General features: G+C 34.6%; 62 protein-coding genes, 1 tRNA gene, 1 rRNA gene and 1 riboswitch (1 of these 65 only partly in view). Of the genes, 37 read left to right on the forward strand and 27 right to left on the reverse strand.

What is annotated here, in order from left to right; genetic code table 11:
• Positions 1 to 209 (reverse strand): 16S ribosomal RNA (locus tag BCI01S_RS12670); the annotation flags it as partial.
• Between the two features lie 550 nt (positions 210 to 759).
• Between BCI01S_RS12670 and BCI01S_RS12675 the strand changes: the two genes are divergently transcribed.
• The 4 genes from BCI01S_RS12675 to nspC all read left to right on the forward strand — a co-directional run bounded on the left by BCI01S_RS12675 (position 760) and on the right by nspC (position 4,406).
• A complete protein-coding gene (locus BCI01S_RS12675) occupies positions 760 to 1,452 on the forward strand; it encodes an MgtC/SapB family protein (protein WP_047942178.1) in 693 nt (230 codons plus the stop codon).
• A gap of 252 nt (positions 1,453 to 1,704) precedes the next feature.
• A tRNA-Ala gene (locus BCI01S_RS12680) sits at positions 1,705 to 1,780 on the forward strand.
• Between the two features lie 276 nt (positions 1,781 to 2,056).
• Positions 2,057 to 3,256, forward strand: a complete 1,200-nt coding sequence (locus tag BCI01S_RS12685) for a saccharopine dehydrogenase family protein (protein WP_047942343.1) — start codon at positions 2,057 to 2,059, stop codon at positions 3,254 to 3,256.
• Between the two features lie 10 nt (positions 3,257 to 3,266).
• The gene (gene nspC / locus BCI01S_RS12690) at positions 3,267 to 4,406 is read left to right on the forward strand and encodes a carboxynorspermidine decarboxylase (RefSeq protein WP_061799006.1); all 1,140 of its coding nucleotides are present in this window, start codon (positions 3,267 to 3,269) and stop codon (positions 4,404 to 4,406) included.
• Between the two features lie 87 nt (positions 4,407 to 4,493).
• Here the strand turns inward: nspC and BCI01S_RS12695 are convergent, their stop codons facing one another.
• The 4 genes from BCI01S_RS12695 to BCI01S_RS12710 all read right to left on the reverse strand — a co-directional run bounded on the left by BCI01S_RS12695 (position 4,494) and on the right by BCI01S_RS12710 (position 8,929).
• On the reverse strand, positions 4,494 to 6,215 hold the full coding sequence (locus BCI01S_RS12695) for an ATP-binding protein (protein WP_053215670.1): 1,722 nt from the start codon (positions 6,213 to 6,215) through the stop codon (positions 4,494 to 4,496).
• 1 nt (position 6,216) lies between these two features.
• On the reverse strand, positions 6,217 to 7,389 hold the full coding sequence (locus tag BCI01S_RS12700) for a beta-ketoacyl synthase N-terminal-like domain-containing protein (protein ID WP_047942181.1): 1,173 nt from the start codon (positions 7,387 to 7,389) through the stop codon (positions 6,217 to 6,219).
• A gap of 226 nt (positions 7,390 to 7,615) precedes the next feature.
• Positions 7,616 to 7,849 (reverse strand): small acid-soluble spore protein Tlp, encoded by a 234-nt coding sequence (gene tlp / locus BCI01S_RS12705; protein ID WP_047942182.1) that lies wholly within the window; start codon positions 7,847 to 7,849, stop codon positions 7,616 to 7,618.
• A gap of 84 nt (positions 7,850 to 7,933) precedes the next feature.
• On the reverse strand, positions 7,934 to 8,929 hold the full coding sequence (locus tag BCI01S_RS12710) for a zinc-dependent alcohol dehydrogenase family protein (RefSeq protein ID WP_061799008.1): 996 nt from the start codon (positions 8,927 to 8,929) through the stop codon (positions 7,934 to 7,936).
• Between the two features lie 188 nt (positions 8,930 to 9,117).
• Between BCI01S_RS12710 and BCI01S_RS12715 the strand changes: the two genes are divergently transcribed.
• Together BCI01S_RS12715 and BCI01S_RS12720 are read left to right on the forward strand one after the other, a co-directional pair.
• On the forward strand, positions 9,118 to 9,900 hold the full coding sequence (locus BCI01S_RS12715) for an SDR family oxidoreductase (RefSeq protein ID WP_047942184.1): 783 nt from the start codon (positions 9,118 to 9,120) through the stop codon (positions 9,898 to 9,900).
• Between the two features lie 138 nt (positions 9,901 to 10,038).
• Positions 10,039 to 10,788: an NADPH-dependent oxidoreductase gene (locus tag BCI01S_RS12720; protein ID WP_047942185.1), complete on the forward strand. Its 750-nt coding sequence runs from the start codon at positions 10,039 to 10,041 to the stop codon at positions 10,786 to 10,788.
• A gap of 251 nt (positions 10,789 to 11,039) precedes the next feature.
• Here the strand turns inward: BCI01S_RS12720 and BCI01S_RS12725 are convergent, their stop codons facing one another.
• Entirely contained in the window at positions 11,040 to 11,408 is a 369-nt protein-coding gene (locus BCI01S_RS12725) for a type III secretion system effector protein (protein ID WP_047942186.1), read from the reverse strand.
• 123 nt (positions 11,409 to 11,531) lie between these two features.
• On the opposite strand from BCI01S_RS12725, the gene BCI01S_RS12730 reads away from it, so the two are divergent.
• The 3 genes from BCI01S_RS12730 to BCI01S_RS12740 all read left to right on the forward strand — a co-directional run bounded on the left by BCI01S_RS12730 (position 11,532) and on the right by BCI01S_RS12740 (position 13,603).
• Positions 11,532 to 11,843, forward strand: a complete 312-nt coding sequence (locus BCI01S_RS12730) for a con-10 family general stress protein (RefSeq protein ID WP_061799010.1) — start codon at positions 11,532 to 11,534, stop codon at positions 11,841 to 11,843.
• Between the two features lie 528 nt (positions 11,844 to 12,371).
• Positions 12,372 to 13,286: an HD domain-containing phosphohydrolase gene (locus BCI01S_RS12735; RefSeq protein ID WP_217275771.1), complete on the forward strand. Its 915-nt coding sequence runs from the start codon at positions 12,372 to 12,374 to the stop codon at positions 13,284 to 13,286.
• Positions 13,283 to 13,603, forward strand: coding sequence for a hypothetical protein (locus BCI01S_RS12740; RefSeq protein WP_047942189.1), 321 nt, complete (start codon positions 13,283 to 13,285; stop codon positions 13,601 to 13,603). The genes BCI01S_RS12735 and BCI01S_RS12740 overlap by 4 nt, the downstream gene beginning before the upstream one ends.
• A gap of 531 nt (positions 13,604 to 14,134) precedes the next feature.
• Here the strand turns inward: BCI01S_RS12740 and ade are convergent.
• Entirely contained in the window at positions 14,135 to 15,871 is a 1,737-nt protein-coding gene (gene ade / locus BCI01S_RS12745; RefSeq protein ID WP_061799012.1) for an adenine deaminase, read from the reverse strand.
• A gap of 371 nt (positions 15,872 to 16,242) precedes the next feature.
• Here ade and chrB point away from each other — a divergent pair, with 371 nt between their 5' ends.
• Complete coding sequence (gene chrB / locus BCI01S_RS12750; RefSeq protein ID WP_061799014.1) at positions 16,243 to 16,809, forward strand: chromate efflux transporter ChrB; 567 nt, start codon at positions 16,243 to 16,245, stop codon at positions 16,807 to 16,809.
• Between the two features lies 1 nt (position 16,810).
• Positions 16,811 to 17,350, forward strand: a complete 540-nt coding sequence (chrA, locus tag BCI01S_RS12755) for a chromate efflux transporter ChrA (protein WP_061799016.1) — start codon at positions 16,811 to 16,813, stop codon at positions 17,348 to 17,350.
• 122 nt (positions 17,351 to 17,472) lie between these two features.
• Here chrA and BCI01S_RS12760 read toward each other — a convergent pair whose 3' ends face one another.
• Genes BCI01S_RS12760 through BCI01S_RS12770 form a run of 3 tightly spaced genes read right to left on the reverse strand, consistent with a single transcriptional unit; the run spans position 17,473 to position 19,909 of the window.
• Positions 17,473 to 18,039, reverse strand: a complete 567-nt coding sequence (locus BCI01S_RS12760; RefSeq protein WP_047942193.1) for a 5' nucleotidase, NT5C type — start codon at positions 18,037 to 18,039, stop codon at positions 17,473 to 17,475.
• A 19-nt stretch (positions 18,040 to 18,058) separates the two neighbouring features.
• Positions 18,059 to 19,159, reverse strand: coding sequence for a bifunctional diaminohydroxyphosphoribosylaminopyrimidine deaminase/5-amino-6-(5-phosphoribosylamino)uracil reductase RibD (gene ribD, locus BCI01S_RS12765; RefSeq protein ID WP_061799018.1), 1,101 nt, complete (start codon positions 19,157 to 19,159; stop codon positions 18,059 to 18,061).
• 12 nt (positions 19,160 to 19,171) lie between these two features.
• Entirely contained in the window at positions 19,172 to 19,909 is a 738-nt protein-coding gene (locus BCI01S_RS12770; RefSeq protein ID WP_047942195.1) for a GTP cyclohydrolase II, read from the reverse strand.
• 425 nt (positions 19,910 to 20,334) lie between these two features.
• Here BCI01S_RS12770 and BCI01S_RS12775 point away from each other — a divergent pair, with 425 nt between their 5' ends.
• Positions 20,335 to 21,210 carry a TetR/AcrR family transcriptional regulator gene (locus BCI01S_RS12775; RefSeq protein ID WP_047942196.1) on the forward strand — a complete coding sequence of 292 codons (876 nt, stop codon included), beginning with the start codon at positions 20,335 to 20,337 and terminating at the stop codon, positions 21,208 to 21,210.
• Positions 21,211 to 21,300: 90 nt separating this feature from the next.
• On the forward strand, positions 21,301 to 22,290 hold the full coding sequence (locus tag BCI01S_RS12780; RefSeq protein ID WP_235844500.1) for a potassium channel family protein: 990 nt from the start codon (positions 21,301 to 21,303) through the stop codon (positions 22,288 to 22,290).
• Positions 22,291 to 22,464: 174 nt separating this feature from the next.
• Here BCI01S_RS12780 and BCI01S_RS12785 read toward each other — a convergent pair whose 3' ends face one another.
• The 3 genes from BCI01S_RS12785 to BCI01S_RS12795 all read right to left on the reverse strand — a co-directional run bounded on the left by BCI01S_RS12785 (position 22,465) and on the right by BCI01S_RS12795 (position 25,670).
• Entirely contained in the window at positions 22,465 to 22,797 is a 333-nt protein-coding gene (locus BCI01S_RS12785) for a four-helix bundle copper-binding protein (protein ID WP_047942197.1), read from the reverse strand.
• Positions 22,798 to 22,960: 163 nt separating this feature from the next.
• Positions 22,961 to 24,307 carry a glucose-6-phosphate isomerase gene (locus BCI01S_RS12790; RefSeq protein WP_061799020.1) on the reverse strand — a complete coding sequence of 449 codons (1,347 nt, stop codon included), beginning with the start codon at positions 24,305 to 24,307 and terminating at the stop codon, positions 22,961 to 22,963.
• A gap of 199 nt (positions 24,308 to 24,506) precedes the next feature.
• Complete coding sequence (locus tag BCI01S_RS12795; RefSeq protein WP_061799022.1) at positions 24,507 to 25,670, reverse strand: iron-containing alcohol dehydrogenase; 1,164 nt, start codon at positions 25,668 to 25,670, stop codon at positions 24,507 to 24,509.
• A gap of 225 nt (positions 25,671 to 25,895) precedes the next feature.
• Between BCI01S_RS12795 and BCI01S_RS12800 the strand changes: the two genes are divergently transcribed.
• Positions 25,896 to 26,129 carry a DUF378 domain-containing protein gene (locus BCI01S_RS12800; protein ID WP_047942200.1) on the forward strand — a complete coding sequence of 78 codons (234 nt, stop codon included), beginning with the start codon at positions 25,896 to 25,898 and terminating at the stop codon, positions 26,127 to 26,129.
• A gap of 85 nt (positions 26,130 to 26,214) precedes the next feature.
• Here BCI01S_RS12800 and BCI01S_RS12805 read toward each other — a convergent pair whose 3' ends face one another.
• The 5 genes from BCI01S_RS12805 to BCI01S_RS12825 form a co-directional block, all read right to left on the reverse strand.
• On the reverse strand, positions 26,215 to 27,438 hold the full coding sequence (locus BCI01S_RS12805) for an ornithine--oxo-acid transaminase (protein WP_061799029.1): 1,224 nt from the start codon (positions 27,436 to 27,438) through the stop codon (positions 26,215 to 26,217).
• Between the two features lie 184 nt (positions 27,439 to 27,622).
• On the reverse strand, positions 27,623 to 28,027 hold the full coding sequence (yugI, locus tag BCI01S_RS12810; RefSeq protein ID WP_061799032.1) for a S1 domain-containing post-transcriptional regulator GSP13: 405 nt from the start codon (positions 28,025 to 28,027) through the stop codon (positions 27,623 to 27,625).
• A 212-nt stretch (positions 28,028 to 28,239) separates the two neighbouring features.
• Positions 28,240 to 29,412, reverse strand: coding sequence for an aminotransferase (locus BCI01S_RS12815; protein WP_061799035.1), 1,173 nt, complete (start codon positions 29,410 to 29,412; stop codon positions 28,240 to 28,242).
• Positions 29,412 to 29,912: an Lrp/AsnC family transcriptional regulator gene (locus BCI01S_RS12820; RefSeq protein WP_047942204.1), complete on the reverse strand. Its 501-nt coding sequence runs from the start codon at positions 29,910 to 29,912 to the stop codon at positions 29,412 to 29,414. Before BCI01S_RS12820 ends, BCI01S_RS12815 begins: the two co-directional genes overlap by 1 nt.
• Positions 29,913 to 30,109: 197 nt before the next feature.
• Positions 30,110 to 30,370 carry a DUF1871 family protein gene (locus tag BCI01S_RS12825; RefSeq protein WP_047942205.1) on the reverse strand — a complete coding sequence of 87 codons (261 nt, stop codon included), beginning with the start codon at positions 30,368 to 30,370 and terminating at the stop codon, positions 30,110 to 30,112.
• 168 nt (positions 30,371 to 30,538) lie between these two features.
• Positions 30,539 to 30,645: riboswitch (SAM riboswitch) on the forward strand.
• Positions 30,646 to 30,800: 155 nt separating this feature from the next.
• Between BCI01S_RS12825 and BCI01S_RS12830 the strand changes: the two genes are divergently transcribed.
• From BCI01S_RS12830 to BCI01S_RS12850, 5 genes are all read left to right on the forward strand, one after another.
• On the forward strand, positions 30,801 to 31,814 hold the full coding sequence (locus BCI01S_RS12830) for a methionine ABC transporter ATP-binding protein (protein ID WP_061799037.1): 1,014 nt from the start codon (positions 30,801 to 30,803) through the stop codon (positions 31,812 to 31,814).
• Positions 31,804 to 32,481: a methionine ABC transporter permease gene (locus BCI01S_RS12835; RefSeq protein WP_061799039.1), complete on the forward strand. Its 678-nt coding sequence runs from the start codon at positions 31,804 to 31,806 to the stop codon at positions 32,479 to 32,481. The genes BCI01S_RS12830 and BCI01S_RS12835 overlap by 11 nt, the downstream gene beginning before the upstream one ends.
• A 32-nt stretch (positions 32,482 to 32,513) precedes the next feature.
• Positions 32,514 to 33,338 carry a MetQ/NlpA family ABC transporter substrate-binding protein gene (locus BCI01S_RS12840; RefSeq protein WP_047942208.1) on the forward strand — a complete coding sequence of 275 codons (825 nt, stop codon included), beginning with the start codon at positions 32,514 to 32,516 and terminating at the stop codon, positions 33,336 to 33,338.
• A gap of 274 nt (positions 33,339 to 33,612) precedes the next feature.
• On the forward strand, positions 33,613 to 34,158 hold the full coding sequence (locus tag BCI01S_RS12845) for a polymer-forming cytoskeletal protein (protein WP_061799041.1): 546 nt from the start codon (positions 33,613 to 33,615) through the stop codon (positions 34,156 to 34,158).
• 206 nt (positions 34,159 to 34,364) lie between these two features.
• Positions 34,365 to 35,639, forward strand: a complete 1,275-nt coding sequence (locus tag BCI01S_RS12850; RefSeq protein ID WP_061799043.1) for an Nramp family divalent metal transporter — start codon at positions 34,365 to 34,367, stop codon at positions 35,637 to 35,639.
• A 162-nt stretch (positions 35,640 to 35,801) separates the two neighbouring features.
• Here the strand turns inward: BCI01S_RS12850 and BCI01S_RS12855 are convergent, their stop codons facing one another.
• Positions 35,802 to 36,317 (reverse strand): superoxide dismutase family protein, encoded by a 516-nt coding sequence (locus BCI01S_RS12855; RefSeq protein WP_061799045.1) that lies wholly within the window; start codon positions 36,315 to 36,317, stop codon positions 35,802 to 35,804.
• A gap of 128 nt (positions 36,318 to 36,445) precedes the next feature.
• Between BCI01S_RS12855 and kapB the strand changes: the two genes are divergently transcribed.
• Positions 36,446 to 36,835 carry a kinase-associated lipoprotein KapB gene (gene kapB / locus BCI01S_RS12860; RefSeq protein WP_061799047.1) on the forward strand — a complete coding sequence of 130 codons (390 nt, stop codon included), beginning with the start codon at positions 36,446 to 36,448 and terminating at the stop codon, positions 36,833 to 36,835.
• 42 nt (positions 36,836 to 36,877) lie between these two features.
• On the opposite strand, the gene kapD is transcribed toward kapB, so the two are convergent.
• Positions 36,878 to 37,495 (reverse strand): 3'-5' exonuclease KapD, encoded by a 618-nt coding sequence (gene kapD / locus BCI01S_RS12865; RefSeq protein ID WP_047942214.1) that lies wholly within the window; start codon positions 37,493 to 37,495, stop codon positions 36,878 to 36,880.
• Positions 37,496 to 38,306: 811 nt separating this feature from the next.
• Here kapD and BCI01S_RS12875 point away from each other — a divergent pair.
• From BCI01S_RS12875 to BCI01S_RS12915, 9 genes are all read left to right on the forward strand, one after another.
• Positions 38,307 to 40,697 carry a Na+/H+ antiporter subunit A gene (locus BCI01S_RS12875; RefSeq protein WP_061799051.1) on the forward strand — a complete coding sequence of 797 codons (2,391 nt, stop codon included), beginning with the start codon at positions 38,307 to 38,309 and terminating at the stop codon, positions 40,695 to 40,697.
• Positions 40,684 to 41,109: a Na(+)/H(+) antiporter subunit B gene (locus tag BCI01S_RS12880; RefSeq protein ID WP_047942218.1), complete on the forward strand. Its 426-nt coding sequence runs from the start codon at positions 40,684 to 40,686 to the stop codon at positions 41,107 to 41,109. The genes BCI01S_RS12875 and BCI01S_RS12880 overlap by 14 nt, the downstream gene beginning before the upstream one ends.
• Positions 41,109 to 41,447: a Na(+)/H(+) antiporter subunit C gene (locus BCI01S_RS12885; protein WP_047942219.1), complete on the forward strand. Its 339-nt coding sequence runs from the start codon at positions 41,109 to 41,111 to the stop codon at positions 41,445 to 41,447. Before BCI01S_RS12880 ends, BCI01S_RS12885 begins: the two co-directional genes overlap by 1 nt.
• Positions 41,440 to 42,912, forward strand: a complete 1,473-nt coding sequence (locus BCI01S_RS12890) for a Na+/H+ antiporter subunit D (protein ID WP_047942221.1) — start codon at positions 41,440 to 41,442, stop codon at positions 42,910 to 42,912. Before BCI01S_RS12885 ends, BCI01S_RS12890 begins: the two co-directional genes overlap by 8 nt.
• A gap of 5 nt (positions 42,913 to 42,917) precedes the next feature.
• Positions 42,918 to 43,394 carry a Na+/H+ antiporter subunit E gene (locus BCI01S_RS12895; RefSeq protein WP_047942222.1) on the forward strand — a complete coding sequence of 159 codons (477 nt, stop codon included), beginning with the start codon at positions 42,918 to 42,920 and terminating at the stop codon, positions 43,392 to 43,394.
• Entirely contained in the window at positions 43,394 to 43,681 is a 288-nt protein-coding gene (locus tag BCI01S_RS12900; protein ID WP_047942223.1) for a Na(+)/H(+) antiporter subunit F1, read from the forward strand. Before BCI01S_RS12895 ends, BCI01S_RS12900 begins: the two co-directional genes overlap by 1 nt.
• On the forward strand, positions 43,662 to 44,024 hold the full coding sequence (gene mnhG / locus BCI01S_RS12905; RefSeq protein WP_047942224.1) for a monovalent cation/H(+) antiporter subunit G: 363 nt from the start codon (positions 43,662 to 43,664) through the stop codon (positions 44,022 to 44,024). The genes BCI01S_RS12900 and mnhG overlap by 20 nt, the downstream gene beginning before the upstream one ends.
• A gap of 111 nt (positions 44,025 to 44,135) precedes the next feature.
• Positions 44,136 to 44,318 (forward strand): hypothetical protein, encoded by a 183-nt coding sequence (locus BCI01S_RS12910; RefSeq protein ID WP_047942225.1) that lies wholly within the window; start codon positions 44,136 to 44,138, stop codon positions 44,316 to 44,318.
• A 142-nt stretch (positions 44,319 to 44,460) separates the two neighbouring features.
• On the forward strand, positions 44,461 to 44,859 hold the full coding sequence (locus BCI01S_RS12915; RefSeq protein WP_141232331.1) for a YuzC family spore coat inner layer protein: 399 nt from the start codon (positions 44,461 to 44,463) through the stop codon (positions 44,857 to 44,859).
• 196 nt (positions 44,860 to 45,055) lie between these two features.
• Here BCI01S_RS12915 and BCI01S_RS12920 read toward each other — a convergent pair whose 3' ends face one another.
• A complete protein-coding gene (locus BCI01S_RS12920; RefSeq protein ID WP_061799055.1) occupies positions 45,056 to 45,265 on the reverse strand; it encodes a hypothetical protein in 210 nt (69 codons plus the stop codon).
• 240 nt (positions 45,266 to 45,505) lie between these two features.
• Between BCI01S_RS12920 and BCI01S_RS12925 the strand changes: the two genes are divergently transcribed.
• The 3 genes from BCI01S_RS12925 to BCI01S_RS12935 all read left to right on the forward strand — a co-directional run bounded on the left by BCI01S_RS12925 (position 45,506) and on the right by BCI01S_RS12935 (position 47,851).
• Entirely contained in the window at positions 45,506 to 46,273 is a 768-nt protein-coding gene (locus BCI01S_RS12925; protein WP_061799057.1) for a glucose 1-dehydrogenase, read from the forward strand.
• A 65-nt stretch (positions 46,274 to 46,338) separates the two neighbouring features.
• Entirely contained in the window at positions 46,339 to 46,836 is a 498-nt protein-coding gene (locus BCI01S_RS12930) for a hypothetical protein (RefSeq protein WP_047942228.1), read from the forward strand.
• A 1-nt stretch (position 46,837) separates the two neighbouring features.
• Positions 46,838 to 47,851 (forward strand): alpha/beta fold hydrolase, encoded by a 1,014-nt coding sequence (locus BCI01S_RS12935; RefSeq protein WP_053215672.1) that lies wholly within the window; start codon positions 46,838 to 46,840, stop codon positions 47,849 to 47,851.
• A 65-nt stretch (positions 47,852 to 47,916) separates the two neighbouring features.
• On the opposite strand, the gene BCI01S_RS12940 is transcribed toward BCI01S_RS12935, so the two are convergent.
• Entirely contained in the window at positions 47,917 to 49,419 is a 1,503-nt protein-coding gene (locus BCI01S_RS12940; protein WP_061799061.1) for a leucyl aminopeptidase, read from the reverse strand.
• Positions 49,420 to 49,896: 477 nt separating this feature from the next.
• Between BCI01S_RS12940 and BCI01S_RS12945 the strand changes: the two genes are divergently transcribed.
• A complete protein-coding gene (locus tag BCI01S_RS12945) occupies positions 49,897 to 50,373 on the forward strand; it encodes a divergent PAP2 family protein (protein WP_047942230.1) in 477 nt (158 codons plus the stop codon).
• 158 nt (positions 50,374 to 50,531) lie between these two features.
• Here the strand turns inward: BCI01S_RS12945 and spsC are convergent, their stop codons facing one another.
• The gene (gene spsC, locus BCI01S_RS12950) at positions 50,532 to 51,239 is read right to left on the reverse strand and encodes a stationary phase survival protein SpsC (RefSeq protein WP_047942231.1); all 708 of its coding nucleotides are present in this window, start codon (positions 51,237 to 51,239) and stop codon (positions 50,532 to 50,534) included.
• A gap of 333 nt (positions 51,240 to 51,572) precedes the next feature.
• Between spsC and BCI01S_RS12955 the strand changes: the two genes are divergently transcribed.
• On the forward strand, positions 51,573 to 52,565 hold the full coding sequence (locus BCI01S_RS12955; protein WP_061799064.1) for an NAD(P)/FAD-dependent oxidoreductase: 993 nt from the start codon (positions 51,573 to 51,575) through the stop codon (positions 52,563 to 52,565).
• A gap of 158 nt (positions 52,566 to 52,723) precedes the next feature.
• On the opposite strand, the gene BCI01S_RS12960 is transcribed toward BCI01S_RS12955, so the two are convergent.
• Positions 52,724 to 53,089 (reverse strand): HesB/IscA family protein, encoded by a 366-nt coding sequence (locus BCI01S_RS12960; RefSeq protein WP_082138323.1) that lies wholly within the window; start codon positions 53,087 to 53,089, stop codon positions 52,724 to 52,726.
• Positions 53,090 to 53,404: 315 nt separating this feature from the next.
• Between BCI01S_RS12960 and BCI01S_RS12965 the strand changes: the two genes are divergently transcribed.
• Positions 53,405 to 54,091, forward strand: a complete 687-nt coding sequence (locus tag BCI01S_RS12965) for a DUF2225 domain-containing protein (RefSeq protein WP_061799067.1) — start codon at positions 53,405 to 53,407, stop codon at positions 54,089 to 54,091.
• Between the two features lie 50 nt (positions 54,092 to 54,141).
• Here BCI01S_RS12965 and BCI01S_RS12970 read toward each other — a convergent pair whose 3' ends face one another.
• Positions 54,142 to 54,378: a DUF1450 domain-containing protein gene (locus BCI01S_RS12970; RefSeq protein WP_047942235.1), complete on the reverse strand. Its 237-nt coding sequence runs from the start codon at positions 54,376 to 54,378 to the stop codon at positions 54,142 to 54,144.
• A 226-nt stretch (positions 54,379 to 54,604) separates the two neighbouring features.
• Between BCI01S_RS12970 and BCI01S_RS12975 the strand changes: the two genes are divergently transcribed.
• Positions 54,605 to 55,678, forward strand: a complete 1,074-nt coding sequence (locus BCI01S_RS12975; protein WP_047942236.1) for an NAD(P)/FAD-dependent oxidoreductase — start codon at positions 54,605 to 54,607, stop codon at positions 55,676 to 55,678.
• 203 nt (positions 55,679 to 55,881) lie between these two features.
• On the opposite strand, the gene BCI01S_RS12980 is transcribed toward BCI01S_RS12975, so the two are convergent.
• Entirely contained in the window at positions 55,882 to 56,205 is a 324-nt protein-coding gene (locus tag BCI01S_RS12980; protein ID WP_047942237.1) for a YuzD family protein, read from the reverse strand.
• A gap of 167 nt (positions 56,206 to 56,372) precedes the next feature.
• Here BCI01S_RS12980 and BCI01S_RS12985 point away from each other — a divergent pair, with 167 nt between their 5' ends.
• Complete coding sequence (locus tag BCI01S_RS12985; RefSeq protein ID WP_047942238.1) at positions 56,373 to 56,609, forward strand: NifU family protein; 237 nt, start codon at positions 56,373 to 56,375, stop codon at positions 56,607 to 56,609.
• A gap of 51 nt (positions 56,610 to 56,660) precedes the next feature.
• On the opposite strand, the gene thrB is transcribed toward BCI01S_RS12985, so the two are convergent.
• Positions 56,661 to 56,847 carry the final stretch of a homoserine kinase gene (gene thrB / locus BCI01S_RS12990; protein ID WP_061799069.1) on the reverse strand. 734 nt of this gene lie beyond the right edge of the window, so only the last 187 of its 921 coding nucleotides appear in the window; its start codon lies beyond the right edge, outside the window; its stop codon occupies positions 56,661 to 56,663.

Here is a 56,847-nt window from a genome sequence, read left to right on the forward strand (position 1 = left end):
TCTTTCAGCTTTTCCACATGAGGGGAAAAGGATTATCCGGTATTAGCTCCGGTTTCCCGAAGTTATCCCAGTCTTACAGGCAGGTTGCCCACGTGTTACTCACCCGTCCGCCGCTAACTTTAAAAGCAAGCTTTTAAAGTCCGCTCGACTTGCATGTATTAGGCACGCCGCCAGCGTTCGTCCTGAGCCAGGATCAAACTCTCCAATAAAGAGTTGATTAGCTCATTGCTAAACTCTAGCTTTTTATTACTTTTTTTGTTTTACAACATTCGTTATAAAACAATTATTGTTGACGTTTGTTTGTTCAGTTTTCAAAGAGCAATTTAGTTAGCCGCTCAAGAAGCGACTTTCCTAATATAACATCTATTAACTATCAATGTCAATAGTATTTTTAAAATTCTTTTCCGTCATTTACTTTAACATTTCGTGTTGTTTCAGCGACGGATATTAATATAACATTGTTTAAAGTTAACGGTCAATACTTTTTTAAAAAAAATATTCCATTATTAAAAAGGAGTACCATTTCTATAAGAAGAATGTTTTTCTCCAAATAACATACACTTAATTAATATTTAGTGTTTACAATAAACCGTTATAGGATATTATACTTTAAGTTTTTAAAAATCGTAGAATTGTTTTCAATAATTTCCCCTAGCACCTTGTAGCCTTGTTTAATTTCCTGTTCTTTATATAGTGAGAATTAATAATCAACCACGACACTTGACTACAATAAATTAAATACAGGAGAGGAAACATAGAATGGATATTAATATAGATTTTTTATTAAAAATAGGTATTTCCGCTGGTTTCGGATTGATCATTGGATTAGAGCGAGAAATTAAACGTAAACCTGTAGGTCTAAAAACTAGTCTTGTAATAAGTATTGTGAGCTGCTTATTAACTATTATTTCGATTGAAGCAGCCTATAAATTTCCTGGTAGCGATCAAGTTAATATTCAAATGGATCCGTTACGTTTACCGGCTCAAATTGTTTCTGGGATCGGTTTTTTAGGTGCTGGAGTTATACTGAGAAGAGGAAATGATAGTATTTCTGGATTAACTACAGCAGCTTTAATATGGGGAGCAGGAGGCATAGGGATTGCAGTCGGAGCAGGATATTATATAGAAGCTTTAATTGGGGTTGTCCTTCTATTAATTAGTGTTAAATTTATACCATTTTTCATGAGTATGATTGGTCCTCGTCAGTTGAGAGAAAAAGAAATTAAAGTAAAACTAAAAGCTGACCAAAAGGAAAATGTCTCAACTATTATTAAGGCGATACGTAATTTAAGAACAGGAATAAAACATATACGAATTAAAGATTTAGAAACGGGAGAACATTCTATTTACCTTATTATCATAGTTGATCAAAAAAGAGAAATAACAGATGTTTATAGAGATGTTTCTGACATTCATGGAGTGAAAGAAATTGAAATAGAGAGTTTAAATTAATTTCAATCATTAAAAAGGAGAAGGTTCATATACCCCTCATTTGAACCTTCCTTTTTATCCTTCCTTTATAGGTATAGAAATTTCCTTACATATTATTCCTTCATTAACTTGAAATTTTTCAGTATACTCATTTTCAATAAATTCTGCTAATCTTTTAGTTTTATAAAGGGTTCTATTTATTCCAATCCAATAATTCATTCAACCACTTGAAGTTTTTATTTAATTTTGTATAATGTATATAGATATTATTATGGGGGCTTAGCTCAGCTGGGAGAGCGCTTGCATGGCATGCAAGAGGTCGTCGGTTCGATCCCGATAGTCTCCACCATATTTTTCATAACCTAACGGCGATAATAGTCGTTTTTTTTATTTTATTTTCTAAAAGAGAGCAAGCTATTCTCTGAGAGGTTTCCTCTTAATCCCACAATAAATCATTTGTTAGCCCCCTCCTTTTCTTCCCTAATTTTACAGCTGAATTTCCTGTCTATAAATTTTCATTAAATTTTTTTTATATTTTACTGGATTATATAGATTATTTGACGCACATTATGTATAATCAGCCTTATTGAAATTTTTTAGGTAGTATTAAAGGAGGTTATTCATGTTGGGAAAAGCATTAATTATTGGTGCTGGCGGAGTGGCAAGTGTTGTCGCACATAAATGCTGTCAAGTACCAGATGTATTCGAAGAAATTTGCATTGCAAGCAGAACACTTTCAAAGTGTGAAGCAATTAAAGATAAAATTGATGGTGGCAAAACAAAGGTTACTGTTGCTCAAGTTGATGCTGATAAAACAGAAGAAGTAATCGAGTTAATCAATAGCTTTAAGCCAGAAATAGTAATCAACGTTGCATTACCATACCAAGATTTAACTATAATGGATGCGTGTCTAGCTACTGGGGTCCATTACTTAGATACTGCAAACTATGAACCACCTGAAACAGCTAAATTTGAATATAAATGGCAATGGGAATATAAGCAAAAGTTTGAAGAGGCTGGCTTAACCGCGCTCCTTGGAAGTGGGTTTGATCCTGGAGTAACAGGTGTTTTCACGGCTTATGCACAAAAACATCATTTTGATGAAATTAATTATATAGATATTGTTGATGCTAATGGCGGAGACCATGGCTATCCATTTGCTACAAACTTTAATCCAGAAATCAATATTCGTGAAATTACAGCGAACGGAAGATATTGGGAAAACGGCGAATGGATTGAAACACCACCACTTTCTGAAAAAAGAGAATATAATTTAGACCAAATTGGCCCTAAAAACATTTATCTTTTATACCATGAAGAACTAGAATCATTAGCAGTAAATATTAAAGGACTTAAGAGAATCCGTTTCTGGATGACTTTCTCTGATAATTATCTAAACCACTTAAAGGTTCTTGAGAATGTTGGAATGACATCTATTGAACCAATTAATTATGAAGGAAAAGAGATTATCCCATTACAGTTTTTAAAAGAAATTCTTCCTGATCCTGCATCACTTGGACCTAGAACAAAAGGGAAAACCAATATCGGCTGTATCATTCAAGGTACAAAAGATGGAAAGCCTAAAACTTATTATGTATATAATATTTGTGATCACCAAGAATGTTATCGCGAGGTAGGATCTCAAGCAATCTCATATACAACTGGTGTTCCAGCGATGATTGGTGCCATGCTTATCATGAAAGGCCAATGGAAGCGTCCAGGCGTATACAATGTAGAGGAATTTGATCCAGATCCATTCATGGATGCATTAAATAAATATGGATTACCATGGCAGGAGAACTTTTCTCCAACTCTTATAGATTGAGAGGAATGAAATGAAAAAGATTGACTTTACAAAAGCTCCATCACCAAGTTACGTAGTGGACGAGCGTCTTTTAACAAGAAACTTAGAAATTTTACAGTCTGTACAGGAACGTACAGGGGCAAAAATTCTACTTGCATTAAAGGGGTTTTCCATGCACTCTGTATTTCCTCTAGTAGGTAAATACTTAGCAGGAGTAACATCCAGTTCGTTATTCGAAGCTAGACTTGGCTATGAGAAAATGGGAAAAGAAGTACATGCATATGCACCTGCATATGCAGAAAGCGAATTTGATGAATTACTTCAATATACAGACCATATCGTCTTTAATTCGCATAGTCAGTGGAATCGATTTAAAGATAAGGTTCAAAAAGCGGGGAAGAAAATTGATGTAGGTCTTCGAATCAATCCTGAATACTCAGAAATTGAAACACAGCTTTATAACCCATGTGCTCCTTATTCTCGATTTGGTATTACCTTAGATAACTTTAATCCAGAAGAATTAGATGGAATAGATGGACTTCATTTTCATACGATGTGTGAGCAAAATTCGGATACTTTAAAACGCACGATAAAAGTAGTCGATGAGAAGTTCGGCGAATATATAAAAAAAATGAAGTGGATTAATTTTGGTGGAGGACACCATATTACTCGTCCAGATTATGATATTGAAACTTTAGTTGAATCTATATTATTTATAAAAGAAAAATATAATGTAGATGTTTATTTAGAACCAGGCGAAGCCATTGCATTGAATACAGGTTACTTAGTATCCACTGTCCTTGATATTGTTCATAATGGAATGGATATTGCTATACTTGATACATCAGCAACTTGTCATATGCCAGATGTACTTGAAATGCCATATCGACCTAATATTATTGATGCTGGGAAGCCTGGTGAAAATGAATATACCTATAGACTTGGCGGTATGACGTGCTTAGCCGGAGATGTTATTGGGGATTATTCTTTCAAAAAACCACTAAAGCCTGGCGATAAAATTGTATTCTGCGACATGGCCCACTATACAATGGTTAAAAACCATATGTTCAACGGCGTTAATTTACCTTCTATTGCTTCTTATAATGAAGAAGAAGGCTTAAAAGTTGTTCGCCAGTTTATCTTCGAAGATTACAGTAATCGCTTATCTTAATTGAAATGATTCAAAAAGCGGATGTTTAAAAGGGGTTTTCCCCTTAAACATCCGCTTTTTATTTGTTACGCAACTCTCTATACATCTTTAAAGAAAACACGGTAAGACAATGGTAACTGCAGTTCCCCATCCCTCTTTACTTTTCACTACCATATCTCCTTTATTTTGCTTGAGAAGCTTTAAACATATCGTTAAGCCTATGCCAGTTCCTTTTTCTTTGCTTGTATAATACGGTTCTCCAATCCTAGCTAGTCTTTCTTTACTTATTCCGTCTCCATTATCAATTATTCTAATTCTACAAAAATCATCTTTTTGGTCGAGTATTGCTTTTACTTTCCCTGTTTGAGGTTCAATTGCCTCTATACTATTTTTCAATATATTTAATAAAACTTGTTTAAATTGAGAATTATCAATTGAAGCTATTATTTCTTTATTCTCTCTATTTTCTAAGATGATCTCTTTATTTTGTTCATTAGCCAGGGCATGAAATAGGACTTTTAGATTTTTTAATTCTAAAAATGCTTTTGTAATCGGAAGAGCATTATTATCATTTTCTTTCGCCTCAGGTTTACTTAGTATAAGCAACTCTTTTAAGACTTCATTAATCCGATCAATTTCATCCAGTAATATCGTTTCATAGCCAGAAGCATCGTTTTTTTCCTTCAAAAGCTGGATAAACCCTCTAATAGTTGTCAACGGATTTCGAATTTCATGGGCAACACTGGCAGCCATCTCTCCTACCACTTTTAATTTTTCAGAAGAAATCATTAGTTGTTCATTATGCTTCTGATCCGTAATATCATGTCCAAAATAGATATGATATTCTTCTCCAGTACTATGTATAAGTTCCTTTTTCCCCCATATAATAAAATAGTTCTTCCCGCTGCTATCGACAAATCGATGCGGTTCGTCTGTCTCCATATTAATACGTTTTTCTATATAAGAAAATGGACGCCCTAACCAATTATTGTTTTCAAGCGATAATAGCTTTAAGAAGGAAGGATTCATTTTTACTATTTGTTCCTTCTTATTTTTAACTAATAAATAATTCGGGTTTATATCCATAATAGCTTCGAGTAACTCACTTTGCCTCGATAACTCTGCATTCATATTATTCAGATGTGTCGATTGCATTTGAAAAAAGCTTAAAAATAAAATAACTGCCGCTATCAAAGAGTTAAAACTAGAGAAAAATAATGGAATAAAAATAAAACCACTAAATACACCATTAATATAGATGATTAAAACAGCGATTACAAATTTGATATAAAAGCTTTTATAAATGGGATCCCTAATTTTAAAGGAAATCACCAATAAAATGATAGTGTTCAAATATAATAAAACAATATTTAAGATGAATAATACATTCCACTTTCCGTAAATAGGAAGAATATACTTAGAAGAAAGTAAATTTCCATCCATAACAATAAAATCCTTCACACCAAGGCTAGTAAAATTAATAAAATAGGCAAATAAACTATATAAAATTAAAACGTATAAAAATGGCTTATTAAACAATACTCTAAATCGTTTAAACTCTTTATGTTCACTTACTAAATAATATGAAAAATAATACATAACTGGCATTATACAAATAGTTCCTAGCCGGAATATTTTAAATAAGAGTTCAATTGTCCCCTGACTTAAGAAATCTCCTGCATATAAAACTGCGATATCCATTTGCCAGAAGGAGAGCATACATAAGAAAAGAGATAAGGCTTTTGTTAATTGAGACTGTGAATAAAAAATAATAGTCACAGAAATAATGAGTGGGACTAACGAAACCATCAATAATAATATAGCTTCCACTTTATGCTCCTCCTTTTGTTATCATCGCGCACCCATTATTTCCTCCATATCCATGTGCTGTTATTAAAACGCGATCAACATCTTCTGTAATTAGCTGTGTCACTATTGGATAATCTCGATAATAATCATTTATTTCCTGACTTATGGTTGCAGGAATAAAGCTTTTTTTGATACTTATTAAAGAAGCTATTATTTGAAAAAGCGGCGAAACTCCCATTGCATGCCCGACCGTTCCCTTAATGGATGTAATAGGAATCTTAGATCCTGCAAAAAACCTCTTATATACACCGATTTCAATATGATCATTTTCCATTATTCCTAAAGCTTGACTATTTATGTAGGTTGGCATATTCTCTTGTAAACATTCAGCAACTGCTTTTTCCATAAGCAAACCTGTTGAGTCTGACTGAAAAGGAGAGATAGCGTCCTGTGTTACACTTGTAGCTTCTACTTTTCCTAATATGGATGCATGACGCTGAATGGCTACTTGCTCATTTTCAACAATTAAAACACCTGCTCCTTCCGAAATCGAAAATCCTTTCCCACCTGAAAATGGCCCAAAAGAGGGTTGAGGATTATTTCCAGCTTGTAAAACACGATGTGGAAGGAACCCTTTTATTATAGGATCACAAATTGATTCATCACTAGCACCAACTATGCAAACATCAATTTGATTTGACTCAATTAATATTCTCGCTAAATTTAATGCATCTATACCCGATGTACAACTATTTGCCAATGATAATGCTATACCATTTAACTGCAAATAAGCACTAATGCTAGAAGATAGAGAATTAGCATTCATATTTCCAATAGTATAAGGAGAAAGCCTCTTGCCTTTTTCCAAAGAAAAAGTGGCTTTACTGATTTCTGCTAAGCCACCAGCCGAAGAACCGACAATGACCGCTGTTCGATAGTCTCTAACGCTTATATTGGCCTGTTCTATTGCTTCTTTACATGCATGGAGAATCATACGAACAGGTTTAGACATTTTTTCTTGCCTTTTATGTACCTTGTTTATTTGCTCTTCCCTCACTCTACCTGTGTATATGTATTTCCCTTCATATTTCTCCTGTTTCAACATACTTTTATTACTTTGAAGCACTGTCATAAACTCTACTATATTGGAAAATCCTGCTCCTATTATTCCCATTCCAGTAATAACTGCTTTCATCTTAATTCTCCTATAAAAGTATTCATATATATATTACTATGAAAATCGTTTTACAGCAGTAAATTCCGAGAAATTTCTAAATTGCCACAAAACAAATAAAAAACTGCACGAAAGTATTTCCACCTTATAAGATAAATTGGCTAATTTCTTCGAGAACAAAATAATTAGCTTTATTCTATCCTATAAAGTTAAAATCTAACGTGCAGCCTATTCTAATCCTTTTTACTTACTGATACCCATTTTCTCTATCAGATGCTTCATCTTGGATTTCTTCTCTAAACGACTGAACTGCAGCTTCTCTTCTTTTATTCTTTTGTTGAATCATTTCTTTTTCATCAGAACTCGCATTTACCAGCGTTTCTTCTGCTTTATCGATATTTTCTAACGTGTTTTGTACCATGTCCTGTAATTTTTCTACATTATCAGAACGATTATCAGGGTTTGGCTTTTGATAACTCATGATGATTCCTCCTTCCTAATACACTACGTATGTATTTTGGTTATCTACGGAATTTTTTATACAAAGCTTCTCAACAAATGTAACCTACCATTTATTAACAAGAACTACTTTTCCAACAGCTTTGCCTGATTCTAAATATTCATGCGCTTTACTAATTTCCTCGAAAGAAAATGTTTTTTTATCAAGTAGTGGTTTTAACTTATTTTCTTCTACTATCTTCGTGATATTGCGTAAAATATCCCCATGCTCTATTCGCGAATCCTCATTAAGCATCTTGAGAAGCATAAATGTTACATGTAACGAAAGCCCCTTTGAATGTAAAGGAGTTAAATCATGTGTTGATCTGGCAGCAATGGTTAAGACACTTCCATTTAAAGCTGCTGCTTCAAAGGATTGGTCTAGATTTCTACCGCCGACAGTATCAAAGATCAATGGATAGCCTTTTCCATCCGTATATTTATCAATATATTCTTTCACCGACACATCTCGATAATTAATAATATAATCTGCACCTATTTTTTTAACAATCACTTGCTTTTCTATGGTTGAAACGGTTGTAGAAACAATAGCTCCGGCCCATTTAGCGAGCTGAATGGCAATATGGCCGACCCCGCCTGCTCCACCATGAATAAGGATATTATCTCCTTTCTTTAATCCCCCCTTAGTAAACAATGATTCCCATGCAGTTATCCCAACAAGAGGGATTGCAGCTGCCTCTTCCATAGTGATATTTCTTGGTTTATGTGCTAATAGTCGATAATCAGCAATCATATATTCAGCCAATGCACCTTGTAATCCCTTAAAACCGCCAGCACATCCATATACTTCATCACCAATTTGAAAGGATTGTACCGCTTCTCCTACTTCTTCAATAACGCCTGCTACATCTCCGTGTAATATAGCGGGAAAAGACGGAGAAACACCTGGTACTGCTCCACTTCTCACTTTAATATCAATAGGATTGACACTAGTAGCTTTTACTTTTATTCGGACTTGGTGTGGCAATAGATCAAGTGTTTCTATTTCCTTCAACTTAAATACCGTAGACTCACCAAATGCTTCAATTATCATCGCTTTCAATGAAAATCATCTCCTTTCTCTCCATATTACCGAATATAAACGATTTTTTCGAAAATTTAGTATTAAAATTTTAATTATTTACTTACCAACTCATAAAACGTTTCTATTTCATTAAAAATGGATATTAGTATCTTATATCTATCATAATAACAATATCATTATCGATATTGATCGAGGAGGATACTAAAATGAATGACCTTAAAAATAAAGTAGCGATAATTACCGGGGCAGCTTCCGGGATTGGAAAAGCAGCAGCCATCTCACTTGCAAATAAAGGAATGAAAGTAGCACTAGTAGACTTAAATGCTGATGAGCTAGAAGAAGTGAAAGCAACGATTAATAAAAAAGGTCAAGAAGCGATCTCATTAGAAGCCAATGTCGCAGAGCCTCCTTCCATTCAACAGGCTATTGAGGAAACCGTAAAAAAATGGAATAGAATAGATACAGTTTTTATTAATGCGGGAATTAACGGGGCAGTGTCTTCTATTGAAGACCTGACACCCTCTGAATGGGATACAACCATTGAAACAAATTTGAAAAGTACATTTTTAACTGTTAAATATAGCATTCCCCATATGAAAACCAATGGTGGCAGTATTATTATAACAAGCAGTATTAACGGAAATCGCATTTTTAAAAACTTCGGAATGTCTGCTTATAGTACATCGAAAGCTGGACAAGTGGCATTTGGAAAAATGGCGGCATTAGAATTAGCCCAATACAAAATAAGAGTCAATATGATCTGCCCTGGAGCAATCGATACAAATATAGAAAAGAATACTTTTAAAGATGAAGAACACTTAAAAGAAATAACTATCCCTGTTGAATATCCAGACGGGAACCAACCATTGTCCCAGCAATCTGGAAGCGCTCAACAAGTAGCTGATTTAGTTTATTTCTTAAGTTCTGACTTATCTAATCATATTACTGGTACAGAAGTATATATAGACGGCGCTGAATCTCTCTTATAAAATTCAAAAACCTGCCTATTTTGTTATTGGTAGGTTTTTTTATGCTAAAAAGTTGTCATGACTCTATCTGGCTCAATGAGATATTTTTTCTTTTCGCTATGCTAAAATAAAGAAAATACGAAAAAGGAGAATCACTAGATGAATGAAATCATACAACATTTAAAAAAACATCGATCTTATCGTAAATATCAAGATAAAGAAGTAAGTTTGGAATCACTGCACTCAATTATGGAAGCAGCACAAAGTGCCCCTTCTTGGATTAATGGACAGCATGTTACAGCCATCTTGGTTCGAGATAAGGATAGAAAGAGACATTTAGCTGAATTATGCGGGAATCAAAAGCATGTTGAAAATGCTCCGGTCTTCCTCATCTTTTGTGCTGATTTCTATCGAGCAAAGTTAGCTAGTGAAATGGAAGGAAAGGAGTTTAAAGCAATCGATGATGTTGATACGCTCTTAATTGGGGCTACGGATGTTGGTCTGGCCATACAAAATGCCATTACTGCTGCCGAGTCACTCGGGTTAGGAACAGTTCCCATAGGAGGTATTCGTCGGAATTCTTTAGAGGTAATTGACTTCTTGCAATTACCTAGCTATGTCATACCAATTGCTGGACTCTGCCTTGGATATCCTGATGGGGATCCCGGATTAAAACCTAGATTACCTTTACAAGGTGTTCTTCATGAAGAAAAGTATGATAGAAATCAACAGGAAATGCTTGAAAAATATAATCAAACATACAGCGAGTATTTAAAGAACAGAGGGGAAACCCCAGTGGGATGGACCAATCGCATTGCAAACTTTTATGATAAATCCTACTACCCAAGTAATGCTAAAATGATTAAACAACAAGGATTCCTAGCGAAAGATATGCAAGATAACAATTAAAATGAAAGTAGCTATTATTAAAATGGTTCTCATATCCCCGTTTTGTAATAGCTATTTTCTTTATTTTATTTAGGGAAACTTATTCCAAAAGTAGTCCCTTTTTCTAACATATGCACTATCCATTTCGCGTTAGAGAGGCAAAAACTTCTTAATTTATCCTTAAAATACTACCCTTTCTTTCATCTAAAAAAGGCAGCTTTCCTCTCCTTCAATAAAAGGAAAAGGAATAACTGCCTCTTTTTTATACCAGTTTAGATTACTTCTGGAAGAATAAAATAATTCGCTAGTTTAGCATTTACATGTGTCTGCCAATGATGTAATGGTACTCCATTCTTCTCTAATATTTTATAGGCATGAACCCACGCACTCATCTCTGCGTTGACACGATAAGACCAATCATGCAACCATTTATCATGATCGAGGTCGCCATTGACATAATCAATAACATGGCCAATTTCATGTGCAAGTGCATAGATATTTTCCAATGAAAATTGATAAGGAACCGTTATATACATATTTGTATTAAAACTAATTTTTTTTGTCGAATCATATACAACTTTGCATCCTAATTCTTCAGCAACCTCTACTACTTTCATAAATTTTTCTCTCGTAACTTTCATTCACATTTTCCCCTTTACCAAAATTTTCTATACCAAAAAATATATATTTATGTTTATTATGTTCAAATTCGGCTATATAACCAATGTAACGTTAATTAAAAATCTTTAATAGGAGTGATAGAAATGGCAGACAACAAAATGAGCAGAGAAGAAGCAGGTAGAAAAGGCGGAGAAGCTACTTCTAAAAATCACGACAAGGATTTTTATCAAGAAATCGGACAAAAAGGTGGACAAGCTACTTCTGAAAACCACGACAAAGAATTCTACCAAGAAATCGGTAAAAAAGGTGGAGAAACCACTGCTGAAAACCACGACAAGGAATTCTACCAAGAAATCGGTAAAAAGGGTGGAGAAGCTACTTCTGAAAACCACGATAAAGACTTCTACCAAGAAATTGGTCGAAAAGGTGGAAATTCACGTAACGACAATAATTAATAGATACAGAAATATCCACTCACCCATAGTAGGATATGGGTAACAACCAAGTGGAAATTCCACCAAAACTAGTTAAATAATTAAAGTAATGAAGGATAAAAACTGAGAAACAACCATTTAAGTGGCTGACCTGTACAAGATCAATTCTTTGTATTAGGTCAGCCCTTTTACATTATTATATTATATATTATTCAGAAAAGTTATTCAAAGATTTGATTTTGATTTTTGTTAGCACTTAATAAATAACAAACTCCTTTTTCCCGTTTTTAATTCTTTCCATATTATATCTTTGTTCAGATAATTTGTAATTTAATGCTATTATTTCCATACAACATTTGTTACAATATTTTTGTTGAGTTTTACAAATTTCGATAATCTACTCTCTTTAACACGATAAATATAATATAATCTAATATACCTATTAAAATAACATTATTTATGATTTAAAATAACTATAATTGAGATTTTTATAGATTATATTAATCTATTTTTATTGTAAATAGAGAGAGGGAGTAAATCGTGGGCATCATGAATGCAGGTGAGTTTATAGAAACCGTTTATTTTAAAGGTCTCCAAATTTCGTTAATGGCCGCTGGAGATGGAACCGAAGTAATCTATCATAAATTACAACCCGGTTCTAGTTGGGCACTTGGCCCGGAAGAGAATTGGACTGGTCTTGAATTTATATATATACTCTCTGGAAAATTACTTTATCATACGGATGAAAGAACAATCGAATTAAGTACTGGACAATCTTTCTCTGAGAGTCCCATAATGAAATTCACCAATTTTTATTCTCAGGAAGAAACTGAGTTTATATATGTAACAAGTCAGCCAGTTTTTCATAATTATAGCAAACTTTCTAAAGATTTAATGGAATTAGCCATATCTATTGAGGAGAAAGATGGCTATACCGTTGATCATTGTGAAAGAATTAAACATTATTCCATGTTGGTGGGAAAAGCACTAGAATTGTCCACTAAACAAATTACACTGTTAAATCTCGCCTCGTTTTTTCATGATGTTGGAAAGGTTAGAGTCCCATTAGAAATTCTTCAAAAACCTAGTAAGTTAACTAGTGAAGAATGGGAGATTATGAAAAAACATACCACATTTGGAAGACAGTTATTAGAAGAAGCGAACATCCCTCTATTAAATGAAATTGCATTAATTGTTGAACAGCATCATGAAAGATATGATGGAAAAGGTTATCCAAAAGGTCTGAAAGAAGATGAGATTACCATCGAATCTGCAATTATATCAGTTGTTGATTCCTTTGATGCAATGACTACAGACAGAGTATATAAAAAGGGCAAATCTGCCGAAGAAGCTTTTCAAGAAATTTTAAATAACCGGGGTACTATGTATCACCCTAAAGTGGTCGATACTTTTATAGCACTAAAAGAAGAAATAATTAAATATGAAAAAGGAGAGAGCTTATGAAAAAATTAGTATGGAGTTTATTAGCTGTAGTATTAATTGTATCCTTTCAAGTAAAGCCTGCTGAAGCTGCTTACCTACCTGAGTATGACAAATACATCGAAGTCTCTTATGATCAAGCAAGACAAATTGCAGATGCACTTGGACTCAAAAATGTACCACTAGGTGAACAAACTGCCCAGATTTCTTTTGATGTTCAAGAAAAAGTTATCGCGAAAATCGAAAAAATCCTTGGTAAAGAAATTGACCGTTACTATATTTGGTTAACAGTTAACGGCGAAAAAGTCCTCGGAATTGACCCTCCAATTCCACAAGCTTAATACAAAAAAGCATCGAAGGCATAATCGGTTTCGATGCTTTTTTATCCTTATATCCTAATAGCCTTTACTTAGACTTCCATATTTACGTAAAATTAATAAGTAACTTTATCCATCCAAAAAAAGAAATCCATAATGGGATACTAATAATAACTCCCCATTTTAGTCCATTAAAAAAGTTTGTTTGTTCTTCCATCGTTATCCACTCCTTATTAGTAAGTAGATCTATACATTTATTATATCAGAAAACGCTTTCATTATTACTGATTTTCTTATAACCTCTATGCTTATATTATTAATTTGTATACCTTTATAAAATTATTCTCTATTTTTAGCAAGTTTAAACATACAATTTTTAACTAACATGGATAATATCGTAATTTTTAACCGCTGCCTTAATTTTAGGTATGAAAAAAACCCGAAATCTCTTTCGGGTAAAATATATTTTAAGAGGGGAAACTCTTAACCTGTTTATAGAATACCGAATAATTATGAACAAATAATGAACAAAAGATTAAAAAATAAAAAAATCTATTATAAATTAAGGGATATATCTTTATAGGAAAATGATTGAAAGTCGAATAGTCCTTTATCTGTTAATTTCAAGGCAGGAATTACCGTTAATGATAAAAAAGATAAAGTTAAGAATGGATTAAAGGTATCATACCCTTGCAGAATTTGGACCTTATGATTTAATATTTTTAGTTGTTCGTACACGGTTAAATAATCTTGATCAGAAATCAATCCAGCTATTGGTAAGGGAAGTGTCGCTACAACTTTACCTTCTGATACTACAACGATTCCTCCCTTTATTTCTTGTAACTCTTGAATAGCAGATAGTAAATCAGCATCGTTTGTGCCAACTGCAACAATATTATGGGAATCGTGAGAAATGGTCGTGGCTATTGCACCTCTTTTAAAGCCAAATCCTTTCACAATCGCTTTTCCAATATTCCCAGTTTGATGATGTCTCTCGACTACTACAAGTTTTAGTTGATCCTTTTCTAATGATGGCTGAAAATAGCCATCTACTACTGGTACTTTTTCGATTACTTCCTTCGTTACAATACTATTAGGAATAATTTCGATTATATGGCATCTCTCAGAAGTTAATGGTAGCTTTAAGTCAGCTGATGACACTTTTGCACAATTTATTGTCGGTAAATTCGTACCCAAATAGGATGGTTTGAAGCGTTCCACTTCTCTTCTTAATTTTCCCTTTTCCACCACACATTGACCATTTCTATATACACTATGAATGGAAAATTCCTCAAGATTATCTAAAAGTAGAAAATCTGCGCGGTAACCTGGAGAAACTGCCCCGATCGAATCTAACTGAAAACATTCGGCAGCATTAATGGTGGCCATTTGAATAGCAATAATCGGATCTAGTCCTTCTTGTATCGCTAATCGTACGCTATGATTTACACTCCCCTCTTCCACTAAATCATCTACCAATTTATCATCTGTTACAAACAAACATCTTCGCGAATTTCTCATTGTTATTGCAGGTAATAAAGCCTTTAAATCTTTCGCAACCGTTCCCTCTCTTATCATCAGATACATTCCTAAATCTAACCGATCTTTTGCTTCTTGTAGTGTGGTTGCTTCATGATCATTTCGAATTTCAGCTGCGCTATATACATTTAATTTCTCTCTTTCAATTCCAGCAGCATGACCATCCATTAAACGATTTTGTTTTTTTGTCAAAATAAATTTATCTATCATATCTGACTGCGTTTCATAAACAGATGGAAAATCCATTATTTCTGCTAAGCCAAGTACTCTATCATATGAATAAAAGGGTGCTAAATCCTTTGCATATAGTGTTGCTCCATTTGAATCCTCTGGAACTGCAGGAACACAAGATGGTAACATGACACGAATATCTATCGGAAGATCTTCTGATGCATCCAGCATATATTGAATCCCCGCTGCCCCTGCCACATTTGCAATCTCATGCGGATCTGTGATAACAGTCGTTACACCATGCAATAATAATATTTTGGCAAATTCTTGCGGTGTAAGCATACTGCTTTCTATATGTACATGGCCATCAATGAGGCCCGGAACGATATATTTGCCTTCGGCATCAATTATTTGTTTCCCTTTATAGCTTCCAATTCCTGCTATTCTATCATCTGCAATTGCTACATCCCCATCCATTAGTTCTCCTGTAAAAACATTAACAATTTTACCATTTGTAATTACTATATCAGCTGGCTCTTTTTTGGCAGAAATTCTAATCCTTTTCTCCAATTTAGCTCTCAAGTCTGAATCCCCCTTTTTTATTCTGAATATTCACATTTTTAAAATTAAGCCACTACCACTTGAAAAGAATGAAACTATTTTATAATTTCTTAAAAACTCTACTATAAAGAACTTTATTTCCTGAAGTAAATCAAAGAATAACCAAAATAGAAAGGGTATAATGAAGAATTATTTACGAAAGCTAGATGATAATAACTTTAACTTAAATATATTTTTATTATTTTAATATATGTTGGTTTAATTTTCAATGAGTAAGAGTAATAAAACATATACATGCTTTCTATATTCCTTAAACAAAATATAAAATTAGTGGTAAGATAATTACGTGTCATTACTATCGTTAGAGTTGTTAAGAAAGGAGATATATCTTTATGTATAAAGATTTAATTCTAGGCATGCTTCGGGCTGGCATTTTCGGCTTTGGTGGTGGTCCTTCTGTTATTCCTCTGTTTCGTCACGAAGCAGTAACAAAATATAAGTGGATGGCTAATGATGAATTTGGGGATGCTTTAGCAATTGCGAATACACTTCCTGGACCTATTGCCACAAAATTAGCTGCCTATATAGGTTATCATCAAAAAGGGATAATCGGAGCAATCATAAGCGTAATCGTTCATATACTACCGACTTGTTTAGCAATGGTATTCTTATTTTCCTTTATCTCTATCCTCAGTCATTCACCAATAATAACAAGTATGATTGGAGCAGTCGTTCCTGTCATTGCCGTTATGCTTGGCTTAATGGCATATGAGTTTGGAGAAAAGGCGGTCAAAGGATTAGGAATCTATGCTGGAATTGGATTAACACTTGTCTGCCTTCTATTGCTACAAGTATTTTCCATACATCCAGGTATTGTTGTACTTATTTTTCTTATCTATGGAGCATTCCATTTTAAATTAAAAGATAAACTTCTACATAACAAAGAAAGAGGCATATAAGATGATTTTTGTAAGTATTTTCCTCAGTTTTCTTGTAGCAAATTTATTAGGTTATGGCGGTGGTCCTGCTTCTATTCCTTTAATGTATGAGGAGATAGTTAATCGATATAATTGGTTATCCAACATTGAATTTTCCAATATGCTCGCTTTTGCTAATGCTCTGCCTGGACCAATTGCTACCAAAATAGCTGCATATGTAGGCTTTGGAGTTGGAGGATGGGGTGGATTTATTGTTGCTTTATTGGCAACTATTCTCCCTTCAGCAGTTGCTCTTATTTTTTTATTAAAATTAATGAAAAAACATCAAAATTCGAAGATTGTCAAAGGCATGACGCTTCTTGTACAGCCTGTAATAACAGCATTAATGTTGGTTTTAACCTATGAAATGTTTCAAGATTCCTATCATTCCATCGGTATCATTCAATCTGTTTGCATTGCTGTCATTGCCTTTTTATTACTGCAGAAGTGGAAGGTACATCCTGCCCTAGTTATAATAATAGCCTTTCTATACGGAGGATTCATTGCTCCTCATTTAAGCTAAAAAGCTCTTTAAAAGAAGGGTTGGCAATTCATATCATAGAAAAAGATAAATACATGAGCTATGAAAGGTAAATTAATATACGAAATAGCCTGAATGAGGCACTCAGGCTATTTCTATTCCTATTAACTTTCATACAAAGCTCGCAGCTGGTTCCACTCCTTTATTCTATTCAACTCCTCTAAATGTTGATTATAGGGATGATCCTTTACATACAGCTTTGTGGTATATCCTTGAAGCGTTTCTAGGACAGCAGGTTTATCATCAAAATAGTAGTCTAATTGAAGCTCCTGGATGATACAAATTTTCTCGTGATCTTCCATTCCACAAAAAAAATGACTATCAATCACCGGAAACCCTGCTTGCTTCATCCAATCTTTCGTCTTTTCGGCAAATTGTTTTTTTCGTGCTGTAATATAATAAACCTCATGACCATTACTAACAAGTTCATTTAGTGCTTCAATGGCATCTGGAAAAGGAGGACAATTTGTAAAATATATTTCTTCTCTAAGAGAGTTCCAAAGCTGCTTTCCTTCAGTAGCATTTAATCCAAATGGTTCGTGAATTTCAACCGTTTTTAATGCATGGAAGTCTTTTAATGGAATATTTTTCTTTAACTTATGATTATAAAGTTCAAAAGCATGTTGTCTTAAATTGATAAGTGTATCGTCTATATCAAAACCAAACTTCATTATTTCCTCCGTAGAAACACTATTTAATTATATCGGGATAAGCAGTTATTTTCATATCCGCGCCCACCCATTCCGTCTTTTCAAATCTTAAGGAAACTGCTTCATCTACTGTATCAATATCTTCCCCTTTAAATGGTGTAAAGGAATTGGCACCACCTACTATTTTAGGAGCAATATATACTAAATACTTTTGAATAAGTTGCTGACGCATAAAACTTGCATTTACTTCACTTCCACCTTCAAGAAGAATATCTGTAACTCCACGTTTATATAATTCCTTTAAAACTATCTCCAAATCTAATTTCCCCTGAATAGAAGGAACTGTGAATAATTCTACACCCTTTTCTTTTAAAACAGCTGCTTTCTCTGATTGAAGGGTAGCACTTGTAGCAATGATTGTTTTTGCTTCCCTACAATCAGTAATATTAGCATCTAGGGGTGTTCTTAAATTTGCGTCCAAAATAATCCGAATTGGATTCTTTGATGGACCCTCTAATCGAGTTGTTAATTTAGGATTATCAGCGAGCACAGTACCAACACCAACTAAGATTGCATCTACTTCATTTCTTAAAAGATGCACTTCTTTTCTTGCTTCTTCTCCTGTAATCCACTGACTATGTCCTGTATGGGTAGCAATTTTGCCGTCTAAGGTCATTGCTACCTTAGATATGACAAAAGGTTTTTCATGTATCATATTATGAATAAAACGTTCATTTAATTGCTGGGCTTCTTTTTTTAGAACACCAACTTCTACATCAATTCCTGCTTCCCTCAAGATGTTAATACCTCGTCCAGCAACTTGCGGATTTGGATCTTCTGTGGCTACTACCACTCTTTTCACTCCAGAGTCTTTCACTAAAAGTGCACAAGGTGGTGTTTTCCCATAGTGTGAGCATGGCTCTAGCGTCACATAAAGAGTTGCATCTTTTGCATGGTCTCCAGCCATTTTAAAAGCATGGACCTCAGCATGTGGCTCTCCTGCTTTGCGATGGAGGCCAGTTCCGACAATTACTCCGTCCTTTACAATGACAGCTCCCACAACTGGATTTGGATTTGTCTTACCAAGTGCAGATGCTGCAAGGTCTAACGCTATTCTCATATAATCTTGATCATGCTTCATACCTTATTCTCCTTAAATGGTCACTGTATTTTTCAAGGGAATATGACCAGATTTATTCACTTTCGTGTTTAAATAATTCTCATTATAAGTTGAGACATCCCCCCATAAGGGAATATTTTCTTCTGCTGTAAGACCAAGTTTTTTAAGTGCATCAAGCTTCTTTGGATTGTTAGTTATTAATTTAACTGGTTTTTGTCGAAGGGCTTGAAGTACTTTAATCGGTGCTTCATAACTTCTTAAATCATCAGGAAAATCTAGTGCGAGATTTGCCTCCACAGTGTCTAGACCATTTTCTTGTAAAAGGTAAGCAAGGGATTTAGTAAATAGCCCAATACCTCTTCCTTCATGATTAGCTAAATAAAAGAGAGCTCCATTTCCATTCTCTACAATCATGCGCATCGATTCTTTTAATTGATATCCGCAATCACAACGTTTACTACCAAAAATGTCGCCAGTATGACATATACTATGCATACGTATTAATGCATTTTCTGCATTTTTGAAGTCACCGTATACTAAAACAGAGGATTGTTGATAATCCGCTAAATGTAAACTCGGTAAAGAACGAAGTACTTCCTCTTTCGTTTCATCCTTCTTTATCGGTAACCATGTATACCATTGAAATGTCACTACTTGATCGTCCAATTGAACTGGTAATTTTACTGGTCCAACTAAACTTAAATTCTGTTCTTCATTAAATGCGATTATTTCCATCTTATTTTGAAGAAGATCGATAACATTTTGATCCATTACAAAATCTCCTTTATCTTCTGTTATGTTCTTACTTTTATTTTTTATCGGTATAGAATTTTTGATTATTAAAGTTCTTTACACTTACTATATGTAAAATATAAAGAATGTAGACAAACTGATACTTACGATACGTAAGTAAGTTTATTATTATAAGAAACGCTCGTCAAGGAATCAGCTCGATTTAATTAACTTAAACCAATTGGATTACTCAACTTTCGTCCTTCATCTTTTATGCGTATAATCATATAGCAAATCTTTTTTTCGCACAATTCGTAACTACTTCCCTCAATTAAGAAGAAGCAAGCCCTATACATTGATTTTTTCCTTCAATTACTATATAATGTGACTGATTAGTCACATATATTAGAAAAAGATGACCAATAAGTCAAGGTGTACTTCCTATACGTCCAGGAGGAAATTACGTGAAAGAAAAAGAAAAAATAATTATAGATTCTGCCATAAAGTTTTTTGCTCAAAAGGGATTTTCTTCTACATCAGTGCAAGAAATTGCAAGTGATTGCGGTATATCAAAAGGAGCCTTTTATTTATACTTTAAATCAAAAGACTCTCTTCTTTATAAAATTATGCAATATTACTACGATGAATTGATTACTACTATGGAAGAAATAAGTCAAAGGCGAATCCCTGCAAGAGAAAAATACATCGATCAGCTTACCTTTATGTTTAATCATGCTTTAAAACATAAAGAGTTTATTGTCATGCAATCAAAAGAACAAGCTATTCCCTTAAATAATTCTATCAAAGATCTGTTAGTAAAAATGCAGTCCGAGCTTCAAAGTTATAATCTCCAAGGACTCCACTCTATTTATGGGGAAGAGAAAAAGCAATACCTTTTAGATTTGCTTATGATCCAAGATGGCCTTATTCATTCTTTTTTAAAACTTGTGATTTTAGAGCCTATTAATGTCTCAACAAGGGATATTTCCATCTACTTATTAAAAAGATTAGATTCAATTATAACAGATATGGACAAAAATAATGAGCATCCACTCTTTTCTACTTCTTTTCTAAAATATATAATTAAAAAGCCTAAAATTAACTTTATGGAACATAGCCATCAAGATATACTAGATGCTATTGCCTCCATCCAACGTAAGATTGAGCATGGAGCAAACAAACAAGAGATAGAAATAACACTAGAAGTATTAATGGCAGAGATTCATGCTGATGAACCAAGAGTACCCATAATTAAAGGCATGCTCTCTAACTTGAACGACTATAAAAACTTTGAAGAAGAACAGAAAACAATTGCTTCTTTTTATCATATCCAACTTTAAAAATATCCTGATAAAAAACTTTCATTGATTATGAAAGTTTTTTTATTGGTCAATAATGCAAAGGATAACAACTATTATGAGGTGTTTACTTTGCCTAATTCTATGCTTTCTAGATTTTTAAGATTACCGTTAAGTATTCGTGTTTTATCGATTTCCTTAACTATTATAATCCTATTCGGCTGCTTTATCACTTTAGTGGAACCAGAAACATTTCCCACTTTATTTGAAGGCATTTGGTGGGCCATTATTACTACCTCTACCGTTGGATATGGCGATTATGCTCCTATTACCGTTCTTGGGAGAATAACCGGCATGCTGTTAATCTTAACAGGCGTCGGATTTCTCTCTACCTACTTAGTAACATTGGCAACAGCAGCTGTGGCTAAACAAAACGCGTATCTGGAAGGAAAAACCACTTATAGAGGACAAAACCACTTGATAATTGTCGGCTGGAATGAACGGTCCAAACTAATCATCCATTCTATCATTAAAGATCGCGAAAACATTCCAATTACTTTAATCGATGAGTCCTTAGCAACAAATCCAGTTCCAGAAACTATTCATTTTGTAAAAGGGAATTCTAATTTAGATAGTGTCCTATTGAAAGCGAATATCATGACTGCTAGTAAGGTCATTTTAACAGCAGATCAAAACAAAGAAGAATTACAAGCAGATATGCACACTATTTTAACTTTACTTGCTATTAAAGGACTAAATGCAAATGTACCTTGCATCGTTGAAATACTTACTGCTGAACAAATACAAAATGCTAAAAGAGCTGGTGCAGATGAAATAATTGAAACAAACAGCCTTACTAGCTTTGTTATGCACAACAGTTTAAATTCACAAGATACGATGATTGCATTTTTAGAGCTTTTAAATCAATTGAAGGATAAAAAGCTTCAATTGATTCCAGTGAAGAATATAGAGGAAGAATTAGTTGATTATCTGACTTTAAACAATTTTTTATTAGCTGAGGGTAAATTATTATTAGGGGTCAAACGTGGGGGAACTAGTTATCTAAATCCAAAGTCTTCATTTGAATTTGAGGAAAAGGATGAGTTAATTATTATTACTTAGAAATGTTGTTAGCTAAATGAGTACAGGAAGTTGTCATGAAAGCAGATGAGAAAAATTCTTTTTTAAATTATGGTTTTTCGAGGCTGTCGCTCGCTTAAAACTGTTTCGAACCGCCTCCTCGAAAAACCAATTTTTTTCTCTTTCAATAAAGAGCTAAGTCTTTATTACAACCTGTTATGCTTCTAAAAATGTTTTACATGCTTCTACACACTCTTTACAGATTTCTGCACAATATTGACAATGGCGATGATCGTGTTTCTTACATTCATTTGCACAATCCTCACAAACAGAAAGGCATATTTCTGCAAATTCTTTTGCATATGGAGATTTTCTGATAATTGCCTGCTCTAAGTAACTACAAAATTGAATACTTTCCCTATTCATATGAATACAATCAAGCATTGGTGCTACCTGCTCTTCTGTTAAACATTCATTTAAGCAATGATTACAAACAATCATGCATTCCTGTAATGATTTAATCAATAACTGTTCTTTTTCAACAAGCATTCCTATTTCCTCCTTCTATTACCCCTTTCTATTTATTTAACCTCTCTTAAAACCTTTAAACATCTTGAATTAAAAATGAATAGAGAAGTAAGTATGTTTTCCTAAATAAAAAAGCTGTCGAATACTCAAATACGAGTATATCGGCAGCTCAATCCATTCTATCTTATAGACGACTTTCTAACTCTGCTTTTTTCTCTTCAAAGCCAGGTTTACCTAGTAAAGCAAACATATTCACTTTGTATGCTTCAACCCCTGGTTGATCAAATGGATTTACTCCTAATAAATATCCACTAATCGCACAAGCTTTTTCGAAGAAATACACAAGATATCCAAATGTATATTCATTCATTTCTGGTATTGTTACAATTAAATTTGGCACACCGCCATCTGTATGTGCAAGTAACGTACCTTCAAATGCTTTATTATTAACAAAGTCAACAGTTTGTCCAGCTAAATAATTTAGCCCGTCTAAGTCATTTTCTTCTGCTTCGATAACTAATTCATGACGAGGCTTATCTACTTTAACAATTGTTTCAAAAATATCGCGACGGCCTTCCTGCACATATTGTCCTAAAGAGTGAAGGTCTGTTGAGAAGTTTGCTGAAGAAGGATAAATACCTTTTTGGTCTTTCCCTTCACTTTCACCAAACAATTGCTTCCACCACTCAGAGAAGTATTGCAATCCTGGCTCGTAGTTGATTAACATTTCAATTGTTTTTCCTTTGTTATAAAGAACGTTACGAACTGCAGCATATTGATAGGCAATGTTATTTTTTAATTCAGATGTACCGAAATCTGTTCTAGCCGCTGCTGCCCCTTCCATCATTGCTGTAATATCCGCACCGCTGACAGCGATTGGTAATAAACCAACTGGTGTTAAAACAGAATAGCGTCCACCAACATCATCTGGGATAATAAATGATTCATAGCCCTCTTCTGTAGCAAGAGTTTTTAAAGCTCCTTTTGCTTTATCAGTAGTAGCATAGATTCTCTTTCTCGCTTCTTCTACTCCATATTTTTGTTCCAACAATTTACGGAAAATACGGAACGCAATTGCCGGCTCAGTAGTTGTTCCAGACTTAGAAATAACGTTAATAGAGAAATCTTTATCTCCAAGGAAGTCAATTACATCACTCATATAAGTGGAGCTAATATCTTTTCCAATAAAGATAATTTGTGGTGTTTGTCTCTTTTCTTTTGATAAAGAATTATAGAAGCTATGATTTAACATTTCAATTGCAGCACGTGCTCCTAGGTAAGAACCACCAATACCGATTACAAGTAAAACCTCTGAGTCGCTTTTAATTTTTTCTGCTGCTTTTTGAATGCGAGCAAATTCTTCTTTATCATAATCTACAGGAAGATCGATCCATCCTAAAAAATCACTTCCTTGTCCAGTTTTTTCATGCAAGGAATGATGGGCAACTTTAACTGCATCTTCTAAATATGTAATTTCGTGCTCTCCAAAGAAACTTAATGCCTTTGAGTAATCAAAACGAACGTGTGTCATAAATGATCCTCCAATATAATTAATTTATACTCCTCTTCCACTTTATCGGAAGTAGAAAAAGTAATCAAGAAAGAACTTGATATGAAAACGGATACAAACTGTTTTTTTTTATTTTTTCACCAATTATTCCATTTCTTCTCTATTACAGAAAGACGAACAAACAATTTATGCGAACTGTTTGCTCGTCTTTCTTCATTTTTTATAAAGAGGCTTTATAAATTGCTAAAACATCCTCTGCATCTAACACTTTAAATTGGCCAAATCCACCATTCGTCATTGCTTTTTCAACCATTAACTCAAGTTTACTATCATCAATGTCGTAATCAGCTAAACGAGAAGGTGCACCAAGGTCATTCCAGAATGCTCGTAATTTCTCAATTCCTTCTAGACCAGCTTCTTCTGCTGTTTTCCCTTCTGGGTCTACCCCAAATACGCGAACAGCTAATTGCTTAAAGCGTTCTGGTTTTACTGCTAAATTATGCTTCATCCAATTAGGGAAAAGAATGGCAAGTCCTCCACCATGAGGAATATCATATACTGCAGAAACAGCATGTTCAATGTTGTGGGTAGCCCAATCACCACGATATCCCATATTAAGCATACCATTAAGAGCCATCGTTCCACAATATAATATTGCAGCACGATATTCATAATTTTCTAGGTCGTTTACAAGTTTTGGCCCAAACTCTATAACCGTTTTCAATACAGATTCACACATATAATCCTGTAATTCTGTGTGTTCTTCTAAATGGAAATAATGTTCAAACACATGTGACATCATATCTACAATTCCGTATATTGTTTGATCTTTCGGAACTGTATATGTATTTTCCGGATCTAAAATAGAAAATACCGGGAATGTAAATGGACTTCCCCAGCCAACTTTCTCTTGTGTTTCCCAATTAGTAATAACAGAGCCAGAGTTCATTTCAGAACCAGTGGCTGCAAGTGTTAAAACTGTGCCAAATGGTAACGCTGCTTTAGGCATAGCTTTTTTTGTGATGAACTCCCAAGGGTTCCCATCAAATTTTGCTCCTGCTGCAATGGCCTTAGTACAGTCAATAACGCTTCCTCCACCAACTGCTAAAATAAAATCAATGCCTTCTGTTTTACATATATCAACTCCACGTTGTACAGTAGTTAATCGAGGATTGGGCTCTACACCAGATAATTCAAATACCTCTTTGCCATTTTCCTTTAAGATGGTCATTACATTATCATATAGACCGTTTCTTTTAATACTTCCTCCTCCGTATACTAAGAGGATTTTTTTGCCATAGGAAGCTAATTGATCTTTTAGTTGTGCCAATTGCCCTTTACCAAAAATAAGTTTTGTCGGGTTATAAAAAACAAAGTTTTCCAAATGAATGCCTCCCATTCTGTTTTTACATTAGTATAAAGAAATACTAATTGTACGCTTATTATTAATCAAACTTATGAGAAAATCAAAAGATTGAGCTTAGTACTGACAAATAGTATGTGTTTTCTCTATCATTCATTATTCGTTAAATTTTCCCCAAATGCATACTTTCGTGAATTCTACTAAGAATAAGAAAGATTCCACTATATTTTTTAAGGAGGACATAAAATGAGCGCAATCCAAAGAGTTGCATTAATATTAACGATTATAGGAGCAATAAATTGGGGATTAATTGGCTTTTTTCAATTTGATTTAGTGGCAACATTATTCGGCGGCCAAGGATCTGTCGTTTCTCGTATTATTTACGGTTTAGTCGGAATTGCAGGATTAATTAACCTTGGTTTATTATTTAAGCCATCTTCTGCAGCTGAAAGAGAGTCTATCCCAAAAACAGCTAGATAAATAAAAATGGATAAACAAAAATAAAGCCGAACAATTCAACTTGCTGAATTGTTTGGCTTTTTTGTAAGGAATGGTTCGTTTTTATTTAGTTTAGATCCTGGATATCCTCATTTAATACTTGCTTTATACGCTCTATCGCCCAATCTAGCTCTTTCTTCGTAATCGTTAATGGTGGAGCAAAGCGAATGACGGAATCATGGGTTTCTTTGCATAACAGTCCTACTTCTTTTAACTTTTCACAATAAGTTCTAGCCTCAACCTTTAATTCAACCCCTATAAACAATCCTCTTCCGCGTATTTCTTTTATTATTGGATTTGTTATTTCCGATAACTTTTGAAGAAAGTACTCGCCTAATTGCGCCGAACGATCGGTCAAATTCTCTTCTAAGATTACATCTATAGCTGCAATTGATACAGCACACGCCATTGGATTTCCTCCAAAGGTTGATCCATGAGAGCCTGGATTAAAAACACCTAATATGTCTTTATCTGCAACTACACATGAAATAGGAAAGACTCCTCCTCCAAGCGCTTTTCCTAAAATATACATATCTGGTACAATACCGTACCACTCACTCGCAAATAATTTACCTGTTCTTGATAGACCTGTTTGAATTTCATCGGCAATAAACAAAACATTATTAGCCTTACATAATCGATAGGCTTCTTCCATAAAGCCTAGAGGCGGAATGATAATACCAGCCTCCCCCTGAATTGGTTCTACAATAAATGCGGCTGTGTTTGCGGTAATCGCTTCTTGTAATTGTTCAATATCTCCATAGGCAATTGTTTTAATCCCTGGTAATAATGGTCCAAATCCGCGTTTATATTCTTCATCCGAGGAAAGAGAAACGGCGCCCAGTGTTCTTCCATGAAAATTCCCCTCGCACACAATGAGTTCTGCTTTGTCCTTTTCTATTCCTTTGCAGTCATATCCCCATCTTCTTGCTGCTTTGATAGCAGTTTCTACGGCTTCAGCACCTGTATTCATCGGTAAGATCATCTCTTTTTTTGTTAGGGAGCTAATCTTTTCATACCAAGGACCTAATTGATCATGATGAAAGGCTCGAGAAGTTAAGGTTACACGGTCCGCTTGTCTCTTCAATGCTTGGATTATTTTAGGATGACGATGCCCTTGGTTTAATGCGGAATAAGCACTCAGCATATCCATATATTTATTTCCTTCAGGGTCGGTAATCCAGACTCCTTCTGCTCCTGAAATAACAATCGGCAATGGATTATAATTTTTTGCTCCATATTTCTCTGACTGTTCCATTAGTGAGATAGATTTATTAACTTCTTGTACCATTTAATCATCCTCCCATTTAATGTATAAATGTAAGTAAAGATCTATATTATTAACTTTAGCTGATTTTTCTACAGATGGATAGATATTTATTTTCTAAAAATTCATTCTAGATTACCTCTCCCTTGAAAAGCGCAAAAAAGGCTGCCCAATGTGTAATTCACATTGGACAGCCTTTTATAAAATGTTATTTTTTAATTAAATCATCGCGGTTAGATTGATCAATCCACTCTTGTAATTTATCTTTTAACGTATTAAATCCTTGTACGTTTTCTGTTTCAGCTACAGCAGCTGTTTGACGTTTAGGACGAGGTTTTTTTGCTTTAGCAGCTTCTGGTTGCGCTGGTGCTTCTTCTGTTGCACGGATAGAAAGACCAATTTTTCCAGCATTTTCGTCAATGGAAAGAACTTTAACGTTCACTTCATCGCCAACTTTTAAAAATTCATTAATATCTTTTACATAACCATGGGTTACTTCAGAAATATGAACTAAACCTTGTGTATTTTCATCTAAAGAAACAAACGCACCATATGGTTGAATGCCTGTTACCTTTCCTGTAATAACACTTCCAACTTCAATTTTATCTGACATGAGAACACTCCTAATTGTTTATATTAATTTTCCTTTTATATGCATTATAAGATTATATCACAATATCGCCATATTTACAAAAGGATTTATTTTTACTGTTATAATTCCCGTTAATCTTTTGCTTAAACTATGACCTTTACGGAACCAGCTTAAATAAAAAAAGGCATTTGAAAGGATGGGACTTCCCATCTATTCAACACCTCTTTTTGCCTTTATTTAGAATATTTTTCGACAAATCGCTTCATTCGTTTCATAGCTTCTTGCAATTGTTGCAACGATGTAGCATAGGAACAACGAACGTGTCCTTCGCCACTTTCACCAAATACACTTCCTGGCACAACTGCTACTTTTTCTTCCATCAGCAGTCTTTCTGCGAATGACTCTGCATTCATTTTTGTCGCTGTTATATTAGGAAACGCATAAAAAGCTCCGCCAGGCATATGACAAGTTAACCCCATATCATTTAAGGATTGAACGATAAAATTCCTTCTGCGCCGGTAGCTTTTCTTCATTTCTTCTACATCGTTTTCACCACTTCGCAATGCTTCTAATCCAGCATATTGAGCCATCGTTGGGGCACACATTAAACTATATTGATGAATCTTTAGCATCGCTTGAATTAATTCCTCTGGTCCACAAACAAAACCTAGTCTCCAGCCTGTCATGGCAAATCCCTTTGAAAAACCAGAAAGGAGAATAGTACGTTTCCATGCTCCCTCTATTGCTGCTGTACTTGTATATTCTTCATCATAGCAAAGCTCTGCGTATATTTCATCGGAAAGAATAAGCAAGTCATACTTTTCTGCTACTGCCACAATTGCTGCAAGCTCCTCTTGAGAGAGTGTGGATCCGGTAGGATTATTAGGCGAACAAAGCATAATTGCTTTTGTTCGGTCCGTAATGACTTCTTCTAGTTGAAAAGGCTTGATTTTAAAATTATTCTCCTTTAAGCTTTGAACCGCAATTGGAACCCCTCCTGCAAGCGTTACTAACGGTGCATAGGAAACAAAGCATGGTTCAACAACAATAACCTCTTCTCCTTGGTTCAAAATAGCCCGTAAAGCGATATCGATTGCCTGACTAGCTCCAACAGTTACAATGATTTCTGAAGATGGCTTATAGGATACCGTAAATCTTTTTTGCATATAATGACTGATTTCCTCTCGAAGCTCGAGTAGTCCAGGATTTGCCGTATATGAGGTATACCCTTGTTCGAGTGATAAAATTGCTGCCTCTCTTGTTGACCAGGAGGTGACAAAATCTGGCTCTCCTACACCGAGGGAAATAACTCCTTCCATACCGGATGCTAAATCAAAAAATCTGCGTATTCCAGATGGTTTCATTTCCTCAACCTTTTGTGCAATATAACTTTTTGTTTGTCTCATTACGGTGACACCACAATTCTTTTGTCATCATCCGATTGTTCAAATATTGTTCCATCATGCTTATATTGTTTTAAAATAAAATGAGTTGTTGTTGAGATAACTGAATCCAATGTAGATAGTTTTTCTGAAACAAATCTCGCTACTTCATTCATCGATTTGCCTTCAATAATAACTGATAAATCATATGCTCCTGACATTAAATATAGTGACTTAACCTCTTTAAAACGATAAATTCTTTGAGCAACCTCGTCAAAGCCTACCCCTCTTTTAGGTGTAACTTTTACATCAATCATTGCAGTAACACCTTCATGACCTTCCACTTTTGACCAATCTACTATTGATGTATAACGCACTACGACATTTACTTCTTCTAATTTCGCAATCAACTCTTTTGTCTTTTCTAAATCTTCCCCAATCATCTTAGCTATATCTTCATCAGAAATCCTCGCATCTTTTTCTAGAATTTCTGCAATTTCAATTTCTTTATCTGTTAGTTTCATGTCCATCCTCCTGCTTGCCTTTTAAATATTCTCATTATATCAAATTATCACTAAATTTAATGCGCTAATTTCATTTTTTAAAACCAAAATTATATGCAAATTATTTGCTGGAATTTCTATCTATAAAAAAACTTTAGAAGTTGAAAAGAGAAGCAATTGATAACTTTTTATTCATCAAAAAGAGTTTATTTGACTCTCTAAAAAGAGCAGGAACTGTTTCGTTTTAGAGATAAAAGTTTATGAGAGATTGCTGTGCAATCCTCTAAAGGGAGCTTCTCTTCAAAAGAAAATTCAAAGATAGCTTGGATAGAAGCTGCTAGATCATCTTCCAAATCAACATCATGTATTGCTTGAAGAATATCCGCAATTTCAGTATCATAATTGCCCTCTCCTATTGAAAAAGGGTCCCATTCATTTAATAAACGCACACATTCTAAATTAATTTCCTGACTATTCATCCTTTGTCACCTTTCGTTCCATTTGTTCAGAAACCATTCTATCATATATCCTTCTGAAGAAGATAACAGAAATGAAGAGCCCCCTCCAATCTAGCTATTTTAAAGGTAAATTTTTATTGACAATTCAGTATTTTAGCTTTATTATTCATTTAGTGAAAATTCCATAATTACTTATCAAGAGAGATTGAGGGAACAGGCCCGATGACATCCAGCAACCTCCTTTCCTAAAGGAAGGTGCTAACTCCTGCAGAATGACTTATTCTGAAAGATAAGATCGGTATATTTAATACGATACTTCTTTCAAAATGAAAGAAGTTTTTTTTATTTCCCAGACTTACCGAAAGGAATTTTCACCAATCTTAACCGATAAAGGTTTTAAAATAATGTTACAAAACATGGCGTTTTTGGCAAAGGGGGATAGTATTTTCTAATGATACAAATAAATGATTTGGTCAAAATATATAAAACAAAAAAAGAACAAGTCATTGGTGTTGACCATGTTTCTTTATCTATTAAAAGAGGCGAAATATTTGGAATTGTCGGCTATAGTGGAGCAGGGAAAAGCTCTCTGCTTCGCTGTCTCAATTTATTGGAAAAGCCAACCAGTGGAGAAATTATCATTGACAATATTTCTTTAACAAAGTTAAATCAAAAGCAATTAAGAGCTGCTCGCTTAAAAATAGGCATGATTTTTCAACATTTTTACCTTGTTAGTAGTAAAACGGTATATGAAAATATTGCTTTTGCTCTTAAAGCAGCTAATTTACCTTCTAAGAAAATACATAAACGGGTATTAGAGTTGCTTGATATGGTGGGGCTGGCAGATAAGAAAGATGTCTTTCCTGCCCAATTAAGTGGAGGACAAAAGCAAAGAGTCGGAATCGCAAGAGCCCTTGCAAATAATCCAACCGTACTTCTTTGTGATGAAGCAACTTCTGCACTTGATCCAACTACAACAAAATCCATTCTTGCGTTATTAAAAAAAATTAATAAGGAACTTGGTTTAACCATCGTTCTAATCACCCATGAAATGGAGGTTGTGAAAGATATTTGTGATCGAATGGCTGTCATGGAAGCAGGGAAGGTAGTGGAAGAAGGTCCAGTTTACGATATGTTTGCAAACCCAAAACAGGAGCTTACTAAAAACTTTGTAAATAGCATTCTTCAATTTGAATTACCTAACCACCTATTAGAAGAAAGAAAAGGGAAAATTATTAAGGTTACCTTTCAAGGTGCCATCGCGGAAGAGGGAATTATCTCGGACGCCTTTCAGCACTATCAGGTGAAGGGAAATATTCTTCATGGAAAAATTGAATATATTCAAAATAATCCCCTTGGTATTTTTATCATGGAATTAACAGGGGAAGAAAATGAAATTGTAAAAGCGATACAGTATATTAAAGATCGCACCAAAAATGTGGAGGTGATATATCATGCCTCTTAGTCTGGATTGGAATTATTTGATCGAGTTACTTCCCGACTTAAATTCAGCATTTTTTGAAACCTTATATATGGTTGGCATTTCTATTGTTGTGGCTATTATTGTGGGTTTACCGATTGGAATCCTCTTATTTGTAACAGATAAAGGATTGTTTCTCGAAAACACACTATTAAAAAACACGGTGGGCTTTGTTGTAAACATGGTGCGGTCAATCCCTTTCATTATCTTACTAATCGCCCTTTTACCATTAGCAAAATGGATTACCAACACAACGATTGGTCCTACTGCTGCTTCTGTTTCTCTATCTGTTGCTGCGATTCCGTTTTTTGCGAGAATAGTAGAACAAGCTTTTCGTGAAATTGATAAAGGAGTAATTGAAGCTTCCGTTGCTATCGGCGCTTCCCCATGGATGATTATCTGGCAAGTCTTAATACCAGAAGCAAGACCTGGAATTATTCAAGGAATCACTATTACCATTATTAATTTAATTGCCTATTCTGCTATGGCTGGAATAGTCGGCGGCGGCGGTGTAGGTGATCTTGCCATTCAATACGGCTATTATCGCTATGATAATACTGTCATGATTACGACTGTCGTTGTTCTCATTTGCTTAGTTCAAATCATTCAATTCTTTGGGGATAAAATATCCAAGACATTGGATAAGCGTTAATAATCACTTTAAGTTAATAGGAGGAAAAGACAATGAAAAAAATACTTATAGGAATTCTATTATTATTATCATTTACAGTACTTAGTGCTTGCGGACAAGACAAAAACAATGCAGATTCAGGGGAGAAAAAGGAAATTAATATTGGTGCTACTTCTGGTCCCTATGCAGACATGGTTAAAAAGGCAATTAAACCTATTTTAGAAGAGAAAGGCTATAAAGTAGAAGTTACAGAGTTTACAGATTATGTGCAGCCAAATAAAGCTCTAGCCGAGGGTAGTATTGATGCGAATCTATTCCAACATAAAATTTATATGGAATCTTTTGCTCAACAAAATAACATAGAGTTATCTGAACTAATTTCTGTTCCAACTGCACCAATGGGTATTTATTCCAAAAAGTTTAAAAGCTTGGAAGATATTACAGATGGGGCAACAATTGCTATCCCTAACGATCCTACCAATGCGGCTCGTGCCTTCTTAATTTTAGAGGAAGCTGGCTTAATTAAAATTGATCAAGCTGCGGATCCACTTACTGTGTCTGAAAAAGATGTGACAAAGAATATTAAAAACCTAAAATTTGAAACAATTGAAGCGGCACAATTACCTCGTGCAGTTGACAGTGTAGATTTATCCGCTGTACCAGGCAACTTCGCCCTAGCAGCAAAAATGAACTTATTAGATGCACTAAAACTAGAAAATATGCTCGATCAATATCGTAATCGTGTTGTTGTTAATACAAAAGACATAGATGCTCCATTCGCTAAAGATATCAAAGCCGCTGTTGAATCAGCAGAATTCGAAAAAGTAATTGATGAGGATTTTAAAGGCTTCGGTAAACCAGAGTGGATGAATCAATAAATTGATGTTACGCAGTTATAAAGAAGCGAGGTTTGTTGGGAATTTTTTCCCCGACAAACCTCGCTCTTTTTTTATGCAAAACGAATAACTGATGGAAGAAAAAGCCCGTTGCCAATTTTCTGATTATTAAAATAAAGTCACATATTCACCATATTTCTTTCACAAATTAGTCACACCTCCCCCCTCTACAACTACAAACTGTATGTTAATATAATGTTGTATTGTGAATCCATTCACATAACAATATAAAGAACATTTATAGGGGGAACTAATCATGAAAATTACACCAAAAGTTTTACTAGCTTCCATCTTAGCAGGAGCACTTTTAACTGCTTGTGGAAATACAGACACAGAACCAAAGAAAGAAGAGAAAAAAGCAGAACAATCAGCTGATGTAGTAACAACAGCTTCAATCGTAAATGAAGCAGATCCACTAGTGAAAGCATTAAGTGCTGATGGAACTTGGATTGTTGCAACACTTCAAGATTTAAAAGTAGACAGTGATATCTTAGTAGCTGGTGAATTCCACGATAAAAATGATGCTGCTAATCCAATCTATCGTAAACTTGCTCTTTATACACAAGATGAAGACCATAACATTATTGATTCCTTCACTTTAACAGCTCCTAAAATGACTGTACAAAGTGAAAATTTCAAAATCCAAGGCGGTACTTTTGTCGGTGATGTTTACGTAGAAGCTAATGGATTTACTATTGACGCTACTGCAAAAGTAGATGGTAATGTTTATTACAAAAGTGATGCATTTAAATCTTCTGCTGTAATTGATGGCGAAGTAACTGGTACACAAGAAGTAAAATAATAGCTTATAATACCTAGCTGGAAATTCAGCTAGGTATTTTTTGTATTTCCTGTATTCTACACTCCCATACTTCCTCAACAAATTAACAAAAATTCCTATAAATTAATAACACAAATAGATTGACAATTTTCTAATTTAGGAATATCTTTTATATAAAAGTTGCATTAACGAAACTTTTTAAACCAAAGCAAAATCAGGTGAGAAAAATGGACAGAAATCGATCTTTAGAAAAAATTCATTCTAAATCAGCAAAAAGTGTGTTTAGCAAGGAAGTTAAAGGTTGGAAAAAAATCCTTCCGTTTCTAGGACCAGCATTCATTGCGGCAATTGCCTACATTGATCCAGGAAACTTCGCAACGAATATTGCTGCTGGATCAAAATATGGATACTTATTATTATGGGTTATTCTTTTTTCTAATATTATGGCGTTAATTATTCAATCCTTATCAGCAAAATTAGGTATCGCTACCGGTAAAAATTTAGCAGAGATAGCACGAGAGGAATTTCCCAAGCCTGTATCTATCGGCTTGTGGATACAAGGTGAGCTTGTCATTATGGCAACAGATTTAGCAGAGTTTATTGGTGCAGCACTTGGTATTTATCTTCTCTTTGGTATTCCTTTACTGGAAGCTAGTCTGATTGCTGCTGTAGGATCTTTTGCTATTCTTGAATTACAAAGACGGGGATACCGTTCTCTAGAAGCAGGAATTACTGCGATGCTATTTATTGTTGTCCTTTCTTTTATTGTACAAATGTTCTTTGCGAATCCAGATGTTCCATCTTTATTACATGGGTTATTCACTCCACAATTTGATGGATTAGATAGCGTAATTTTAGCTGCTGGGATCCTTGGGGCTACAGTAATGCCACATGCGATTTACTTACATTCTGCATTAACACAGAATAGAATTGTTGGGGAAACGGATAAAGAGAAAAAGCAAATCTTCCGCTTTGAATTTATCGATATCCTTATTGCCATGTTGATTGCAGGATTTATTAATGGGGCAATGCTTATCGTCTCTAGTGCATTATTCCATAAAAATGGATTATTTGTAGAAGATTTAGATGTAGCTTTTAACTATTTTGGACAGTTAGTAAATCCCGTTTCAGCAACTTTATTTGGACTTGGTTTATTAATTGCTGGATTATCCAGTTCATCTGTAGGAACGATGTCTGGAGATGTTATTATGCAAGGATTTATTCATTTTCGCATTCCTTTATATGTAAGAAGATTTATTACAATGGTGCCTCCTATTGCTGTCATTGCATTAGGTATTAATCCAACAACTGCACTAGTAATAAGTCAAGTAATTTTATCATTTGGAATTGGTTTTGCTCTTATTCCATTAATAATGTTTACTAGTTCAAAACGTATCATGGGAAACCTAGTCAATACAAAATGGATTACGATTATTTCATGGGTTATGGCTATTTTAATTGTTGGATTGAATATTTTTATTCTCGTACAAACATTTCAGTAAAACAGGAATCTTATAAAGGCGAATCTAAATCTTTTTCGTATAAAAGAAGCAGAATAACAACACTAAAAAATCCTAAAACATTTTTTGTTTGTCCCAGCTTCTTAGAAATGAACCAAAGAAACAACAGGCGATCCTAAAAGTCGCCTGTTGTTTCATATAGAATTATTTCTTTTTAATCGATCCACATGCGATTCTTTCGCCTGAATCCCCTGCTGGTTGAGTCATTCCGTCATCTTGTTGTTCGGTAATAACGATTGAAGTCCCTTTTTTGCTGAATAAAGAATTTTTTCCATCTCTAAGGGTTACTTGTGGTGCCATTAGCTCAGCTTTTACGGTTCCATCCTCCTTTACCAAGATATTAGGTAAATCACCTGCATGGGCACCTTCTGGGTGAAGTAAACCATGTTCTTTATTATCTGGATTAAAGTGATTGCCTGCCGATTGAAAATCTGGAGCATCACATTTATTTGTTTCATGTATATGAATACCATGGATTCCTGGAGTTAGACCTTTTAAGTTTAAAGATAATTTTACTCCGTCAGCATGCTCCTGCAATTTAATTGTTCCTAAAGAGTCTCCCACATCATTAAACATTTCTACCTCTGCTTTTGTCACTTCCCCCTCCGCACAGCCGGTTAGGAAAATGGTTATCAGCACTAATAAACTCAGTTTTCTCATCTTTTTTCCTCCATGGACGGTTTGGTATTAATATTTGAAAAAAGACTCCTTATTATGCAGTTATTCTCGTTTATCAAACTATAGCCTTTGTGATACTATTAAAGGAAAGAAAATCTGGAGGGATTAGATTGTCAGAACTAGCTATCGGTTCCATCGTCACCGCTTTTTATAAAACTGGAAAATACATCGGGGAAATTACAGAGATTCGTCCTCAAAGTTATTTAGTACGGGTTCTTGCGGTCTTAAAGCATCCGATGCAAGGGGATTTGCATCAGCCAAAAGAGGCCATAGTTGATATTTTCCATGAAAGAAAAGCCCTTTCTTACCGAGAACAGATGAATGCTCCAAAGAAAATGGTCAAGCAATATAAGGAAGAATCCATTCCTTCTTATAATGATTCCCTACAAACAGCTATCGAAAAAATGCGTAAAGAGCTTCAAGAAGATGATTCTGCTTTCGCTATTCAAAGTTTAAAAAACTTGGAAATACTTAATGCAGAATATTATAAAATCGTTTAGAAGAAAATAACAAAAAGACGAGGAATGTATTCTTCGTCTTTTTTATGCAAACTTATTAAATAATTTAGACATATCAATTAAGTCTCCAATGGTTGGTTGATTAGATTTCCCCAAGTACTTCTTATCTTGCTCAACAAGTTTAAAAATATGATAAGTGGTTAAGGCATCATCTAAAGCACGATGATGTTTCCCAGTTCCCTCTCTGCCATATTCCCTAACTGCTTTCCATAAGCCTGTTTGGTTTTTATCACCAAAAAACCGCTTATATTCCATCGATAAATCAACTTCTTTACAAGATAGAATAAAGGGAAGTTGTGCTTTATGACAATTATCCTTTAGCACTTTCATATCCATGTTTCCCCATGTAACAATAATATTTTGATATCCGTTACAAATTGCCTCAAGCTTTTTCATTAGATCGTATAAAGATATCCCGTTATTTACTTGTTCTTGTGAAATATGTAGAAAAGATTTGCATCTCCTTGAAAGGGTTGAAAACTTACGGGGTACTACATATGAAGAAAACTGTTCCCTTATGGTATCACCAACAACGGCTACAATACCAACTTCAATAATTTCTGGATAAAACCCCTTAAACTTACTACTTTTCTCTGGCATGGTGAATTCAAAGTCAATAAATAAATACTGTTGCTTTTCCATTCTTTCACCTTCTTTTTTATCGATATTTCACATGAATCATCCTGTCTAAACCGTTCTTTCTTCTATTCATCTCGATAAACTAGCTGTCTTTTATTTATCTATATTATAACAGAATATCACTTAACCTTTTTAATTTTCTGTACTTTTATCTTTATTTTTTTTATTAACTTATCAGATCCATTTATTGGTTCTATGCAGAAATGCAACGTAAAAAAACACAGGATAGCTCTCCTGTTTAAATATAGTTTGGGAATACGAAAGACTGCTTCCATTTGGATATTTATGAAATAAACAAGTTTTCCCCTTACACATATTTTTCCTTCTACTGCAGAACATAAAAAAAGAACAACCCTTAATAAACGGCTGTCCCTTTTCGCTGCATTATTCTTCTGCGATTATCCTGATATATTCTCTTGGTTGAAAAGGAATCATCGTTTCATCGAAAAAAGGAGAGTTTGCCTCTTCTATGAAAAGAAGTTCCTCCAGTGAATAAAACTCTCTTTTTTGGAAGTTGTCCAATAAAATTCCAACAAAAAGACATAGAGAAAATAGACAAATGGAAATTTTTACCTTTATTTTCAATTGCATAGTATACCACCTCACCATTAGTTTGAGCAAAAAGGGGGATGTTTTACACAAAAAACAAAAAATTTTTTTCCTGTTTTAGACCATGTTTCTACCTATTTAATAGAAAGGTTTAGTCTTAACTTAATTTCTAGTTTCCTATATGCAGAGCGTTTTTTTTTGCGTTATACTTTAACATGTTCAATCATTTCAAGCGTCTTTTAGCAAAGTTTAAGGAGGGGTTAATTTGTCTATTCTTCACTGGGCTGTACTTGCACCATTTTTATACACCCTATTAATACCAATCACATTTATATTTAGGAAAAAAATACATACAGGATGGTTTGTTCTTCTACTTCCCTTGCTGTTGTTTATTTATTTTTGCCGAAACATTGGGACAACCTCAAATTTACATACGAAAGTAGAATCAATCCCCTGGATCCCATCACTAGGAATTGATTTCGCTGTAAAATTAGACGGTCTTGGCATACTATTTGCCTTATTAATAACTGGAATCGGTTCTCTTGTTATTCTTTATTCCATTTATTATTTGGATAAAAACAAAGAGAAGGTCAATCATTTCTATGTATATCTTCTGTTATTCATGGGAGCAATGCTCGGGGTCGTCTTATCTGATAATCTCATTGTTCTTTATATGTTCTGGGAAATTACAAGTATTTCTTCGTTCCTTTTAATAGGTTTTTGGAATAATCGAAGTAATTCGCGATATGGCGCAATCAAATCAATGGTTGTTACCGTATTTGGTGGTCTTTCCTTATTAGCAGGGATTGTCCTACTTTACCTAATGACCGGTTCCTTTACTATTTCAGAAATAATTACTTCTGTTCAACAAGAATCTATTATGTCTCATCCGTTATTTATTTTAGGGATGATTTGCATCTTACTTGGAGCATTTACAAAATCGGCCCAATTTCCCTTCCATATTTGGCTGCCTGATGCAATGGAAGCTCCAACACCAGTCAGCAGTTATTTGCATTCCGCTACAATGGTTAAAGCTGGAATATATCTTGTTGCCCGTTTAAGTCCTGTCTTTGCAGTGTCTGGTTATTGGCTGTGGATTGTATCACTTGTCGGGATTGTTACACTGATATATGGATCTTTTATGGCGATAAAACAAGTAGACTTAAAAGGTCTTCTCGCATACTCAACCATTAGTCAGCTCGGAATGATTATGTCTTTACTAGGGATTGGAGCTGCTGGTGTCCACTATGACAATGAAAGTGTGTATTACATTGCTACAGCTGCTGCAGTCTTCCATCTTGTCAACCATGCAACCTTTAAAGGAAGTTTGTTTATGATGGTTGGAATTGTTGACCACGAAACTGGAACAAGAGATATTCGCCGTTTAGGCGGCCTGATGAAAATTATGCCTATCACATTTGCTATCGCATTAATCGGCTCGATGTCTATGGCTGGAATCCCCCCATTTAATGGATTTCTAAGCAAAGAGATGTTCTTTGCAAGCATGTTAAATATTCTTGATTTCCAAATGTTTAACCTAGATACATGGGGAGTTTTATTACCTGTCATCGCCTGGGTCGGCAGCATCTTTACATTTGTCTATAGCATGATTCTTGCATTTAAAACTTTCACTGGAAAATATCAACCAGAAAAATTATCTACTAAACCACATGAAGCACCAATGGGTATGCTGATTTCACCCATTATCTTAGTATCACTTGTTGTCATATTTGGATTATTTCCTGGTCTTCTATCCAATACCATTCTTTCTCCTGCTATTACATCTATTTATGGCGGAGGCGTTTATGATCTGCATATCTATCACTGGCATGGATTTGAACCTGAGTTATTTATGACAATTGGGGTCATTGTATTGGGAATAATTCTCTATTTAACTGTGGGAAAATGGTCTGTTATCTATCAAGCCATTCCTGTTATTTGGAATCGAATATATGATTGGTTATTTGGCGAAACAGAAAATGGATTTAACAAGCTGACAAACAGATATATGACAGGTTCCTTGCGCACCTATCTCATTTATATCTTTTCTTTCTTTATCCTAATCCTCTCTTATACTTTATTTGCAAAGGATGGATTTACAATAGACACTTCCCGACTAGCACCAATTGGTGGATACGAAGTAGTACTGTCGCTTGTTCTGGTGATTTCCACCATAGCTATACTATTTGCTAAATCCCGTTTGACCTCTATTATTCTTTTAGGGGCAGTCGGATATACCGTTTCTTTATTTTACGTAGTATTTCGCGCACCTGACCTTGCTTTAACTCAATTAGTTATTGAAACAGTTTCCGTTGCTTTATTCTTATTGTGTTTTTACCATTTACCTAGAAATGCTAGAAAAAAGGAAAGTATTCCTTTCAAATTATCAAATGCAATTATTTCCGTACTAGTAGGACTCGTAGTGATGGTTATTGCGATTGCCTCCTATAGCACGAAACTGTTCGATTCCATTTCTCAATTTTATGTGGAGAATACTTATACGAAAGCAGCAGGAGAAAACATGGTAAATGTTATCTTAGTGGATTTCAGGGGATTTGATACACTCTTTGAAATTACAGTATTAGCAATTGCTGCTATTGGTATTTATTCGATGATAACTTTGAGAATGGGAGGAAAGAAAAATGAAAATAAATAATTTAGTTTTACAAACCATTACAAAAGTCATTGTCTTTTTGATACTTCTGTATGCAGTTGATCTCTTTTTTTCTGGTCACTATACACCAGGCGGAGGCTTTATCGGCGGATTAATGGCAAGTGGAGCAATAGTTCTATTGCTGATAGCTTATGATTTAAAATTAGTAAAAAAAATCTTTCCTGTTAATTTTATCTATGTTACTGCAATAGGCTTGCTGATAAGCACTTTAACAGGAATGATTGCCGTATTAGATGGGAAACCATTTTTAACGCATTTTTTTAATAAACATGCGCACTTACCTTTATTAGGAGAAACGTCCCTTCACACTGCTGCACTGTTTGATCTCGGGGTTTTCCTAGTAGTAGTGGGAGTTACAATGACCATTATTCAAACGATTGGAGAGGATGACTAATGGAATTCTTAATGGCATTCATTATCGGCATTTTATTTATGTGTGCGACGTATTTAATACTTTCTAAGAGTCTATTGCGCATTATTATTGGAACTGGCCTTCTTAGCCATGGGGTTCACTTATTAATATTAACGATGGGTGGTTTAAAGAAAGGTGCTGCTCCTCTCTTAGGTCAGCATGCTGACAGTTATTCTGACCCGTTACCCCAAGCATTAATATTAACTGCGATTGTTATTAGCTTTGGTGTCACTTCCTTCTTATTAGTACTTGCCTACAGAACTTATCAAGAATTAGGGACAGATAATCTGGAGAAATTGAGAGGGAAAAAGCATGAGTAATTTAATTCTATTTCCAATTTTAATTCCTTTACTCACAGGAATCATGTTGATTTTCTTTTATAAGAAGACCATCTTACAACGGATTATTTCCCTATTGAGCACTAGTGTTTCGATTATTATTGTGCTATTTATGATAGATAAAATCAAAAACGAGGGAATTCAAACAGTAAATTTGAGTAATTGGGATGCACCGTTTGGGATAACGATTGTATCAGATATGGTATCAGCACTTCTTGTGTTAACAACAAATATAATCGCCTTTTGTTGTATCCTCTACTCCTTTAAGGGAATCGATAGAGAAAGGGAAAATTACTTTTATTACGCTATGATTCAATTTCTCTTAGTTGGTGTTATTGGTGCGTTTTCAACTGGCGATATCTTTAACTTGTTTGTATTCTTTGAAGTAATGTTAATGGCTTCCTATGTACTACTTGTTCTTGGAAATACAAAAATTCAATTAAGAGAAACAGTAAAATATATTATTGTAAATGTTGTCGCTTCCGCACTCTTCGTTATTGCCGTTGCCTATATTTATTCTGTTGTTGGAACTTTAAATATGGCGTCTATTTCAGAACGAATCAGTGAAGTGGATGGATCAGGCATATTAACGGTCATAGCTGTCCTGTTCTTAATCGTTTTTGGATTAAAAGGGGCTCTCTTCCCGTTATTTTTCTGGCTTCCAGGATCTTATTATGCCGCTCCAATACCGATACTTGCATTATTTGGAGCGCTATTAACAAAAGTTGGAGTTTATTCGATTGCCCGGACGTACTCCCTCTTCTTCTATGAAGATTCTTATGTCTTTGCATTATTAGGTACCCTTTCTTTACTAACCATTATTTTAGGAGCAATTGGAGCAATTGCCTATAATGATGTCAAAAAAATTATTATCTATAATATCGTTACGGCAATTGGGGTTATCTTGTATGGATTCTCTATTTTTAATAGTACTTCCTTAAATGGATCGATTTTCTACCTTTTACATGACATGGTTATTAAAGGAGCACTGTTTCTATTAATCGGAATCATGATTTATATTACTGGAACTAGTAATTTAAAATATATGAGTGGCTTAATGAAAAAATATCCTCTACTTACTTGGACTTTCTTTCTTGCAGCACTTGGACTTGCAGGTATTCCGCCATTAAGTGGCTTTATTGGTAAATTACTAATTATCCAGGGAGCGTTTGAAGAAAGTAATTATATTGGAAGTTTTATTGTTGTGCTATCGAGTCTCCTCGTTCTACTATCTGTTATCAAGATATTTGTTAAAGCTTTTTGGGGAGAAGAATCAGATAATATTACTAGAAAGCCTATAAAAACACTTTTACTGCCCGGATGTTTACTAGTCCTTCTTTCTTGTCTAATCGGAATTGGTGCAGAGGTGATTTCACCATATATTTCTCTCGCTGTTGAAAGTTTATTGCAGCCGGAAAACTATATAAATGCCGTATTAAAGGAGTGATGACAATGGCATTTCAATTATTATTAAATTTTGTAATCAGTTTTATTTGGATGTTTCTGAAAGGCTCCTTCGCTCCAGATACGTTTCTAATCGGCTTTATTATCGGATTGATTCTCATTTTTATTACAAGAAGATTTTTCTCCGATAAGTTTTATTTATATCGAGTTGTTTCTATATTAAAGCTTTTAGGTATTTTTCTAAGAGAATTAGTACTTTCTAATATTGCCGTGTTAAAAATTATTCTTCAACCAAGGTTAAAAGTAACGCCGGGTATTTTTGCCCTCGAAACGGATTTAAGGAAAGACTGGGAAATAACGCTACTTTGTAACCTTATCACCCTGACACCTGGAACCCTTGTTGTAGATATTTCAGAAGATAATAAAATCCTATATATTCATGCAATCGATATTAGCGATAAAGAGGCCGCTATCAGCAGTATCAAAAATAGCTTTGAAAAAGCCATACAAGAGGTGAGTATTTGATGTTCCAGACGATTATGCATATATCTTTATTTATTGTTTCTACCTCGACGATTTTATTTATTTATCGAGTTGTAAAGGGACCTTCTACTCCCGATAGAGTAGTCGCTTTAGATGCCATCGGAATCAACCTTGTTGCGATTACTGCTATTTTATCAGTGGTGTTAAAAACATCAGCCTTTTTGGAAGTTATTCTTCTCATTGGTATTTTAGCCTTTATTGGTACGGTAGCTTTCTCGAAGTATCTGGAGAAAGGAGTAATAATCGAAAATGACCGCGACAATCATTAGCATTATCATAGCTATTCTTATTCTCTTAGGAGCCTTATTAAGTCTGGTTGCAAGCATTGGCGTATTACGATTACCTGATGTGTACACAAGAAGTCACGCAGCATCTAAATCTGCGACACTAGGGGTCATGTTTATCCTTCTTGGTGCTTGTCTCTACTTTTTCCAGTCGGAACGAATTTTCAATTCCCGTTTAATTCTTGCCATCGCCTTTATTTTCTTAACATCTCCAGTTGCGGGACAACTTATTATTCGCTCTGCTTATAACAGAAAAATACCAATGGCAGATGAAGCGATAAGAGATGATTTAAAAGAAGCGAGAAACGCTGCTGCGAAAAGCAAATAAGCCCATCATTTGCCTGCGGAACCAATGTTTTTAGCAGGATAAGCTATCGATCATAAGCAAATAATATTCCTGTCCTGTCATTGGACTAATACAGAACAGGAGTACAATAATATGAAAAATATACGTGAAGGATTAATCCCCACTGTTCTTGGAACAGCCGTTACAACTGCTGGCATTGCCATGAAAAAAAATCGTAAAATCGATTCCATGATTTCCAATACAGTCTTTGGATTTGGACTAGCACATGTAGTCTTAGGAACAATTGATTTAATCGAACACCGTAGTAAGTTTTAAGAAAAAATAAAACATCTTAAAGTTATGCATACATTAAAGACTTGAAATCGAAACAGGCTATTTTTTCCTGATGTGATTTCAAGTCTTTTCTTATTCATAAATTCCCTTTATAAGGAATAGAATAAAAGAAGCAAAATTATGCATGAAAGGAATGGCTACTATGTACCACGCTCGATATTATCATCGTAAAATCCCTACTTTAGCAGCATTCCACCCATATCTTCATTACCCTCTCTATTTTCGAGAACTCCCAGAAGCGAATCCTTCTAAACTCATCAATTCTGCTAAGGATACCCTAACTTTATTGCCTGATGTGGAGACCTGTTTAAAAAAATTAGCTAACTCTCCTGACTTTTCCAAGAATCTCATGAATGCCGCTCAATTATCTAAAACGGAAACAGTGGAGCAATTAATAAAATCAATTGGCGTAAAAGAATCCCCTACAATAGCTTATAATCCTGATGGGATCACATTAAATTTCGACCATAAAAATAAGCCACCCTATTGCTGCTTCTTATCTGTTCAATTGAGATGGCGTTAGCATTTTTTTAGTTGTTCATAATAGATTATTTCAGGCTGTATAACGTACTGCCTGAAATAATCCGATAAAGAATAAGTGAACTTTATTTTTCTAAAACGCTTTTTGTTATGATTGATTATACCTGTTCAATCATTGCTATATAATTAATTGTACCTTTTACCAAAACAGCTATTCTTCTATCCAATTGATGGATTTTTTAGTAATAAGGATACGGTCCATATGGTCCCGGAGCAAACGGAGCTGGACCAAAAGGAACAGGGCCATATGGGACAGGACCAAAAAACGGTCTTGGTCTAACTAAAGCCCCGCCTATTACTCCTCCTAATAAACCACCCACAAAGGGTGCTGCAAACCAGGCTCTTGAATCTTGCTGTGGATATTGATACTGATAAGGGTATCCATACATTCTTCAACATTACCTCCACTCTCATTTTAGACTTATTTCTCTTCTCTATTTTCTATGCGAATGTCCCCCTTTTGGACTGGGCTATCGCCTTATATCGCTAAATTTCTAGAAATAAATGCTTTCTTTGTTAATAAAAAAAGTGCAGGATAGGCATAGGTAATTCCATTAATTTATTCACGCTTAGGTCATTGCTTGTCTATACTATATGGAATAGATGTCGCAGGAGGAATGGTAAAGAAAATGAATTCACTTTTTGATTTCACGAATAAGACGGCAATTATCTCAGGGGGAAGTCGAGGGTTAGGAGAACAAATGGCCAAAACGCTGGGTGAAGCTGGAGCTAACATTGTCATTTGTTCCAGAAACTTAGAACAGTGTACAAAAACTGCTGCTAAATTACAAGATAAAGGAATAAAGGTATTAGCCCTTCCATGCGATGTATCCAAAAAAGAGGATATAGACCATGTTATTAGCCAAACAATCGCCAAATTCCAAACTATAGATATCTTAATTAATAACAGCGGTACTTCCTGGATGGCACCTTTTCTTGATTATCCCGAAGAGAAATGGGATAAAGTACTTGATGTTAATCTCAAAGGATCTTTTTTATTTTCACAGGCAGCTGCTAAAAAAATGGCAGAACAAAAAAAGGGCAAAATAATTAATGTTTCTTCTGTTACCGCATTTAACGGAACTCCGCCGCACTTATTAGATGCAATTGCTTATAACACGAGTAAAGGCGCACTCATTACATTAACCAAAGAATTAGCTATTAAGTTAGCCCGTTATAATATCCAAGTAAATGCGATTGCGCCAGGTTTTTTCCCGACAAGTATTACGACTAAATTAGAAGATAGTAAAAACCTAATTACTGCTGGAATTCCAGCAAGGCGCTTAGGGGAATTAAGTGATTTAGATGGAATTATTCTGCTCTTAGCTGGAGAATCTTCCAATTATATCACAGGACAAACAATTGCCATTGATGGTGGACTTTCCTCTAGTTTATAAAAAAGGGAGTCTAGAAATAAGCTTTAGGATGTTCACTAAAAAAGAAAAGAAAGAGGGATAGGAAAATGGCACACGTTACAATCGATTTTTATGAGTTATTAAAGAAAGGCGGCACTTTATTACAATATCGGTTAAATAACCGTATTAAGAACAGTTTAAATCAAATGTCCATTATTGATTTCACAACTTCAAAAATGAATCCATTAACAAACAAATTAGATCAAATTCAAACTTATACAGAGCAATTAAGTAATTATATGAATCTACCTACTAAAACAGACCTTGCAAACGCAACCCAGTTAATTCTTCAATCAGAAGAAAAAATCGATAATCTTGATGATCAGTTATTTGAATTAACGACAATGATGAAAGAAGTCAAACAACTAATTGAACAATTAAGCATGAATCCTTCTGATGATTACTCCAATCAATTGACAAATATCATTACTGAGCAAGAACAGCGTATTTCCACACTTCAAAATGAATTAGTGCAAGCAAAACAACAATTGGATTCACAAAAAGACGAACTCAGCTTTTCTACTATTTCCAATCAGGCGATATAATATGGCAAAAAAAAGTCTAGCTAAATTTATTCATACCTTATCGTACGATCCTGCCGTTGGACAATCAGAAAAATATGCCATTTGGAAAAAAAACAAAGCAACTTTATGGTATTACCCTTCTAAAGAAAGAAAATATAAAGAATCGATTTTTCTTGTTTATTCAATCGTGAATAAACCATATATTCTTGACTTAGGTCCCTCCATGAGTTTAATTGAGGCATTTAATAACGCAGGGTATGATACGTATTTAATTGATTTTGGGATTCCTGCATACGAGGATCGTCATTTAACCATTGATGATTATATAGCAAAGTATATTCAACCAGGTTTTAAACGAGCGATGCGACATGCTAACTCCGATTCCTTTACTGTCATTGGTTTTTGTTTAGGAGGAACACTTGCCAGCATATTTGCAGCATTAGATAATCGTTATATTAAAAATTTAATTCTTGCGGTGTCTCCAATTAACTTTTCCGATTTTCCGGACTATGATAAGTGGCTGAATGCTCTTCGCGAAAATGAACTGCACCTTGAGGAATTAATCGATAAAATGGGCATTGTACCTCCTGAATCGGTTAAATATGGAACTAGATTACTTGTTGCTCCTCTTTCCTTCAGCCATTATTTAGCACTTTTAAATCGTTCTGGCGAAGAAACATACTCGGAAAAATGGGCACGAATGAACAAATGGACACTCGATCATATCCCTGTAGCTGGGGCAACGTTTAAACAACTTATGAATGACTTTGTCAGGGACAATAAGATGATTGAGGGTGGTTTAACAATCAATGGAGAAGAGGTTGATTTGTCTAACATTCACTCTAATTTACTTGTATTTTCCACCAAGAATGATCCTCTTGTTCCAAGTTCTCTCTGCGAACCAATTATGGATCTTGTTTCAAGTCAAGATAAATCCTTTGTTTTATTTGATGGCGGGCATGCTGGTCTCGTTGCGAGTACTCATATGCCAGAACCAATGGAAAAGTGGCTGCAAGCACATAGTACCCCCCTATAAAAAACCAGACCCCATCAATCGATAAAATGGGGTCTGGTGATTTCTTCTATAGATCTACGTATTTTCTATTTTATACTTTCAAATCTTTCTACAAACAATGCTAATGTTCTAGTCATAGCGCCTGTTCCACCTGGCTGACCTAAATCAGTAGCCTTACTTTGTGTAGATGTTCCAGCAATATCTAAATGAACCCATGGCGTTTCCTCTGCAAATTCGCCGATAAAGGCACCACCCATGATTGCATGACCAGCGGCACCTGGTGAATTATTTAAATCTGCAATCGGACTATTGCGCACTAATTTCTTATGACTCTCAAAAATAGGCAGTCTCCACATTTGTTCCCCTGCTTCATAGGAAGCTTCTAACACCTGTTCAAATAAAGATTCATTATTCGTCATTGCACCTGTCGTTTCCATTCCTAAAGCGGTAATTACTCCACCTGTAAGGGTTGCGACATCTACAAGGTAGTCAGCGCCATGATGTTTTGCGTAAGTTACTGCATCTGCTAAAACTAAGCGACCTTCTGCATCTGTATTTAATACCTCAATTGTTTTTCCACTCATCGATGTGATAACATCATCTGGTTTAAACGCATTACCACTTATCATATTATCAGTAGATGGAATAACTGCAACGACATTTTGTTCTGGTCTCAATTCTCCAATAATCTCCATTGCTCCAAGAACTGCTGCTGCACCGCCCATATCCGTTTTCATACCGACAATACCAGTTTTTGTCTTAATAGAATAACCACCTGTATCAAAGGTAATCCCTTTTCCTACTAAGCCGATGACATCTTCCCAGTTATCTTTTCCCTGGTATTTCAGCACAATCATTTTAGGAGGCTCTGTCGAACCTTGGTTCACAGCAAGCAATGCACCCATACCAAGCTTTAGCATATCTTCTCTCTCTAATATTTCTGCCTCAAAGCCATATTTTCCCGCTAATTCTAGTGCATAATTAGCTAAATCTGCTGCTTTTAGCATATTCCCTGGCAGGTTAACTAGCGTACGCGCAGAGTTTGTTGCCTGACCATATACATACCCTACTTTTAGCGCTGACATAACTTCCTCTTCCTCTACATGACTATAAACAGTAATTTCTGTAATCTTTTTTTCTGGTTCATTTGATTTTTGTTTATAACCTGAAAACTCATAGGTAGCAAGACCAAACGCTTCACTGCTTGCATGAGCAACATCTTGTGCATCATTTTCCTCTGATACAAAGGAATCCAAGTATATAGCTGTTTCCACCCATTTTTCACTAGTAATGCGTTTAAAGGTTGCTCCAAAGATTGCTTTTAGCTCATCAAAGGTCAGTTCTTTCTCTTTTCCTAATCCAACAAAAATAATTCGTTTTGCTCCAATTTTTCCAAAAGTATGTATAACCGTAATGGCCTTTTTCTTTGCTGAAATATCCCCATCTTTTACTAAACTAGTTAATTCTCCTTCAAACTGTTCGTCTAGTAATTGCAGCTTACCTTCTAATTTAATAGACTTATCAAATAATCCAATAATAATATTTTCATGATTATTTTGAAAATCCCATTCTTTCTGATATGAAAACATAATCAATTCCTCCATTCTATTTCTACTTCTATTATAACGAATTTATTTATCATTTCGTATATCTAATTAAATTTACATCATCCATTTCTAAATGATAATGCTGCATTCCTAAAGATTAGCTGCAGCTGAATGATTTATTTTGAAAAACAACTTTCTTATAAAAGGTACCAAAATGTAAAAAGATTTTTCGAATTTAAGTAGAAAGCACAATATTTGGTTATGTTATAATAAGATAAGTGGAAAAGCAAAGAGAGCATTGAAAATTGCCCTCAACCATTTAAAAATGAATCGCATTTTTGTTTTTCCATGGCTTTGAAAGCAAATAATACAGAATGAAATTCATTTTAACCCTATATCTAGCTCCACTGTCTACCTCCTTATTTCCATTAATTCTCCTTATATGAAAGATTAATAATGAGTTAAATAAGGTATACATACTAAAAGTACATATTTTTCACAGAATGATGAGGTGTTTTTATGGAACTACTAGCTAACTTTCCTTTACTTGCGAGTTTGGCTGCAATCTTTTTTGCGCAATTTGTCAAAGTGCCAATCACTTTTTTTGTTACGAAAAAAATTGACTGGTCTTTGTTAACTAGTACAGGAGGAATGCCAAGTTCTCACTCAGCAGCTGTAACTGCTCTTTCTACTGGTGTGGCTCTGCAAACTGGCTTTGATTCACCGATCTTTGCAGTTGCTGCTATTTTTGCGATAATCACTATGTTTGATGCTACAGGCGTTAGAAGACAGGCAGGAGAACAAGCAATTGTTTTAAATCGCTTAGTAAACGATTTTAATAAGTTCTTAAATGAAGCAAAAGGATGGCAAAACAAACCGGAGCAGGAAAAAAGAAAAGAATTAAAAGAATTGTTAGGACATAAACCGATAGAAGTATTTTTTGGTGGACTAACCGGAATTGTATTGACGCTTGTTTTACATATGCTAATTTATTAACCTTGACTTTATAAATACAAATAAATACTGCTTAAGATATTATATTCTAAAGCAGTTTTATTTATTCTAAAAAAGAAGGATATCCTAAAAATCAACTAACATTTTTTGTTAGGACCTTGATTTTAGAATATCCTTTTTACTTGATAATTAGTATGTAATTATTTATTTTCTGCTTTTGTATACTGTTGACGGAATACTTGCATAGATTCTTCTTCATTTAACGCACTTAACGTTTCTTCTGTTAGTTTGCCTTTACCCATTTCCACTATGTATACATCTATTGTTTTCTTGCCCCATTGACTATATACATCTTGTACGGTTTCATAGTATAAATCTAATCTATTGCCATTAATTGCTGAACCAGTATCTGCCACAACCCCAAATCCATAATCAGGGATAAAAAGAATAGTTCCAATTGGAAATACACTAGTATCAGCAGCTATGGTACTATATAAATCTCTTTTTACTTTTACGCCTGAATAGGTAATACCGAATTGTGGATGCCCTGGGTTCTTGCCAGTTGACTCATATCCAGCGGTATAGCCTGTTGCTATCACCCGTTTTGTCGGATATTGTGACCAATCCTTCATATTTTCTAGCAAAGGGGGTTTACCTGCAACCTCTTTACTGGATGAAATTTGTGTTTTTTCCGCCAATGCTTTTTTAAAGCTTTTTAATGCTACACTCATTTGTTTTATTGTATGATCAATATGACCGGTATCTTTACTTACCTGAGATTGTTCGTTAGTACTAATATTTATCGAACTCGCCTTAACACCTGAAATCGATTGGAACGTGGTTAGTAGTGCTGCCATTAAAAGTAGAACCATTCCTACTCTTCTAAAAAACTTTTTATAATAATTCATATTTTTCACTCCTCTCAAAACTATTCATTTCCCATATTCAAAGAATTTATTCATAAAAAGGTTAAAAGCAGAACTTTCCCCCTAGTAAAATACCAAAAAAATACAAAAAAACATCGATTAGAAGGTTCTAATCGATAATTTCTACATTATTTTCCGAATTATACTATTACCAATAAAAGTTAAAAGTTGGAAATTCTTTATTTTATAAAATTTATGAGTAGGATGGTGGTCCTAGATAGCTTTCAAAATTGGAAGATTAAAAAAGTGAGAAATCATAATCATTATGATATGATAGCTTGTAGAACTGATCTTTATTAGGAGGGTTTAGGAAAATTGGAAGAAAATCAAACCATTTATGATATTACTGTTATCGGTGGTGGACCTGTAGGCATGTTCACTGCTTTTTATGGAGGGATGAGACAAGCAACCGTTAAAATCATCGAGAGTCTCCCTACCCTTGGCGGTCAGCTTACAGCACTTTATCCCGAAAAATATATATATGACATTGCTGGATTTCCAAAAATTCGTGCTCAAGAGTTAGTCGATAATTTAGAAGAGCAAATGAAAAAATTTGAACAGTCTATCGTACTAGAACAAGCTGTTCAAACAGTGGAGAAACAAGGTGACGGTATATTTAAAATTACTACCGATAAAGAAGTCCATTACTCCAAAACTATTATTATTACAGCTGGAAACGGAGCTTTCCAACCTCGTAAATTAGAGTTGGAACAAGCGAAAGAATATGAAGGAAAAAATCTTCATTACTTTATCAATGACTTAAATCAGTTTGCAGGGAAAAAGGTAATGGTGTTTGGTGGTGGAGATTCTGCTGTTGACTGGGCATTAATGCTAGAGCCTATTGCGGATACTGTTTATTTAGCACATAGACGTGATAAATTCCGTGCACATGAGCATAGTGTAGAAAACCTTAAAATTTCAAAAGTAAACATCAAAACTCCTTATATTCCTTCAGAGTTAGTAGGAGATGAGGAAATCAAACAAGTGATTCTTGAAAATGTAACAACACAAGAAAAAGAAATTATTGATGTAGATGCAGTTATTGTAAACTATGGATTTGTTTCTTCTTTAGGCCCAATTAAAGAATGGGGCTTTGAGATTCAAAAGAACTCTATTGTTGTTAACAGCAAAATGGAGACAAATATTCCAGGTATCTATGCAGCTGGAGACATATGCACATATGATGGAAAAGTGAAATTAATAGCTACAGGTTTTGGCGAAGCCCCTACAGCAGTCAATAATGCTAAAACATATATGGATCCAAAAGCTCGAGTACAGCCTCTTCACAGTACTTCTTTGTTTAAATAACCTTTTCTAAAGACTAATGATAATCAGTTGTTTTCTCTCAATGGTTTGGAAAACAACTGATTACATTCAGTCTTTTTTATTAAATAAAAAAACCGCTGTGTCATGAAGACCAAAAGGTGTTCATGACACAGCGGTGTTCAACTTTTAAAGCTTTGTTCTTAACACTCTTCTGGTGTTCCAGCCACTTTCGCTGTACGGAAAGAAGACCCGCAGCCACAAGATGCAATCGCATTAGGATTGTCGATGGTGAATCCGCCGCCCATTAGGGATTGCTTGTAATCAATTTTTGTTCCTTTTAAAATAGGGCCATCGTTTTGATCAACTAACACACGAATGCCATATTGCTCAAAAAGTTGGTCATTTTCTTCTTTATCCGGTGAGAAACCCATTCCATAAGATAAACCACTGCAGCCTCCACCTTTTACTGCTACTCTTAAGTAGGAACCTTCTTCATCGTTCGCCTTCATCATTTCTTTTATTTGAAGAGCAGCGGCTTCTGTTATGTGTACAATTTCTTCTGTCACTGTTCATTCTCCTTTCGTCCTGTTATTACTTCTTATTATATTATATACCGCTAATCAAAACTACTCAACTGAAGGGACCTGTGTAAAACATGGTAACAAAACAGGTCTATGTGATAATCTGCACGAACATTTTTCAAGTATTTTCGATTAAAACATTATTATCGTTTACTGTTCCCACTTTGAAGAAATCCCTTAATATAATATAGACTTTTCACCTATCTGTAAAATTTTTATAGGGAATATTACTCACGATAAGGTATAATAAAATATATAAATATCTAGCCTTTTTACCTAACAACAAAGGGAGTGAGAAATGTGAACAAAATCGAACCGTTATTTGATAAGCAATGTACCTGTTTGCTTTGTCAAACTAAATTTACAACAAAAAAATTACGTTCAAGATTTGTCAAATTGAAAAATTTAGATACAGATTTCTTTCCTGTCTATGCTGAGCATAATCCACTCCTTTATTACATAAATGTCTGTCCTGCTTGCGGGTTTTCTTTTAGTGATGATACAGTTTCTTATTTTTCTCCAGAAAGTAAAAGGATACTAATCGAAAAAGTATGTTCCCAATGGATTCCACATTCCTTTGGAAAAGAACGTAACATAGAGGATAGTATTAAAACATATAAATTAGCTGCTTATTGTGCTTCTTTACGGAAGGATAAGCATATTACCCTTGCAGGACTGCACCTGCGGATTGCATGGCATTATCGTATGTTAAATAATCATAAACAAGAGAGGCGTTTTATATCCCTTGCATTATCAGAATATGAAACTTCCTATTCTGTTGGTGACTATCAGGGAACTCCTGTTTCAGAATTAAGAACCATTTATTTAATAGCAGAACTTTCCAAGCGGACAGATAATCTAGAAAAAGCTACAAAATATTATTCGAAAGTAATTGAGCAGCAGAGTAGGACAGTGGAAACACAAATTGTCAAGCTGGCAAAAGAAAGCTGGCAGGAAATAAGAGACAGGCAAAAAACCTTCATCTAAAAACCGCTTATATCAGTGAATTAATTTTAAACACACTGATATAAGCGGTTTTATGTTGGATTTGCCTTCAAATATTGATAGATATTCTCAACAAGCTCGTTTACATCTTTCCCTTTGACTACTTCACCATCTACTAACGCAAATAACGAATCGCCACATTGCCCACAATAACTTAAACACCCATAGTCAATCACATCTAAAGAATCATCCTGTTCAAGACATTCTTTCGCTTCATATGCGCCTGATGCTAGGTTACTCGCACAAAATTCAATTAGCGGTTTAAACAAACATCTCACCTCCCTCTGAATTATACAGGTTTTTCTTAGTGTTGAACGCAAAAATTGTCTGATTTCATACTTCCTTTCTTAATCTGTAAGGGGAAAAGTCATTTTCCTTCTATAATGAAGAATAAACAGTCCTAACCTTTTAATATACTCTAAAAGGAGCAGATCTAAAATTACGAACTAATTTTTAAAGAATAGATTTTCTCATGAGCACAATAAGGGGGAAAAAATGAAAAAATTAATAATATTAGGCGGCGGTTATGGTGGTATGCGTGTTTTATCCTCTATCATACCTCATTTACCATATAATTTTATGGTCATATTAATAGATAAAGTCCCATTTCATTTTCTAAAGACAGAATATTATGCTCTTGCAGCTGGTACTGTACTGGATAAAACCCTACAAATTCCTTTTCCTAAACACCCTCAAGTAAGCATTATACAAGCAGAAGTGGAAAAAATTGATTTGGAAAACAATAAAGTTTGGTTAGCGGGAAGAAATCCGATCGATTATGATGATTTGATTATTGGACTTGGCTGTGAGGATAATTATCACCAAGTCGAGGGCGCTAAAGACAACACTCATAGTATTCAATCCATCAATAAATCCAAACGAACACATAAGCAGCTCCATAGCTTGTCTCAGGGGGCAAAGGTTGCAATTATCGGCGGCGGCTTAAGCGGCGTTGAGTTAGCAGCTGAATTAGCTGAAAGTAGCAGCCTGCAAATCACACTTTTGGATCGTGGAAATACCATATTATCTTCTTATCCTAAAAAAGTAAGAAACTATGTAGAACGATGGTTTACAGATAGAAAGGTTAATCTTATCAAAAATAGCAATATTACTTGTATAAAAAAAAATACAGTTTATAATCATGGAATCCCACAGCATTATGACTGTATTGTTTGGACAGCTGGGATTCAACCAAATAAAGTTGTACGGGAACTTGACGTGGAAAAAGATAAGAAAGGACGCATTCTCTTATCCAAGCATCACCACCTTCCTAATAATGAGCATGTTTTCGTAGTTGGTGATTGCGCAAGCCTTCCTCATCCTCCCAGTGCACAGCTTGCAGAAGGACAGGCAGAACAAATTGCTTTTGTTTTAATTTCTCGTTGGCAAGGGAAAGTACTACCTGATTATATGCCGCCAATCAAGCTAAAAGGGGTCCTTGGGTCATTAGGAAAAAAAGCCGGTTTCGGACTTATTGCCAAAACCGCTTTAACAGGAAGAATTCCACGCTTAATTAAACATGGAGTGCTATGGAAAGATAAAAATAATAAAAATAAAATTAACGACTAGTAAAAGAATGGGAGTGTGTCACACTTATTCCAGCTTAAGATAACGCTGGAACAAGAAAATACCAATAATATTCCCTATCGATTTTAATCGATAATAAGAGTTATAGTTATCCTTCTAGACTGAATATACTTCCTATTGTATCGATAGCCATGTGTATTCAGTCTACTCCATTATTTCTGAAAAAACGGATACAATTTTAACCATTAAGCACTAGTATATCCGTATTTCTCAAATTCTGCATAAATTTTCTTCAACTTCGGATTACCTTCGCCTACAATCTCTCCCTCAATTACTACTACTGGATAGAATAAATCTTCCTCTATAATTTTCTGACAGAATTTATTTTTATCTTCCGTATAATTGGCTTGAAAAATATCATAATATTTAATCTGAAAAGTTTGCTCTGGAAATTTTCTACTTAATGCAGCCTGGAGCCATTCATATGTGTCCTTAGAAGATGGCAGGTTAACACAGCTGGCACAAATTTGTTCTGCTCCATAAATACTTACTTCAATTTCCTTTTTCAAATAAACTCTCCTCCATGGGATAGACAAGCTTGCCTATCCATTATTTTTCCGGTATTATAGGGTTTTGTTATATATCCAATTTTTTGTTTATTTAATTCGTGTTTCTTGATTATAGATTTTTCATCCTAATGTGATTATAATAAATAATAGGAAAGGAGTCGATATGTATGCAAGAAGTTGAAATGAAAGAACAAGTCCAAGAAGTACTAGATAAATTACGTCCATTCCTTTTAAGAGATGGTGGAGACTGTGAATTAGTGGATGTAGAGGATGGCATTGTAAAACTACGCTTATTAGGTGCTTGCGGAAGCTGTCCAAGTTCTACTATTACTTTAAAGGCTGGTATTGAACGTGCTTTATTAGAGGAAGTACCAGGCGTTTATGAAGTAGAACAAGTATTTTAATTTTTGATGAGAAAATGCAGAAAGAGGATGCAATTGCATCCTCTTTCTTTTTTATTTAACTTCTGTTGCAAGTACTCCGGAGCAAGTACTGCCTTTCTTGTCTATTTCCAATGGGAGGAAACGCATATCAGGTAATTTCGGCACTAATCCATCTATTAACGTATTCATTTTTCCTGGTTCTACAAAACACAATACTGTCGGCCCCGCTCCACTTAAAGCCACCCCATAAGCACCTAGC

Source organism: Niallia circulans NBRC 13626, assembly GCF_001591585.1.
GTDB classification, from domain to species: Bacteria; Bacillota; Bacilli; order Bacillales; family Cytobacillaceae; genus Niallia; species Niallia circulans.

Excerpts from the sequence above, each read along its gene's own strand:
- BCI01S_RS12735 (WP_217275771.1), top strand. The coding sequence starts at position 12,372 with ATGAATGCAGGTGAGTTTATAGAAACCGTTTATTTTAAAGGTCTCCAA.
- BCI01S_RS12940 (WP_061799061.1), bottom strand. The coding sequence starts at position 49,419 with ATGTTTTCATATCAGAAAGAATGGGATTTTCAAAATAATCATGAAAAT.
- BCI01S_RS12985 (WP_047942238.1), top strand. The coding sequence starts at position 56,373 with ATGCAAGAAGTTGAAATGAAAGAACAAGTCCAAGAAGTACTAGATAAA.
- BCI01S_RS12760 (WP_047942193.1), bottom strand. The coding sequence starts at position 18,039 with ATGAAGTTTGGTTTTGATATAGACGATACACTTATCAATTTAAGACAA.
- BCI01S_RS12730 (WP_061799010.1), top strand. The coding sequence starts at position 11,532 with ATGGCAGACAACAAAATGAGCAGAGAAGAAGCAGGTAGAAAAGGCGGA.
- BCI01S_RS12790 (WP_061799020.1), bottom strand. The coding sequence starts at position 24,307 with ATGACACACGTTCGTTTTGATTACTCAAAGGCATTAAGTTTCTTTGGA.
- BCI01S_RS12740 (WP_047942189.1), top strand. The coding sequence starts at position 13,283 with ATGAAAAAATTAGTATGGAGTTTATTAGCTGTAGTATTAATTGTATCC.
- BCI01S_RS12915 (WP_141232331.1), top strand. The coding sequence starts at position 44,461 with ATGAAAGGAATGGCTACTATGTACCACGCTCGATATTATCATCGTAAA.
- BCI01S_RS12850 (WP_061799043.1), top strand. The coding sequence starts at position 34,365 with ATGGACAGAAATCGATCTTTAGAAAAAATTCATTCTAAATCAGCAAAA.
- BCI01S_RS12700 (WP_047942181.1), bottom strand. The coding sequence starts at position 7,389 with ATGAAAGCAGTTATTACTGGAATGGGAATAATAGGAGCAGGATTTTCC.
- ribD (WP_061799018.1), bottom strand. The coding sequence starts at position 19,159 with ATGAAGCATGATCAAGATTATATGAGAATAGCGTTAGACCTTGCAGCA.
- nspC (WP_061799006.1), top strand. The coding sequence starts at position 3,267 with ATGAAAAAGATTGACTTTACAAAAGCTCCATCACCAAGTTACGTAGTG.
- BCI01S_RS12890 (WP_047942221.1), top strand. The coding sequence starts at position 41,440 with ATGAGTAATTTAATTCTATTTCCAATTTTAATTCCTTTACTCACAGGA.
- spsC (WP_047942231.1), bottom strand. The coding sequence starts at position 51,239 with ATGAATTATTATAAAAAGTTTTTTAGAAGAGTAGGAATGGTTCTACTT.
- BCI01S_RS12835 (WP_061799039.1), top strand. The coding sequence starts at position 31,804 with ATGCCTCTTAGTCTGGATTGGAATTATTTGATCGAGTTACTTCCCGAC.
- BCI01S_RS12805 (WP_061799029.1), bottom strand. The coding sequence starts at position 27,438 with ATGGTACAAGAAGTTAATAAATCTATCTCACTAATGGAACAGTCAGAG.
- BCI01S_RS12845 (WP_061799041.1), top strand. The coding sequence starts at position 33,613 with ATGAAAATTACACCAAAAGTTTTACTAGCTTCCATCTTAGCAGGAGCA.
- BCI01S_RS12825 (WP_047942205.1), bottom strand. The coding sequence starts at position 30,370 with ATGAATAGTCAGGAAATTAATTTAGAATGTGTGCGTTTATTAAATGAA.
- BCI01S_RS12675 (WP_047942178.1), top strand. The coding sequence starts at position 760 with ATGGATATTAATATAGATTTTTTATTAAAAATAGGTATTTCCGCTGGT.
- BCI01S_RS12895 (WP_047942222.1), top strand. The coding sequence starts at position 42,918 with ATGGCATTTCAATTATTATTAAATTTTGTAATCAGTTTTATTTGGATG.
- BCI01S_RS12820 (WP_047942204.1), bottom strand. The coding sequence starts at position 29,912 with ATGAAACTAACAGATAAAGAAATTGAAATTGCAGAAATTCTAGAAAAA.
- BCI01S_RS12840 (WP_047942208.1), top strand. The coding sequence starts at position 32,514 with ATGAAAAAAATACTTATAGGAATTCTATTATTATTATCATTTACAGTA.
- BCI01S_RS12715 (WP_047942184.1), top strand. The coding sequence starts at position 9,118 with ATGAATGACCTTAAAAATAAAGTAGCGATAATTACCGGGGCAGCTTCC.
- BCI01S_RS12930 (WP_047942228.1), top strand. The coding sequence starts at position 46,339 with ATGGCACACGTTACAATCGATTTTTATGAGTTATTAAAGAAAGGCGGC.
- BCI01S_RS12935 (WP_053215672.1), top strand. The coding sequence starts at position 46,838 with ATGGCAAAAAAAAGTCTAGCTAAATTTATTCATACCTTATCGTACGAT.
- BCI01S_RS12815 (WP_061799035.1), bottom strand. The coding sequence starts at position 29,412 with ATGAGACAAACAAAAAGTTATATTGCACAAAAGGTTGAGGAAATGAAA.
- BCI01S_RS12885 (WP_047942219.1), top strand. The coding sequence starts at position 41,109 with ATGGAATTCTTAATGGCATTCATTATCGGCATTTTATTTATGTGTGCG.
- BCI01S_RS12900 (WP_047942223.1), top strand. The coding sequence starts at position 43,394 with ATGTTCCAGACGATTATGCATATATCTTTATTTATTGTTTCTACCTCG.
- tlp (WP_047942182.1), bottom strand. The coding sequence starts at position 7,849 with ATGAGTTATCAAAAGCCAAACCCTGATAATCGTTCTGATAATGTAGAA.
- BCI01S_RS12720 (WP_047942185.1), top strand. The coding sequence starts at position 10,039 with ATGAATGAAATCATACAACATTTAAAAAAACATCGATCTTATCGTAAA.
- BCI01S_RS12785 (WP_047942197.1), bottom strand. The coding sequence starts at position 22,797 with ATGCTTGTTGAAAAAGAACAGTTATTGATTAAATCATTACAGGAATGC.
- yugI (WP_061799032.1), bottom strand. The coding sequence starts at position 28,027 with ATGTCAGATAAAATTGAAGTTGGAAGTGTTATTACAGGAAAGGTAACA.
- mnhG (WP_047942224.1), top strand. The coding sequence starts at position 43,662 with ATGACCGCGACAATCATTAGCATTATCATAGCTATTCTTATTCTCTTA.
- BCI01S_RS12800 (WP_047942200.1), top strand. The coding sequence starts at position 25,896 with ATGAGCGCAATCCAAAGAGTTGCATTAATATTAACGATTATAGGAGCA.
- BCI01S_RS12770 (WP_047942195.1), bottom strand. The coding sequence starts at position 19,909 with ATGGATCAAAATGTTATCGATCTTCTTCAAAATAAGATGGAAATAATC.
- chrB (WP_061799014.1), top strand. The coding sequence starts at position 16,243 with ATGTATAAAGATTTAATTCTAGGCATGCTTCGGGCTGGCATTTTCGGC.
- BCI01S_RS12975 (WP_047942236.1), top strand. The coding sequence starts at position 54,605 with ATGAAAAAATTAATAATATTAGGCGGCGGTTATGGTGGTATGCGTGTT.
- BCI01S_RS12855 (WP_061799045.1), bottom strand. The coding sequence starts at position 36,317 with ATGAGAAAACTGAGTTTATTAGTGCTGATAACCATTTTCCTAACCGGC.
- chrA (WP_061799016.1), top strand. The coding sequence starts at position 16,811 with ATGATTTTTGTAAGTATTTTCCTCAGTTTTCTTGTAGCAAATTTATTA.
- BCI01S_RS12945 (WP_047942230.1), top strand. The coding sequence starts at position 49,897 with ATGGAACTACTAGCTAACTTTCCTTTACTTGCGAGTTTGGCTGCAATC.
- BCI01S_RS12830 (WP_061799037.1), top strand. The coding sequence starts at position 30,801 with ATGATACAAATAAATGATTTGGTCAAAATATATAAAACAAAAAAAGAA.
- BCI01S_RS12725 (WP_047942186.1), bottom strand. The coding sequence starts at position 11,408 with ATGAAAGTTACGAGAGAAAAATTTATGAAAGTAGTAGAGGTTGCTGAA.
- BCI01S_RS12880 (WP_047942218.1), top strand. The coding sequence starts at position 40,684 with ATGAAAATAAATAATTTAGTTTTACAAACCATTACAAAAGTCATTGTC.
- BCI01S_RS12910 (WP_047942225.1), top strand. The coding sequence starts at position 44,136 with ATGAAAAATATACGTGAAGGATTAATCCCCACTGTTCTTGGAACAGCC.
- BCI01S_RS12925 (WP_061799057.1), top strand. The coding sequence starts at position 45,506 with ATGAATTCACTTTTTGATTTCACGAATAAGACGGCAATTATCTCAGGG.
- kapD (WP_047942214.1), bottom strand. The coding sequence starts at position 37,495 with ATGGAAAAGCAACAGTATTTATTTATTGACTTTGAATTCACCATGCCA.
- BCI01S_RS12920 (WP_061799055.1), bottom strand. The coding sequence starts at position 45,265 with ATGTATGGATACCCTTATCAGTATCAATATCCACAGCAAGATTCAAGA.